The 56,534-nt window shown below is 41.3% G+C and carries 63 protein-coding genes and 2 pseudogenes; 26 read left to right on the top strand and 39 right to left on the bottom strand.

The window, feature by feature from the left end; all coding sequences use genetic code 11:
• Nucleotides 1-1,298: 1,298 nt before the first annotated feature.
• Nucleotides 1,299-2,294, bottom strand: a complete 996-nt coding sequence (locus FXV91_RS07515) for a PhoU domain-containing protein (RefSeq protein ID WP_345945489.1) — start codon at nt 2,292-2,294, stop codon at nt 1,299-1,301.
• Nucleotides 2,295-2,537: 243 nt separating this feature from the next.
• Here FXV91_RS07515 and FXV91_RS07510 point away from each other — a divergent pair, with 243 nt between their 5' ends.
• Genes FXV91_RS07510 through FXV91_RS07500 form a run of 3 tightly spaced genes read left to right on the top strand, consistent with a single transcriptional unit; the run spans nt 2,538 to nt 4,120 of the window.
• A complete protein-coding gene (locus FXV91_RS07510) occupies nt 2,538-3,419 on the top strand; it encodes a shikimate kinase (protein WP_229390217.1) in 882 nt (293 codons plus the stop codon).
• Nucleotides 3,416-3,703, top strand: coding sequence for a chorismate mutase (locus FXV91_RS07505; RefSeq protein ID WP_229389969.1), 288 nt, complete (start codon nt 3,416-3,418; stop codon nt 3,701-3,703). Before FXV91_RS07510 ends, FXV91_RS07505 begins: the two co-directional genes overlap by 4 nt.
• A 21-nt stretch (nt 3,704-3,724) precedes the next feature.
• On the top strand, nt 3,725-4,120 hold the full coding sequence (locus FXV91_RS07500; protein ID WP_229389968.1) for an AIR carboxylase family protein: 396 nt from the start codon (nt 3,725-3,727) through the stop codon (nt 4,118-4,120).
• An 83-nt stretch (nt 4,121-4,203) separates the two neighbouring features.
• Here FXV91_RS07500 and FXV91_RS07495 read toward each other — a convergent pair whose 3' ends face one another.
• The 7 genes from FXV91_RS07495 to dph5 all read right to left on the bottom strand — a co-directional run bounded on the left by FXV91_RS07495 (nt 4,204) and on the right by dph5 (nt 9,852).
• Complete coding sequence (locus FXV91_RS07495) at nt 4,204-4,401, bottom strand: hypothetical protein (protein ID WP_229389967.1); 198 nt, start codon at nt 4,399-4,401, stop codon at nt 4,204-4,206.
• A gap of 1,135 nt (nt 4,402-5,536) precedes the next feature.
• Complete coding sequence (locus FXV91_RS07490) at nt 5,537-5,683, bottom strand: hypothetical protein (RefSeq protein WP_229389966.1); 147 nt, start codon at nt 5,681-5,683, stop codon at nt 5,537-5,539.
• 24 nt (nt 5,684-5,707) lie between these two features.
• A complete protein-coding gene (locus FXV91_RS07485) occupies nt 5,708-6,379 on the bottom strand; it encodes a diphthine--ammonia ligase (protein ID WP_229389965.1) in 672 nt (223 codons plus the stop codon).
• Nucleotides 6,380-6,554: 175 nt separating this feature from the next.
• Nucleotides 6,555-7,454: a carbohydrate kinase family protein gene (locus FXV91_RS07480; protein WP_229389964.1), complete on the bottom strand. Its 900-nt coding sequence runs from the start codon at nt 7,452-7,454 to the stop codon at nt 6,555-6,557.
• A gap of 340 nt (nt 7,455-7,794) precedes the next feature.
• Nucleotides 7,795-8,187: a DUF555 domain-containing protein gene (locus FXV91_RS07475; RefSeq protein WP_229389963.1), complete on the bottom strand. Its 393-nt coding sequence runs from the start codon at nt 8,185-8,187 to the stop codon at nt 7,795-7,797.
• 509 nt (nt 8,188-8,696) lie between these two features.
• Nucleotides 8,697-8,978 (bottom strand): DUF357 domain-containing protein, encoded by a 282-nt coding sequence (locus FXV91_RS07470; protein WP_229389962.1) that lies wholly within the window; start codon nt 8,976-8,978, stop codon nt 8,697-8,699.
• 73 nt (nt 8,979-9,051) lie between these two features.
• On the bottom strand, nt 9,052-9,852 hold the full coding sequence (gene dph5 / locus FXV91_RS07465; RefSeq protein WP_229389961.1) for a diphthine synthase: 801 nt from the start codon (nt 9,850-9,852) through the stop codon (nt 9,052-9,054).
• Between the two features lie 154 nt (nt 9,853-10,006).
• On the opposite strand from dph5, the gene FXV91_RS07460 reads away from it, so the two are divergent.
• Nucleotides 10,007-10,258, top strand: coding sequence for a thioredoxin family protein (locus FXV91_RS07460; RefSeq protein ID WP_345945488.1), 252 nt, complete (start codon nt 10,007-10,009; stop codon nt 10,256-10,258).
• A 54-nt stretch (nt 10,259-10,312) separates the two neighbouring features.
• Nucleotides 10,313-11,230, top strand: a complete 918-nt coding sequence (gene trxB / locus FXV91_RS07455) for a thioredoxin-disulfide reductase (protein WP_229389959.1) — start codon at nt 10,313-10,315, stop codon at nt 11,228-11,230.
• A gap of 321 nt (nt 11,231-11,551) precedes the next feature.
• On the opposite strand, the gene FXV91_RS07450 is transcribed toward trxB, so the two are convergent.
• Nucleotides 11,552-11,833, bottom strand: a complete 282-nt coding sequence (locus tag FXV91_RS07450) for a helix-turn-helix domain-containing protein (protein WP_011034276.1) — start codon at nt 11,831-11,833, stop codon at nt 11,552-11,554.
• 245 nt (nt 11,834-12,078) lie between these two features.
• On the opposite strand from FXV91_RS07450, the gene FXV91_RS07445 reads away from it, so the two are divergent.
• Nucleotides 12,079-12,591, top strand: coding sequence for a response regulator (locus tag FXV91_RS07445; RefSeq protein ID WP_229389958.1), 513 nt, complete (start codon nt 12,079-12,081; stop codon nt 12,589-12,591).
• Between the two features lie 1,012 nt (nt 12,592-13,603).
• A complete protein-coding gene (locus FXV91_RS07440; RefSeq protein ID WP_229389957.1) occupies nt 13,604-14,482 on the top strand; it encodes a tetratricopeptide repeat protein in 879 nt (292 codons plus the stop codon).
• 221 nt (nt 14,483-14,703) lie between these two features.
• Here FXV91_RS07440 and FXV91_RS07435 read toward each other — a convergent pair whose 3' ends face one another.
• Nucleotides 14,704-15,474 (bottom strand): HAD family hydrolase, encoded by a 771-nt coding sequence (locus tag FXV91_RS07435; RefSeq protein WP_229389956.1) that lies wholly within the window; start codon nt 15,472-15,474, stop codon nt 14,704-14,706.
• A gap of 220 nt (nt 15,475-15,694) precedes the next feature.
• Here FXV91_RS07435 and FXV91_RS07430 point away from each other — a divergent pair, with 220 nt between their 5' ends.
• The 3 genes from FXV91_RS07430 to FXV91_RS07420 all read left to right on the top strand — a co-directional run bounded on the left by FXV91_RS07430 (nt 15,695) and on the right by FXV91_RS07420 (nt 19,644).
• Entirely contained in the window at nt 15,695-16,891 is a 1,197-nt protein-coding gene (locus tag FXV91_RS07430) for a tetratricopeptide repeat protein (protein WP_229389955.1), read from the top strand.
• A 367-nt stretch (nt 16,892-17,258) separates the two neighbouring features.
• The gene (locus tag FXV91_RS07425; protein WP_229389954.1) at nt 17,259-18,287 is read left to right on the top strand and encodes a succinylglutamate desuccinylase/aspartoacylase family protein; all 1,029 of its coding nucleotides are present in this window, start codon (nt 17,259-17,261) and stop codon (nt 18,285-18,287) included.
• Nucleotides 18,288-18,738: 451 nt separating this feature from the next.
• Nucleotides 18,739-19,644, top strand: a complete 906-nt coding sequence (locus FXV91_RS07420; protein ID WP_229389953.1) for a RimK family alpha-L-glutamate ligase — start codon at nt 18,739-18,741, stop codon at nt 19,642-19,644.
• A 5-nt stretch (nt 19,645-19,649) separates the two neighbouring features.
• On the opposite strand, the gene FXV91_RS07415 is transcribed toward FXV91_RS07420, so the two are convergent.
• The 3 genes from FXV91_RS07415 to FXV91_RS07405 form a co-directional block, all read right to left on the bottom strand.
• On the bottom strand, nt 19,650-20,042 hold the full coding sequence (locus FXV91_RS07415) for a hypothetical protein (RefSeq protein WP_229389952.1): 393 nt from the start codon (nt 20,040-20,042) through the stop codon (nt 19,650-19,652).
• Between the two features lie 136 nt (nt 20,043-20,178).
• Complete coding sequence (locus tag FXV91_RS07410; RefSeq protein ID WP_229389951.1) at nt 20,179-20,616, bottom strand: cupredoxin family copper-binding protein; 438 nt, start codon at nt 20,614-20,616, stop codon at nt 20,179-20,181.
• A gap of 690 nt (nt 20,617-21,306) precedes the next feature.
• Nucleotides 21,307-21,711 (bottom strand): hypothetical protein, encoded by a 405-nt coding sequence (locus FXV91_RS07405; protein ID WP_229389950.1) that lies wholly within the window; start codon nt 21,709-21,711, stop codon nt 21,307-21,309.
• Nucleotides 21,712-22,091: 380 nt separating this feature from the next.
• Here FXV91_RS07405 and FXV91_RS07400 point away from each other — a divergent pair, with 380 nt between their 5' ends.
• Nucleotides 22,092-23,456 carry an NAD-dependent succinate-semialdehyde dehydrogenase gene (locus FXV91_RS07400; RefSeq protein ID WP_229389949.1) on the top strand — a complete coding sequence of 455 codons (1,365 nt, stop codon included), beginning with the start codon at nt 22,092-22,094 and terminating at the stop codon, nt 23,454-23,456.
• A gap of 185 nt (nt 23,457-23,641) precedes the next feature.
• Nucleotides 23,642-25,276, top strand: coding sequence for an acetolactate synthase large subunit (locus tag FXV91_RS07395; RefSeq protein WP_229389948.1), 1,635 nt, complete (start codon nt 23,642-23,644; stop codon nt 25,274-25,276).
• Between the two features lie 126 nt (nt 25,277-25,402).
• Here FXV91_RS07395 and FXV91_RS07390 read toward each other — a convergent pair whose 3' ends face one another.
• From FXV91_RS07390 to FXV91_RS07355, 8 genes are all read right to left on the bottom strand, one after another.
• On the bottom strand, nt 25,403-25,723 hold the full coding sequence (locus tag FXV91_RS07390) for a hypothetical protein (protein WP_229389947.1): 321 nt from the start codon (nt 25,721-25,723) through the stop codon (nt 25,403-25,405).
• A gap of 790 nt (nt 25,724-26,513) precedes the next feature.
• On the bottom strand, nt 26,514-26,864 hold the full coding sequence (gene eif1A, locus FXV91_RS07385) for a translation initiation factor eIF-1A (protein ID WP_255680001.1): 351 nt from the start codon (nt 26,862-26,864) through the stop codon (nt 26,514-26,516).
• A gap of 363 nt (nt 26,865-27,227) precedes the next feature.
• Complete coding sequence (locus FXV91_RS07380; protein ID WP_229389946.1) at nt 27,228-27,446, bottom strand: CxxC-x17-CxxC domain-containing protein; 219 nt, start codon at nt 27,444-27,446, stop codon at nt 27,228-27,230.
• 376 nt (nt 27,447-27,822) lie between these two features.
• Entirely contained in the window at nt 27,823-28,023 is a 201-nt protein-coding gene (locus FXV91_RS07375) for a CxxC-x17-CxxC domain-containing protein (protein WP_229389945.1), read from the bottom strand.
• Nucleotides 28,024-28,408: 385 nt separating this feature from the next.
• On the bottom strand, nt 28,409-28,555 hold the full coding sequence (locus FXV91_RS07370) for a hypothetical protein (RefSeq protein WP_229389944.1): 147 nt from the start codon (nt 28,553-28,555) through the stop codon (nt 28,409-28,411).
• Between the two features lie 408 nt (nt 28,556-28,963).
• The gene (gene eif1A / locus FXV91_RS07365) at nt 28,964-29,287 is read right to left on the bottom strand and encodes a translation initiation factor eIF-1A (RefSeq protein WP_229389943.1); all 324 of its coding nucleotides are present in this window, start codon (nt 29,285-29,287) and stop codon (nt 28,964-28,966) included.
• Between the two features lie 622 nt (nt 29,288-29,909).
• Entirely contained in the window at nt 29,910-30,143 is a 234-nt protein-coding gene (locus FXV91_RS07360) for a CxxC-x17-CxxC domain-containing protein (protein ID WP_229389942.1), read from the bottom strand.
• 316 nt (nt 30,144-30,459) lie between these two features.
• Nucleotides 30,460-30,681, bottom strand: a complete 222-nt coding sequence (locus tag FXV91_RS07355; RefSeq protein ID WP_229389941.1) for a CxxC-x17-CxxC domain-containing protein — start codon at nt 30,679-30,681, stop codon at nt 30,460-30,462.
• Nucleotides 30,682-31,425: 744 nt separating this feature from the next.
• Here FXV91_RS07355 and FXV91_RS07350 point away from each other — a divergent pair.
• Nucleotides 31,426-31,752: a multidrug efflux SMR transporter gene (locus FXV91_RS07350; protein ID WP_229389940.1), complete on the top strand. Its 327-nt coding sequence runs from the start codon at nt 31,426-31,428 to the stop codon at nt 31,750-31,752.
• Nucleotides 31,753-31,860: 108 nt separating this feature from the next.
• Here FXV91_RS07350 and FXV91_RS07345 read toward each other — a convergent pair whose 3' ends face one another.
• On the bottom strand, nt 31,861-32,544 hold the full coding sequence (locus FXV91_RS07345; RefSeq protein ID WP_229389939.1) for a class I SAM-dependent methyltransferase: 684 nt from the start codon (nt 32,542-32,544) through the stop codon (nt 31,861-31,863).
• A 790-nt stretch (nt 32,545-33,334) separates the two neighbouring features.
• On the opposite strand from FXV91_RS07345, the gene FXV91_RS07340 reads away from it, so the two are divergent.
• The 3 genes from FXV91_RS07340 (at nt 33,335) to FXV91_RS07330 (ending at nt 36,266) form a co-directional block, all read left to right on the top strand.
• Nucleotides 33,335-33,478: a hypothetical protein gene (locus FXV91_RS07340; RefSeq protein ID WP_229389938.1), complete on the top strand. Its 144-nt coding sequence runs from the start codon at nt 33,335-33,337 to the stop codon at nt 33,476-33,478.
• A 716-nt stretch (nt 33,479-34,194) separates the two neighbouring features.
• Nucleotides 34,195-35,535 (top strand): MFS transporter, encoded by a 1,341-nt coding sequence (locus FXV91_RS07335; protein WP_229390215.1) that lies wholly within the window; start codon nt 34,195-34,197, stop codon nt 35,533-35,535.
• A gap of 182 nt (nt 35,536-35,717) precedes the next feature.
• Entirely contained in the window at nt 35,718-36,266 is a 549-nt protein-coding gene (locus tag FXV91_RS07330; protein ID WP_229389937.1) for a tetrahydromethanopterin S-methyltransferase subunit A, read from the top strand.
• A gap of 57 nt (nt 36,267-36,323) precedes the next feature.
• Here FXV91_RS07330 and FXV91_RS07325 read toward each other — a convergent pair whose 3' ends face one another.
• Nucleotides 36,324-36,521: a YwbE family protein gene (locus FXV91_RS07325; protein WP_229390214.1), complete on the bottom strand. Its 198-nt coding sequence runs from the start codon at nt 36,519-36,521 to the stop codon at nt 36,324-36,326.
• Between the two features lie 106 nt (nt 36,522-36,627).
• Complete coding sequence (locus tag FXV91_RS07320) at nt 36,628-36,879, bottom strand: hypothetical protein (RefSeq protein WP_229389936.1); 252 nt, start codon at nt 36,877-36,879, stop codon at nt 36,628-36,630.
• Nucleotides 36,880-36,918: 39 nt separating this feature from the next.
• Between FXV91_RS07320 and FXV91_RS07315 the strand changes: the two genes are divergently transcribed.
• The gene (locus FXV91_RS07315) at nt 36,919-37,062 is read left to right on the top strand and encodes a hypothetical protein (protein ID WP_229389935.1); all 144 of its coding nucleotides are present in this window, start codon (nt 36,919-36,921) and stop codon (nt 37,060-37,062) included.
• A 31-nt stretch (nt 37,063-37,093) separates the two neighbouring features.
• Here FXV91_RS07315 and FXV91_RS07310 read toward each other — a convergent pair whose 3' ends face one another.
• The 4 genes from FXV91_RS07310 to FXV91_RS07295 form a co-directional block, all read right to left on the bottom strand.
• The gene (locus FXV91_RS07310; RefSeq protein WP_229389934.1) at nt 37,094-39,976 is read right to left on the bottom strand and encodes a heavy metal translocating P-type ATPase; all 2,883 of its coding nucleotides are present in this window, start codon (nt 39,974-39,976) and stop codon (nt 37,094-37,096) included.
• Between the two features lie 40 nt (nt 39,977-40,016).
• On the bottom strand, nt 40,017-40,226 hold the full coding sequence (locus FXV91_RS07305) for a heavy-metal-associated domain-containing protein (protein ID WP_345945487.1): 210 nt from the start codon (nt 40,224-40,226) through the stop codon (nt 40,017-40,019).
• A gap of 192 nt (nt 40,227-40,418) precedes the next feature.
• Nucleotides 40,419-40,610, bottom strand: coding sequence for a copper ion binding protein (locus tag FXV91_RS07300; RefSeq protein WP_345945486.1), 192 nt, complete (start codon nt 40,608-40,610; stop codon nt 40,419-40,421).
• Nucleotides 40,611-41,020: 410 nt separating this feature from the next.
• A complete protein-coding gene (locus tag FXV91_RS07295) occupies nt 41,021-41,710 on the bottom strand; it encodes a hypothetical protein (RefSeq protein ID WP_229389932.1) in 690 nt (229 codons plus the stop codon).
• A gap of 355 nt (nt 41,711-42,065) precedes the next feature.
• Here FXV91_RS07295 and FXV91_RS07290 point away from each other — a divergent pair, with 355 nt between their 5' ends.
• Nucleotides 42,066-42,233 carry a hypothetical protein gene (locus tag FXV91_RS07290; protein WP_229389931.1) on the top strand — a complete coding sequence of 56 codons (168 nt, stop codon included), beginning with the start codon at nt 42,066-42,068 and terminating at the stop codon, nt 42,231-42,233.
• A gap of 401 nt (nt 42,234-42,634) precedes the next feature.
• Here the strand turns inward: FXV91_RS07290 and FXV91_RS07285 are convergent, their stop codons facing one another.
• The 6 genes from FXV91_RS07285 to FXV91_RS07260 form a co-directional block, all read right to left on the bottom strand.
• The gene (locus FXV91_RS07285; protein WP_255679980.1) at nt 42,635-43,594 is read right to left on the bottom strand and encodes a phosphoglycerate dehydrogenase; all 960 of its coding nucleotides are present in this window, start codon (nt 43,592-43,594) and stop codon (nt 42,635-42,637) included.
• A 19-nt stretch (nt 43,595-43,613) separates the two neighbouring features.
• Nucleotides 43,614-43,754, bottom strand: coding sequence for a YHS domain-containing protein (locus FXV91_RS07280; RefSeq protein ID WP_345945485.1), 141 nt, complete (start codon nt 43,752-43,754; stop codon nt 43,614-43,616).
• A gap of 268 nt (nt 43,755-44,022) precedes the next feature.
• Complete coding sequence (locus tag FXV91_RS07275; RefSeq protein ID WP_229389928.1) at nt 44,023-44,289, bottom strand: hypothetical protein; 267 nt, start codon at nt 44,287-44,289, stop codon at nt 44,023-44,025.
• Nucleotides 44,289-44,474, bottom strand: a complete 186-nt coding sequence (locus FXV91_RS07270) for a hypothetical protein (protein WP_229389927.1) — start codon at nt 44,472-44,474, stop codon at nt 44,289-44,291. The genes FXV91_RS07275 and FXV91_RS07270 overlap by 1 nt, the downstream gene beginning before the upstream one ends.
• On the bottom strand, nt 44,464-44,709 hold the full coding sequence (locus tag FXV91_RS07265; protein ID WP_229389926.1) for a heavy metal-associated domain-containing protein: 246 nt from the start codon (nt 44,707-44,709) through the stop codon (nt 44,464-44,466). Before FXV91_RS07265 ends, FXV91_RS07270 begins: the two co-directional genes overlap by 11 nt.
• A 98-nt stretch (nt 44,710-44,807) precedes the next feature.
• The gene (locus tag FXV91_RS07260; protein WP_229389925.1) at nt 44,808-45,056 is read right to left on the bottom strand and encodes a hypothetical protein; all 249 of its coding nucleotides are present in this window, start codon (nt 45,054-45,056) and stop codon (nt 44,808-44,810) included.
• A 130-nt stretch (nt 45,057-45,186) separates the two neighbouring features.
• On the opposite strand from FXV91_RS07260, the pseudogene FXV91_RS07255 reads away from it, so the two are divergent.
• Nucleotides 45,187-46,151, top strand: a pseudogene (locus tag FXV91_RS07255) (glycosidase).
• Between the two features lie 414 nt (nt 46,152-46,565).
• On the opposite strand, the gene FXV91_RS07250 reads toward FXV91_RS07255, so the two are convergent.
• From FXV91_RS07250 to FXV91_RS07230, 5 genes and pseudogenes are all read right to left on the bottom strand, one after another.
• Nucleotides 46,566-46,817 carry an SHOCT domain-containing protein gene (locus FXV91_RS07250; RefSeq protein WP_229389924.1) on the bottom strand — a complete coding sequence of 84 codons (252 nt, stop codon included), beginning with the start codon at nt 46,815-46,817 and terminating at the stop codon, nt 46,566-46,568.
• A 70-nt stretch (nt 46,818-46,887) separates the two neighbouring features.
• On the bottom strand, nt 46,888-47,166 hold the full coding sequence (locus tag FXV91_RS07245; RefSeq protein ID WP_229389923.1) for a hypothetical protein: 279 nt from the start codon (nt 47,164-47,166) through the stop codon (nt 46,888-46,890).
• On the bottom strand, nt 47,132-47,926 hold the full coding sequence (locus FXV91_RS07240; protein WP_229390212.1) for a PspA/IM30 family protein: 795 nt from the start codon (nt 47,924-47,926) through the stop codon (nt 47,132-47,134). The genes FXV91_RS07245 and FXV91_RS07240 overlap by 35 nt, the downstream gene beginning before the upstream one ends.
• Before the next feature lie 219 nt (nt 47,927-48,145).
• Nucleotides 48,146-48,774, bottom strand: a pseudogene (locus FXV91_RS07235) (isoprenylcysteine carboxylmethyltransferase family protein).
• On the bottom strand, nt 48,771-49,103 hold the full coding sequence (locus FXV91_RS07230) for a DUF2933 domain-containing protein (RefSeq protein WP_229389921.1): 333 nt from the start codon (nt 49,101-49,103) through the stop codon (nt 48,771-48,773). Before FXV91_RS07230 ends, FXV91_RS07235 begins: the two are co-directional and overlap by 4 nt.
• Nucleotides 49,104-49,382: 279 nt before the next feature.
• On the opposite strand from FXV91_RS07230, the gene FXV91_RS07225 reads away from it, so the two are divergent.
• From FXV91_RS07225 to FXV91_RS07195, 7 genes are all read left to right on the top strand, one after another.
• On the top strand, nt 49,383-50,033 hold the full coding sequence (locus tag FXV91_RS07225; protein ID WP_229389920.1) for a methyltransferase domain-containing protein: 651 nt from the start codon (nt 49,383-49,385) through the stop codon (nt 50,031-50,033).
• Nucleotides 50,034-50,137: 104 nt separating this feature from the next.
• Nucleotides 50,138-50,506, top strand: a complete 369-nt coding sequence (locus FXV91_RS07220) for a sulfite exporter TauE/SafE family protein (protein ID WP_229389919.1) — start codon at nt 50,138-50,140, stop codon at nt 50,504-50,506.
• On the top strand, nt 50,451-50,870 hold the full coding sequence (locus FXV91_RS07215; RefSeq protein ID WP_229389918.1) for a sulfite exporter TauE/SafE family protein: 420 nt from the start codon (nt 50,451-50,453) through the stop codon (nt 50,868-50,870). Before FXV91_RS07220 ends, FXV91_RS07215 begins: the two co-directional genes overlap by 56 nt.
• A gap of 328 nt (nt 50,871-51,198) precedes the next feature.
• Nucleotides 51,199-53,295: an anaerobic carbon-monoxide dehydrogenase catalytic subunit gene (cooS, locus tag FXV91_RS07210; protein ID WP_229389917.1), complete on the top strand. Its 2,097-nt coding sequence runs from the start codon at nt 51,199-51,201 to the stop codon at nt 53,293-53,295.
• 50 nt (nt 53,296-53,345) lie between these two features.
• Complete coding sequence (locus FXV91_RS07205) at nt 53,346-54,317, top strand: ABC transporter substrate-binding protein (protein ID WP_229389916.1); 972 nt, start codon at nt 53,346-53,348, stop codon at nt 54,315-54,317.
• A 5-nt stretch (nt 54,318-54,322) separates the two neighbouring features.
• On the top strand, nt 54,323-55,096 hold the full coding sequence (locus FXV91_RS07200) for an ABC transporter permease (RefSeq protein WP_229389915.1): 774 nt from the start codon (nt 54,323-54,325) through the stop codon (nt 55,094-55,096).
• A gap of 1 nt (nt 55,097) precedes the next feature.
• Nucleotides 55,098-55,928, top strand: coding sequence for an ABC transporter ATP-binding protein (locus FXV91_RS07195; RefSeq protein ID WP_229389914.1), 831 nt, complete (start codon nt 55,098-55,100; stop codon nt 55,926-55,928).
• The last annotated feature ends 606 nt before the right edge of the window (nt 55,929-56,534 follow it).

Here is a 56,534-nt window from a genome sequence, read left to right as displayed (position 1 = left end):
CTCCATTGGGAAAAGCATAACACCAAAGGATTTCTCGGATTGCTTTCCTTTATGGGTTTACTGGTGTTTTCGTGACCTTTTTATTTAATTGATCCTTGCATATAAATAATTTCCACTTGTCAAGCTGTGGGAATCAGAGAAAATGGAGATACTGTCTTCTCCTTTTCAATATACCTGGAATAAATAGCAAATCTTGCATTCTTTCCATGTGAAAATAGAAAGTGCCTCCGTGAAATAACACCAGAATATAAATAAATTACTTCTTATCGCCTGATTCCCGGATATGTTTAATAAAAAACTTTTTTATAATGAAAATTTTCAGTCCATCTGTAACTCTTTTCATTTTCCATTAAATTTTTATGTTTGTACTGATGTTCTGTACTTTCCTTTATATTTTTTCCTATTTTTATTCATCATATCTTAAAAATATAAATGGTTCTTATCCTCTTAAGTACTTCGCAGGCTGTCATTCCTTTTATTTTTTCCAGTCTCTTTTGCCGTCATACTCCGAAAAACCTGAACTGCTGGACCTTAATCTCCTTATTTACCTCACCGCATTCATCACTGACTGCTTTTCGCTACTCTGAACATTTTCTATTTAACCTCCCTGAAACTACTTCAGGTAAAGTCCCTCCATGTGTCCCTCTATCCAGTCTTATGACCCTTTTGATGAGCAAGAGAATCAAAAGCTGGCTTGTTTCCCTGATTTCAAAAAAAACATGCAGCTAGTGTCCAGGAAATTTATTTATGAGCTATCATAATTACGAAAAAAGACTACGTATGAGGGGTAATCTAAATATTAATGCCCCATAATTAATTTGTCAGGACAGTAGTTTCCTTATCCAATTAGAGTTATTTTGTTAAAAAAATAGATATATTCAGTCATCTGATTCTGAAACAAAGATTAGTTACTATTCCTCAGGACAAAAAGAGAGATGTTTTTCGTTAAAAAGAGGAAACTATTTATTTTCTATTAGTAACGTTTCTTTTTGTACTCTATTCATTCTTTTCTTTTTTTATTTCTTTTTGGCAGGCACTGCCAGGCAAGCTGATAGAGACGTCTTATAAACTGCAGACTAAAATCAGGTTTCCCGGGAAAAGAAAATTATTTCTCAAGCCATAGGTACTTTATCCACATTACCGGTTTCTCTGAATGCAGCCGCGTGTCGTTTTTCTCATCTGTCTGACAGGCCGGCTAAAGCTCCTGTGGCAGGGGAGAAGGTCTGAAAATTTCACTTTTGATATCTGAATAACATCAACCAATTTGTCAGGAGCTTCACAACTTTTCCGCAGAATATTCATTTATCTCTTATCGCGGAATTTATGGCTATCTCGGCTATGTTAGAGCCAAGGTCTCCTATTCTTGAGAGGCTATCTACTACCATCCCTAGATATATCATGGTTTCATGTGACTCGAGTTTGAGAATGGATGCATGCAGTTCCGTCACACGTGAACGCATGTTGTCTATACTGTCTATTACCTGGTTTGCAAGAGAAGTGTCGGAGTTATACAGGGCATCTACTGCCTGCTGAACAAGTTCCATGTAAGTATTACTGAGATCCTCTATGACCTGCATCACATCTTCCCTGACTGGCTCCTGCATTTTTGAGATAACGTTTGCAATCCTCTGTGAATGGTCTGCAATTCTTTCAATAGGACCTGCTGCCATTCTGAAATCATGGTATTCTTCGATACTTGTTTCTGAGGAATCAGGCATCCTTCCTCCGCAGAGAATGGAACGAAATTGTTTAGAAATCATGAGACATAACCTGTCGACCTCGTCGTCCCTCTGACTTACATCGAGAGCAAGGTCGTGGTCACCAGTTTTGAGAGCTCGTATGGCATCCTTTTGCATGGAACCTGTAATAAGGAACATTCTGTGTATGCCTTTTTTTATATGGAGTTCATTGGGATTAAGAAGATCCTGAATGACCACGCAGTTTGAGCTTTCCTCAATAATTTCAGGACCTATGAGTTTGTAACAGACCTTTCGGATAACCTGTTTTTGCTCTGCAAGTATTCTTTTTGCGGTAAACTCCATTCTGTCATAGCCATAAAGATATGCAGCAATGATGTCTCTTTCCAGAGCTTTTGCCTCATAACCTGCCACATCAATCCTCTTCGTTTTTATCGTGCGCCCCTCAAGAATAGGGTCAATTAAAAGTTTTCCGTCTGGCTGAGCCTGAATAGATACTCTTGTCCCGGTTTTGATTCCTACTTTTTCGGCCCACTGTTTCGGGAGAGAAATAATGTAAGTGGATCCGCCTGTCTGCTGTACTTTTCTGGTTTCTATGTGAATTCCCCGTTTTTAGTCGCTCAGGCCAGGCCTGGAAGTTAGATGATACTTACTCCATATGTATAGTATTGATCAGTGTTTAGATAACTACTTAATGTATATACAATTTGGCTTTACTATTTATATTCTGAGACTTCTTCCTTTTTGGGAATAAATTCCGGAGTCCTGTATTTAAGTTTACCTTGCTTTCTGCTATGAAGAGAGGTAAAAAATATTAAAGAGCAGAGCATTCAGGACGTGATGACATTTGAAGGGCACGCCTGCGCTTTCGGGGCTGGAACCATAATAAACGCCATAGCTACCTGGAAAGGTGCAGCATTCGGGATAGACTTAAAAACCTTTGCAGAGGTGGAACTCTCAGAGGGTAATTCGGGTATTATGGGCTCAATTGAAGAGATGCCTGAAGGAGACACTCACCTTATAGAACGCTGCGTAGAACTTGTCCTGGAAAGATTCGGGCTTGAACTCGGAGGTACGATAAAGACAGGAAGTGAAATCCCTCTTGCAGGAGGACTCAAGAGCAGCAGTGCCGCGGCAAACGCTTCAGTCCTTGCGACCCTCCGTGCAGTCAACGAGACTCTGCCCCCCCTGGAGATCGTAAAACTGGGTGTAAGGGCTGCAAAAGAGGTGGGAGTTACGGTAACAGGAGCTTTTGACGATGCATGTGCCTCCTTTTTAGGTGGAATTGTTGTCACCGATAACCGAAAAATGGAACTTGTCAGGCGCGAAGAAGCCGATTCAAAAGTCCTGATATTTGCCCCGGCAAAAAAGGCTTTCAGTGCGGACACGAATGTTAAACGTTCACGGCTGATCGCCCCATATGTGGAAATGGCATATGAGCTTGCCCTCAAAGGAGAATATGAACGCGCAATGACGCTTAATGGCTTTCTCTACTGCGGAGCCCTTGGATTTGATACGGAGTACATGCTAAGGGCTCTGGAATGTGGGGTAAAAGGAGTCAGCCTTTCCGGAACCGGACCTGCTTACGCAGCCCTGGTGAAGGCTGAGCAGGTAAAAGAACTTAAATCCGCCTGGGAAAGCTGCGGCATGGAAGGAAAGGTTATAGAGACCAGTATAAATAACAGAGATGCGATATCCTTTAACAGGGAGGGGTCCTCTTGAGTGAACTTGAATCTGTCCGCAAAGAAATCGAAGAGATTGACAGGGAAATCCTTTCCCTCATTGACAGAAGGGTTAACCTTGCTGAAAAAGTGCTTGAATCAAAAAGGATAAATGGAACTTCCATAAATGACCGTAAGCAAAACGAGGTTGTAATTAACAGGGCATTAAATACTGCAACAGAGCTCAACCTTGATATAGGATCGATAAAGGAAATTTTTGAAATTCTTATCAGAATGAGCATCGAACGCCAGAACGAATTAAGCGGAAAGGGAAACCTGCCCTGACCTGCCTCAAAGGAGCGAAAAATGGTCGATATCTCACTAATTATGGGCTCTGAGTCCGACAGATCAATTGCCAATCGCGCAGTTTCTGTACTTGAAAAGAGCAAATACACTTACGAAGTAATGGTTATCTCTGCCCACAGAAACCCTGACGAGCTTGACAGCTACGTCGCGAGTACAGATGCAAAGGTCTTTATCACAATAGCAGGTTTATCGGCAGCCCTTCCTGGGGTTGTCGCTTCCAGGACGAAAAAACCTGTAATAGGCGTACCTGTAAGCGCAAAACTCGGCGGGCTTGATGCCCTTCTCTCCATAGCCCAGATGCCCCCAGGTGTACCTGTAGGGAGTGTAGGAATTGACAATGGGGCAAACGGCGCATACCTTGCCCTGAGAATTCTGGATTTAATCGAAAATCCGTAATATTTTTAAGAATTCTGATTTTAATTTGTTCTCTATGGGAGTTAAATTCCCGGAACTTATTTTTCATATTTTTACATTTTTTCTCATATTCTTCGGCACTCGAATTGCGCCTCGCCCGAATTGCGCCTCGGGAGTACGCAGTCCTCTTCGCTCCGAATTGCGCCTCGGGAGTACGCAGTCCTCTTCGCCCCGAATTGCGCCTCGGGAGTACGCAGTCCTCTTCGCCCCGAATTGCGCCTCGGGAGTACGCAGTCCTTTTCGCTCCACTTCGTTTCGCTCAAGAGGACTAATTTTGCGGAATAGGAGTGAGCTTTGCTCAGGAGGGCTAAAAAAGGATTAAATCATAAATATTTTGATCCGTACAACGCCATTCGCTATTTTAAGCCTTTCTTGCCGCACTCGCCTATAAACAGTCTTTACCGCGAAGAAAGAGAAAAAATAGCCGCTAAAAAGAATGACGATACCAGTAAGAAATTAACAGGTAGAAGTGACAGGGGAGCCGTAAGAGATCAACGAAAGAAAACAAGTAAAGTAATCGAACAAGTCCATAAGGATACGACAAGACAGAGACAGAATTAGGTGTTATCTGAAAAACTCATTTTCAACCGCTGTTTTGTTTCTTCAAGGAATATTTTTATACTCTTTTATTTGTTTTATGGAAGAGTCACAGGCAAGCTCGAGGAAGAAAAAGCAGGCTACGAATGGAGAAACCAGAACGGAAAAGGGCACAGGATAATCTATAAATGTATTGGGGGATAGGGCATCCGAGTGTTGGGGGTGTGGGAATTGGGAGGTAAAAGAATTGGCTGAGGTTTGCAATAAGAAAAGATATGTGTTCTCAGATGCCCGATTCTACAAATATAAAAGATCATATATAAAATTGATGATATGCTGATAGATTTCAGGACTTTTTTGAAGTACTCTTATTATTCTACTCTAATTATTCTAATAAGTTATCACAGGAGTATCTCGAATTCAGAGGATATCTCGGATTTATTTAAGTGTCCCCTGTGAGATTTCTAGTGAGTAGAGTAATTAGTCACTGGAAGGTAAAGTGCCCGAGCTAAATGCCAGAATAGAAGCAAAATGGAGACAAAAATCATATCCAAAACTAAGGAAAAGATAATAATGAGTAACAGAGAGATAACGGAAATTAGCAAGAATAAAAAGATGAAAAAAATAAAAGAATGTGGCATGAACAGGCATCTGATTTGGGAAATCTGATCTGGGGAATATCTGGAGAAGGGATCTTCCTGTAGAACACAGTTTCTCAGACGCCAATCTAATAATATAAGCTCTTATATATAAAAGTAATGATATATTGTGTAAACTACAGCTTAAAAGTACGGGCACACAAAATCAGGCTAAAGAAGTTAAAAAATAATCCCTGATCCAGATATTTTTTACAGCAACCTTTCAATCCGGACGGAAAAGCACGTACCAGAAAAGCATGCTTAATTGGTATGCATGCTCAGAGGGTTTCATAGGACTCTGCCTGCACAGGTTAGATGAGACAGGAGACCCGAATGAGGAGTGCGCCTGCTTCGGGACTCTGCCAGTCATGAGAAAATAATTGCTTGTGAGAAATCAGGTCTTTTCGACCAATCTTGCATCCAGAATCTTTAAAGAGCCAATGTCACCTTCCCATTCGACTTCGCTTTTTACGATCTCTATTCGCTTTTTGAAGAAAGGAGCATCGAGGACCACTGTTTCGTATTCTCCGCCTTCTCCTGCCATATGGACCATATACCTGCGGTTCAGGGCTTTGAGGTTTTCTATTGAGTTCACATTAATAGGGCGGCCAAGCCAGGACTGATCCAGGCCATCGGCTGCAACTTTGACAATCCTTATATCGAGAACTTTTGCCATCTCATTCAGGAGTTCTTCAGGGTCCCTGTGCCAGAGAGGAGCATACATTTTAAGTCCGAGGGAATCACAGATCTTCTGCACTCTGCTTGCCTGATACTGCGATTCAATAGCGCCTACGGATACCCCGTCCACATCTACTTTCTTCAAAGCGAGAGTAAGGTCGTCCAGTTCAAGTTCCTTGATTCCGCTGGACTGCTGCTGAATCAGCGGGATTTCACTGGCAGCAGAAATCAATTCTACCATATGGAGATTGATTGAGTGATACATATAGGAGTCATCCCTTGCAGGGATAATATTTATGAGGTGGGTGACCTCATGCCCCTCTTCAAGGGCTTTGTGAATGGCAAAGACCGAGTCCTTGCCGCCAGAAATCAGTGCTGCGAGTTTCATTTGCATCCTCTTCTTTAACGCTATTTTTTCGTACTTCCGGATTGTTTTTCATAATCCCTAATTATTTTTGGTACTTTATGATTAGAATTTGCAGATTATAGTTCGCGGACCACTAAATAACATTTTACATGTTTTTTCCTTTTCAGCATCCCGCTTGCTACGGATCTTTATGACCTCAGTTCTCTGCTTCCAGAATTCCAAAATTGACCTCGTAGCGGAACTTCATTTCATCCCAGGTTGGAAGACTGGTCTGGCAGCCTCTAGTCTGTACGACAAAGGAAGCTACTGTTGATCCTATCTTCCCGCAGGTGGGAAGAGAATACCCTCTAGTGTACGCCAGCAGAAAACCTGCTCTGTAAGCATCTCCTGCTCCGGTGGGGTCTACAGCTTTTACGGAAACAACGGGAATTGCCCATTCTTCATTGCCTGTATAGATCCTGCTGCCTTCCGCGTCATAGGTAACGACAATAACATCAATCATAGCCTTAAGTTCGGTAAAGCTCTTCCCGGTCATCTCTGAAACCCGACTGATTTCATGCCTGTTTGCAAAGAGAATATCGGTGTGGGCAAGAATTATCTCTAGATTCTCTTTTGAATAAGTGACCAGGTCCTGTCCGGGATCAAAGGAGACAAAACCGGCAACTTGAGATATCTTTGCATTGTAAACGCAGTCTGCTGTTGCGAGATGGACAAAGTCCACAGGTTCGGGTTCCAGCTCTTTGAATTTTGAAGAGGAACCCCAGTAAAAATAGGTAGTCTGGTTATCTTCCCTATCAGTGAAAATAAAAGCCTTTGAAAGCTTCAGGTCTTCAATACTATAAAGGTGGGAGAGGTCAACACACGCTTCTTTAAGGAGCTTCTCATATCCTGAGCTTGAAAAATCCGTACCAGCCGGAGATATCAGCTGACTTTTTCCTCCCAGCTTTGCAATGGCAACTGCAATATTTGCAGCCCCTCCGCCAGGATATTCTTCATAGTCAATTATAGGAGAAGACTCGTTTTTTCCTGCTATTTTTTCAACATCTACGATGTAATCAAGGGCAATATGCCCCACTACGGAGATCATTTTGTCCATGCAGTTTCCTCTTTTTTGTGGGTCTGGAAGAAACCCGGAAGTTTTTGGAATCACATACATTCTTAAAAGTTGAGTAAAATAAAAGACTCAGGAAAAGATAAAATTACTGATTAAGGTAAAATTACTGATTAAGGTAAAATTACTGATTAAGGTAAAATTACTGATTAAGGTAAAATTACCGATTGTGTCCATTCTGCCGTGACAGATGCTCCCTATATGTTCTTTTTTAGCCAGAGATTCTTTTAACCCTGGCTATATGAAACTTTCCGCAATAAGAAATCGTACAGGTAAGCCTTTCTCTGATCCGGCATTCTTAACACATTTAAGGAAAGAAACCTGTTTATTTATTTGTCTTGCCTTTCTGCTGCTGCTGTTCGCCTTTTTCACCTGTCCTTTCGAATTCCGTGACCTCGACAACTGTCAACGGAATATCGCGCAGAGATTTTCCTATGACGGATTTTGCAATCCTTTCTGCGTGTTCCGCAGATTCGGCATCAAAGACCTTCATCTCAAAAATAAGCCCTACAAGAGCTGTATTTGCCGCTATGAAAACACTGCTGAAAGGCTCACCGCATGCCGGACAGGAAGTTGTTCCCACATCAACCTCTACAAAATCGAGTTTGGGGTTCAGGCGTTTTCCAGCCTCAGAAATCGCAACCCCTATTGCATCATCAGCCGTTTTTACATCTCTAACCAACCAAGCTGCTTCAAGTACCACATGAAAGTTCTTCATAATTATCCACCGTAGATATTAGTATACGTTTTTAAGAATATTCCCGGATAGGGAAAAGTTATTGAAACCTAAAGAATAAGTAAAGTATATTAATTGTTTCCGCTTCGAATGAATGTTTATATTTATAAGTTTTACGTATTATATGGTTTTTCAGTTTAAGCTTTTAGATTCTCAATTTTAGTTTATAAGTTTTAGCTTCTCATTTTATTTTTTACTAATTTTTCAGCTTTTAGTTCTAAGTTTTTAATTTCGACTTTTAATATAAGTTTTTAGTTTTAGTTTAGATTTTAGTTTAAATTTCAGTTTAGATTTTAGTTTAAATTTCAGTTTAGATTTTAGTCCTCAACTTTTGGCTTTATCGATATTTTCTAATTATTGGCTTTTCAACCTTTCGGATCCTTTTTCAGGATTCCTTACCTTCTATTCCTGTATCTATGTAAGGGTTGCCATACTTCCGAGGTCTTTATAATCATTTATATGATAATTTATCCAATCTTTTCTTCAGTCCCTTATATCGTAAAAAGGGTCTCGTCGTCCACTGCAAAAACCCCGAGTTTCGCTCCGGCATCAAGCCAGGCATGCCCATAGCTAAAGGAAGCAAGGGCGTTTACAGGGTCTCCGTTTTCAAGAAAATAGGTTCCGTCTTTATAATAGGCTTCTGCCATTGTATAGTAATCCTCTGCTACCGCATGCATATGGGAGTTCGGGATTGGAGCATACTTTGCTTTCTGCAGTGCTCTTTTCAACATATCCTCGTATCGGTTAACCTTTTCATTCAAATCGGCAGGCATTTTGACCACCATAGAGCCATTTAGCGTTTATTGATTCAACTGGTTTTTATTTGATCTCGCTCTTTTTTCCAGCTTATTCTGTCTCTTCCATGATTCCTTCAGGACCGGCTGCAAGTTTCACAAGGGCTTCGGCTTCAAGAAAATGCAGTTTTCCTGGAACTAGAAGGATATGAAGAGGTTTTCCAAAATTAAAACCCTTCAGGTTTTCTGCGTAGTCAGCTTTTACTACTGGCTTTTCCGAACCTGCCCTTGCTATCCCCACAGCAACAGTTCTGTCCATCACTCCTTCTCCTCTTTTTCTTTCAACTTCAAGAAGAAGTTCAAGAGCAAGGTTAACGGTCATATATCCTTTTTCTTTATCAATGTCCAGAAAAACAAGAGTATGAAGGCCAAGTCCGGAGTTTTGCTTTATGATATCGTAAGGGGTTTCTGAAATGACCCTGGTACCTCGCCTGCTTTCGTAAGGATAAGGAATACTTGCAGATTTGCCGAAACGATAGTTCTGCAACCCTGTGAGCCCTGAAACGGCTGAGGCAATTGATGCCCCGTGAACCAGGCGGGTTTCTATCCCGAGCTTCTCAGCCCTGAGGCGCAGGTCAACGTGGGTTGTGGAAACCATTGTATCCCCACCTGTGAGGAAAGCAACTTTTTTGTCTTTTGCTTCCTCCAACCAGTCAGGCTGCTGTTCTACATCTTCCCTTGTGAGTAAATGGACTTTCTTTCCATAGAGTTTTTCCATTTTTTCAGGGTTTGTTCCCATCAGGCAGGAAGTATAGAACTCAGCGTACACCAGGTCAGCTTCCCTGACAGCCTCAAGTCCTTTTAAGGAAATATCATATTCATCGAAAAGGCCCAGCCCTATAAATGTGAGCATATCCCGCTTTAGGAGCTTATTGGTTTAAAGCTTTTGGCGCCGCAGGCTCATTCGGGGAATCTGTGGCTTTATTTTCAGGTTTACGGATACGCTCAACGTATTTATATCTAGAAATTAATAATAGGAATGAGGCTTACAATCTCAATTTTTGGAGGTGTTTTTTACGGTTAAAGTTACGCTTATTCACGCCAACTGGTGTACGGCATGCCCGTCAACACGCAGGTTATGGAAAGACCTTAAATCGGAATACGATTTCGAGTATGAGGAAATTGATGTAGAGAGCCCGGAGGGGCAGGTACTTACTGAGAAGCATGGAATAGTTGGTGTCCCTACAACTCTTATCGATGGAGAGCCTGCTTTTACAGGTCTTCCTAAAAAAGCCGATGCTATAGCCCGCATTAAGTGAAGATGCGCTAAAACTTTATTTTTTGAACTCATTTTCTATTTCTGGGAGATAAGTATGTACGACCTGATTATAATAGGAGGGGGACCTGCGGGACTTGCAGCGGGAATTTATGCCGTGCGTTCCGGGCTTGACACCCTTATTCTGGAGAGGAGCGAGATAAGTGGCCAGATCTCGATGGCAGATATCGTAGAAAACTATCCTGGCTTTCCATCCATTACGGGAGTTGAGCTGATGGAAAAATACAGGACACACGCTCAGGAAGCAGGGGTTAAGACCAAAATTACTGAAGTTATCTCGGTCCGGACCGAAGGTGCAAAAAAAATCGTCTCAACGGATAGTGGGGACCTTGAAGCGAAAGCCTTGATTATTGCCACAGGCGCAAATCCAAAGCATCTGGGCGTTCCCGGGGAGAAGGAATTTATCAGTAAGGGAGTCTCTTACTGTGCGATCTGCGACGGGCCTTTTTTCAAAAACAAGACAGTAGTTGTCGTAGGAGGCGGCAATTCTGCAGTTACAGATGCTCTTTTTCTATCAAAGATTGCTCAGAAGGTATACCTTATCCACAGGCGGGACCGTTTGAGAGCTGCAAAAATCCTTCAGGACCGGATGTCTGCAACTCCAAATATTGAGCTCATCCTCAATACTCTTGTCCTGGAAATAGCCGGAAGTAAGGAAGGAGTCAAAAAAGTTGAGAAAATTATCCTGCAAGACCTCAATAGCAAAGAAATCCGTGAACTTTATACTAACGGAATTTTTATCTATGTAGGAATCCACCCGAATACCGAATTCATTAACGTGCAAAAAAATAGTGAAGGCTTTATCAAGACCGACCGCTGGATGGAAACCTCCGAGAAAGGAATTTATGCCGCAGGAGATTGCAGCGATACCCTCATCTGGCAGCTTGTAGCAGCGGTAAGAGACGGGGCAATCGCAGCCACCGCTGCAAACGAATATATCGAAACCCTTAAATAAAAAATACCATAGAAGGGCTCGAACTAGAAGCCGGGCTGAAAATCCGTTTAAGAAGCAATTGAAAGAAGCGGTTGAAAGAGCAATTGAAAGAGCAATTGAAAGAGCAATTGAAAAAATATCCGGAACTTTGATTTCAGGATATTTGACCTGAATAACCTTAAACTGAAATCTGGTTATTCAGGTCATAGCTTTTCCAGCTATGGTTCTGTCAAAGCCAGAAGTAAGAAAGGTTCATAGCCAAAACTAGTTATGCGAAAATTAAAAACGGGACAATAAGGTTCCTTTGCCCCCGAATATGCATTCCGGAATTCGCTTTAAGGCTTATTCCAGCATCTGGTTAATTTTATTGTAAAAATCTATAATCAATTTTGTAGCGTCGCTTTCCATATTCAACTGGAAGGTCCTGATCTGCTTTCCAAGAGGTTTTTCTATAACAATACCCGACTCTATTAGTGGGGTAATAACTCTTGATACGCTGGAATGAGACAGACCTGTTTCTTCTGCTATCCCTGATAGGTAGGTTGATTCGTTCTGGTGCTCGATCAGATTTTTAAGTACGGTCATCTGTGCGGTTTTTCCAAAGATTTTTTCAAGTGGATCCATTGTTATCATCTCAGAGGTGGCTGTTCTCCGTAAGTGATTCTTATTTCCAATATTAACTTGCTATTTACGGTTATAAACTTATCTCATTATTGGTTAGTCAGGCGATTCATACAAAATCTTCTAAATATTTGGGGAACTCCGCGCCCTCCCGATTCACTGTGTACATTTTTAGCTATTCTCTTCGTTTTAATATTTGAGAAATGTTTAATACCTAAGAAAATATATACTGTATGAGGTGGAGGGAAATGCATAACATTAATCTTGACCGTGAAATTTTAAAGCTTATAGAAGAACAGCCTGACATAAGTGAAAGAGACATTGCCCACACTCTTTCGATTTCGGAAGAGTCAGTAAAAGTTCGAATTGCAAATCTTCATGATATCAGGGAAAAAATCCTGATTATGGGTAATGAGCACAATGCCCATCATAACCTTAAGAAGGCTCTTGAAGCTGAAAACTACAATGTTGTTAACGTCTCGGAAAGCTTATCAGTCCTTGAGACAGTAAATGCGGAAAGACCGGATCTGGTACTCCTTGATACAGCTTTTCTGAGTAAAGATGGTTTTGAAATTTGCAGACAGCTTAAAGCTAACCCAAGGAGCTGGGGAGTTCCTGTAATGATGCTGAGTGAAAAGAATAAAGCAGAAGACAGTTTTAAGGCCTTTAAATCAGGAGCTGATGATTACGTTGCTGCACCTTTTAATCCTCTTGAATTGAAAGCAAGGGTCGGAATGGTTCTGAGACGTAACCGTATTTGACTCGATGAGGAGATTTACTTTCTGATAAGCAGTCTTTGTGATCAGCAATAATACCCTCTTAAGGAAAGCAGACATATTAAAAGGCAAAATTTCCTTTTTGTTTTCCTTTTCAGGATCCGAATATCTAAGAAACTATTCCGGGTTTGAAATCCATCAAATTTCTTTGAGGCATCTTAAGATTTTTATTTACTCACTTCTTAAGACGCCCTCTTTACCTATATCCTGTTAATATGCTTATCAATTCTGTTTATTGTTTTTCTCAAAAATCGCTTGAAATCCATCTGGATGAATTTAGTTGTGTAGTTCTCCAGATATATTCGGTTTAGTTTTTAATTATTTTAATAAAGATCACTTTTTACAAGTCCCCCTACATAACCTCTTAAAATGAGTTTCTTCATTAAAATTAAAGATCCTTTAAAAATTACATCCCCCATTTGAATCAAATTTATCTGTTAAAATCAAATTTTCCAGCAAAATCACATACTTTGCTGGAAGTTTCCTGAGGACTTTGCCGCGACTTCGACATTTGAGTAACAGGTAATGACCTCATACGAGTCGCGCGTAAAATCCAGATTATTTTTATTCAGAGAATATCTGCCCGGCTTTTAACTATTGACTCTTAAAAGAGGAGACTTTGGCGAAAGCAGAACACAGTTACTATCAATGGGAGAAAAAGAAAATTAATGATCTTTAATAATTATATTCTATTCAAATAATATTAAACTTATACGTTGGTTTCCTTCTATATCATATGCTTGTTAAATATCGGCTCGGTTCATAAATCTGCTTTGAAAACTCTATTTTTAAAATAATAATGTTTATGAATATTTCAAAATGTTTAAAAAAGAATAAAACGTAAATTATTATGCGTAACTGTGTATCTGCCCTTATTCAGGATAAGGAACTAAAGTACAAAACCGATTTAATGTTCTGAAAGCATATAATATTGTTGTTCAAGGTAGATGTGGTAAAGCAGTGGAAAAATGTAGTCCAAAAAAGGTGTGGTAAAGTTATGACTTCGAATGAATGGTATAACAAAGGCGTTGCACTCCATGAACTAAAAAGGTTTACAGAAGCTCTGGATGCATACAATAAGGCTCTGGAAATAAGCCCTGATAATGCGAAAATCCTGTTTAGCAAAGGGATTGTCCTCAAAAGCCTCATGAAGTACGAGGAGGCTCTTGATGCTTTTGACAGGTCTCTTGAGATAAACCCTGCTGACGCTAAAACCTGGTGCTTCAAAGCTGAACTTCTCCTGGGTCTGATGCAGTACGAGGAAGCTCTGGATGCATTCTACCGGGCTATATCCTTAGCTCCTGAAGACCCGGAAGTCTGGTACAGGCGGGGAATGGCTCTCAGGGAGATGAGAGCATACGAAGATGCAATGGATGACCTTGAGAAAGCTATCCGGCTATATTCAAAGAATTACGATATGAGCGCTATGAGCGCAAGCGAATGGTGCAAGAAAGGAATGGGGCTCTGCAAAATAAAGAGTTACCAGGAAGCTCTTGATGCTTTTAACAGGGCACTTGAGTTAAACCCGACTAACGGAAAATCCCTTTACAATAAAGGGGTTGCTCTGCGCTGGCTCGGGAAGAATGATGAAGCAAAATTATACATTGAGAAAGCCGTGGAGATTTTTGACAACAAAATCAAAGCAAATCCCGAAAACGCAAGGTTCTGGTACAACAAAGGAATTGCCCTGAGGGACCTTGAGAAATACAAAGAAGCGCTTGAAGCTTTCGAAAAGGCTATAGACATCAACCCGAGCTTCACAAAAGCCTGGATTGGCAAAGGAATAGTATATGACAGGGTTAAAAAACACCAGAAAGCAATGGAAGCATACGAAAGAGCAGTCGATATAAACCCGATATACTCGGATCTTATTTAAGCAGCCTTAATTAGAGCATCTTTCCAGAGAAACTGCATAAGGAGACAGAAAAAGCCGTTCGCCATTAAAATTCATTCAGGAATTGAGGGCATAACGGCTAAAATAATCTTTTTCTTTTATTTTCCTTTATATTCTCTTATTTTCTCTTACCTTTCCTTATCTTCTCGTATCCTGACTTTCGCATACTGATTAATTAAATATTAGTTTTAAGAATCTACCTTTTAACTTCGGGAATCTGCCTGGACATAAGTGCCATTCAACGTGCCGATATATCCAATCAAATCCTGAAATGCATTGAGCTGAAAGTCAAAGCACTGTTCTATTTCCTCGGTTGACCTCCAGTCTCCATAGGAAGCATATGCAGTTTTTAAGCCTAACCTGCGGGCAGGAACTATATCCCTTTTGATGCTATCCCCCACGACCAGGCTTTCTTCTGGTTTTAGTCCAAGGGCATCAAGAGCAAAGAGAAAATGGGCAGGATCAGGCTTTTTCGTACCTGTCATATCTGCAGACACAAGGAATTCAAAGGAATCAAGAAGCCCTACTCTCGTAAGCCTCGCATGGGCGTGATACCTGTCAGCGTCTGTTATTACTGCAAGCCTGAGACCAAGTTTCTTCAGTCCTTCAAGGGTATCCCTTACCCCGGGATATAGTTCGAGGTTTTGCAGTTTTTCCCTGTCATAGATCTCACAACAGTATCTGTATCTCTGCGCCGTGAAAAGCCTTCTCTCCTGCATGTAGTCCCTTATGTTTTCATAGTCTTCAAAACCATATGTTCCCCTGAGGAAATAACTGAAAAGTTCTGCAGGCTCCTTCTTAAGGTCCCCATCTCCTTTTCCGAGATAGGTAAGGATTTCCCTGCACGCTATGAGTTTTACGGCTACGAAATCAAAAAGAGTATTATCCATATCAAAGAGTACCGCTTTCAGAGTATGATGATTTTGCTGTACGTTCTTCCGGAAATTTTCCATGGTTTCCCTGATTAGTTTCATTTTTTCGGATCTATTTTACATTTTTGGGATCTTTCTGATCTTCTTCTTATTTTATTCTCTTTTTCCAGACTTTTTAGACTACTTTTTGGGGAGAGGCTATAAAAGCCATAAAGGACAGATGTATAGGTCATAAAGAACAATAAACTTAAGTAGATAACGAACACGAATACTCGAAAAATTGTGGGTCTTAATTGTAAAAGACATTAAAGGAAATTTTGACATGAATTCTGGAGAACCAAAGGACGAATCCTTCACAGGAGAAGGAAAAGGAGAGAAAACTGAAACCGGAGAGGGACCGGTTTCCGGGGATATGTACGTGCTGGACGACTCGGAGAGTGTGGCAAAGGAGGAAGTCAGCAACGAAATTCTTGCAGCCGAACTTAATGAATGTGGTCTTGATCTTCTCAGGCTTGGTAAGTTTAACGAGGCAGTAGTTGCCTTTGACAAAGCGATTGAAAAAGACCCGAGGAATATTTACCTTTTAAATAATAAAGCTGCGGCTCTTGAAAGCCTTGGAAAGTTTGAGGAAGCTCTCAAACTCTATCAGGAAGCTATTGAGATCAGTTCTGAGGATGCGGACCTCTGGAATAATATGGCTTTTTCTTACTCCCAGGTAGGAGAATACGAAAAGGCAGTCGAAGCCTATGGGAAGGCTCTTGAGCTCAAGCCGGACTATCCTAATGCATGGTATGGAAAAGCCCTGAACCTCAGCCAGGCAGGAAAATACGAAGAGGCTGTTGAGGCTTATGAGAAAGTCCTGAAGGAAGATCCGGATTATAAAGAAGCATGGGCAGGAAAAGGTATAGCTCTCGGACAGATGGGAAATTACGACGAAGCAATAATTGCATACGATAAAGCACTCGAGATTGACCCCGGTTTTCTTGAAGCCTGGTATTATAAAGGAGTGGACCTTGATAGCCTTGGCAGTTACAAGCAAGCTCTGAAAGCCTATGAAAAAGCTGTGGAAATTGACCCTAAAAATGATGACGCCTGGAATAATATGGGGATAGATCTGGAAAACCTGGAGAGGTATGAAGAAGCAATTAATGCTTTTGGAAAAGCAATCGAAATCAATGCCGAAAACTCCGATGTCTGGTATAACAAAGGCTTTACCCTCAGCCAGGTGCAGAGGTTTGAAGAAGCTGTTGAAGCTTACAGAAAAGCCACACAGCTTGACCCCGAATATCTGGAAGCCTACTCGAGCCTCGGTTTTGTTCTGGCTCAGCTCAAACGCTTTGAAGAAGCCCTGGAAACCTACGATAAGGCACTTAAGCTTGATCCGGATGCTGCCGACTCCTGGTTTGGAAAAGCTGTCTGCCTGAGTTTCCTCGGGCGTGAAGACGAAGCTGAGGACGCGTACCTGAAAGCTGTGGAAATTGACCCCAGATATGCTGAGATCGGAGGGAATGTTCAGTAAATCCGGTAAAATCTTTCCTCATCGAATTTTAATTTCTCTCCTTTTTTATCCTTATTTCTTCTATATTCTTTATCCCTTCAATTCATCTTCATGTAGTTCATCCTCATTTTTTTCTTACTATAATTATTTCATTTTTCCTTTTTGCATTCTCCCCTGATATCTTATCTACAAGCAGGATGAAATAATACAAAAATAAAATAATATTACTGCGCGTTAGTTCCGCTTACTGTAATCCGATATTTACCTGCAGGCAGGTTTTGCTCTCATCTGTGTAGTGTTAGAGGCAGAGGACTTGTAGCATGATTATTGAGTACCTAGGAAATATGCACAGAACTGCCAGATTCGATCCAGGAGAAAGGGATAATGTATGACCGAACCTTTTAAAATTGCAGGTATTGAGATCAGGCCCGGAGAAAGAAAATGCATAGAACTTCCTGCAGCTCAACTTTACACGCAAACCCCTATGAATATTCAGGTTCGTGTTATCCGGGGCACAAAGCCAGGTCCCTGTATTTTTGTTACGGCTGCAATTCACGGAGATGAGATCAATGGGGTTGAGATTATCCGGAGACTACTTGAATTACCTGCAGTCAGGCACATTCACGGAACCCTCATTACCGTACCCGTGGTAAATGTTTACGGGTTCATTTCGCTTTCCCGCTACCTTCCGGACAGAAGAGACCTTAACCGTTCTTTTCCGGGAAGCCCTAAAGGTTCTCTTGCTTCCCGCCTGGCGCACATCCTTATGAATGAAATTGTAACTAAATGCGATTGCGGAATCGACCTACATACTGGTGCTGTCCACCGCCCAAACCTGCCCCATGTCCGAGTAAACCTGGATGCAGAAGGTTCGGAGAACCTTGGAAAAGCTTTCAATGTGCCTGTGATCCTTGATTCAAGACTTCGGGACGGGTCCCTGAGAGAAGCTGCAAGCAGTTTTGGAATCCCTGTCCTGGTCTATGAAGGCGGAGAAGCCCTGCGGTTTAATGAGCTCGCTGCAAGAATGGGAGTTCGTGGCATAAGACGTGTTATGGAGTCACTGGGAATGCTTCACGCACCTCACCAGCCAAAAAGGAAGAGCATTCTACCTGTCATTGCGCATTCAAGTATATGGACCCGCGCCCCTAAAAGCGGAATTGTCCACCCTCTTAAGAAGTTAGGAGATAAGGTAAAGGAAGGGGAAATCATAGGGCTCATTGTAGATCCCTTTGGCGGCCCGGGAGGAACACCGGTAAAGACTGAAGATGACGGCATCGTAATCGGAAAAAACAACCTTCCACTGGTAAATGAAGGGGATGCCCTTTTCCATATAGCCCGTTTTGAGAGGATAGGGATTGTAGAGTCCCAGCTTGAAGAATTTATGAGCCTGAAAGAGCGTCCTCGGGATCATGATTGAGGAACTATAGTTAATTCTGACAGGACCTGGACCTTCTCCCCGGATTGATGCCAGTATTTGCTGCCGAAACGTCTTATTTATTTGATTATGTTTAACTTTTCACCTGTAGTCACTTTTCATCTGCAGTTACTTTTCACCTGCAGTCACTATTCATCTGCAATTACTTGTCACCTGCAGTCACTATTCATCTGCAATTACTTGTCACCTGCAGTTGCTTATTACCTGTAATTTACACTGATCTTATCCTGTAACTCTTTTTCAGACTCATTTCCTGACTTCTTGAGTGCCCGACAAAACCGAAAAGTCCAGAAATAGTAAAAGGAAAGGTCTGGCCAAAAACAGGATTCCGAAGCGAAAAGCATATCTCTATATATCGGAAACACTCTTCAAATAGATGTATCTCTTCCATTAAATATAGAAGCACTCCCCTACGGATAGAGCGGATGAAATAATGAAAGGATGGATTCTTTACAAGAGTATTGCTGCCGAATTAAGGCCCGACCTGTACGAAATTCACCGCTTCATCGAGGTTGCGGGTGAGAAGGGAATAGAGCTCAGGGTTGTGAAACCCGACCAGTTCGACCTGATTGTAACAAGGGATGACAGAAAAAGCATACTCCTCGACGGAGAAGTGGTTCCCCTGCCTGACTTTCTCCTGCCTAGAATGGGGGCAGGCACAACCTACTTCGCGCTTGCGGTTATCCGCCACCTTGAACGCCTCGGGGTCCATGTTATTAACTCCTCTCAGAGTATTGATACCGTAAAGGACAAGCTTTACTCCCAGCAAATCCTGGCAGAAAGAGGAATTTCCTATCCCAATACAATGTTTGCCAAAAACCCTGTCAACATAAACCTGGTTGAAAAATATCTGGGCTTCCCCCTCATAGTAAAAGCCCTCTCCGGCTCCATGGGTAAAGGAATCTTCCTTTCGGAAACCCATGACAACTTCCGCGACCTCATGGAATTGATCCACATAACCAACCCCAACGCAAACATCATCCTCCAGGAATTTATAAAATCCAGCCTTGGAAGAGACCTCCGCGTCCTGGTAATCGGAGGCCGTGCAGTTGCCTGCATGGAACGAATAGCCCCAGCCGGAAGTTTCAAGTCCAACTATTCCAGAGGCGGAGAAGTCCGCAAATTCGATATGACTCCCGAAATAGAGCAGCTTGCAACCGAAACCGCCCGCACCTTCGGACTCGACATAGCCGGCATCGACCTCCTCTTCGACGGCGACCACTTCAAAGTCTGCGAGGCTAATTCTTCCCCAGGCTTCGAAGGGCTAGAAGAGTGCTGCGGGATTAATGTTGCAGGGATGATTTATGATTTTGTGAGAGAAAAAGTGAGAGAAAAATAAGGAGATTAACTTTTTTGTTTTACGCAAAGAAATTCCCTTACTTTTAGCCCCGGTGACCGTTTATGCTCGCCGGAAGATATCGTAACCGGATCAGGGTTAAAGGTAAAGTTTTCAATTCTAACTTCAACCACTCTGGCTTTTGCTTGAGTGTCAGGCGTTTCAGCCGGGGTTTCGGGCGAAGTTTCAGGTTCGGCGAGTGTCAGGTTTTCAATGGGAGTGGGGTCAGGAGTATTTTCTGGAGTTTCAACTATTTCAGCTGGAGGTTGAGGCACTTCGGCCGGATTTACAGGTGTTTCTACTGGAGATACAGGTTCAGGTTCTTCAGCACCGTTTTCTGCACAGCCTGCGGATAGGAATATCCCGAGCAGGATTATGAAAATAACAGATTCTCTTCTCATTGCTTTCCCTCATTCAAAAAAGCGGATTATTCTATCTAAAAAGAAAAAGACTGTTTTTTAAAAGACTGTATTCTTTGAATGAAAACCTCCAGAAAACTGGATTCTTGAATCTCAGCACTCCAGTAGGGCTAAACCCTCATTCCTCCACCACTACTACGGTTCCTCTCATAGAAGGATGAATCGAGCAATAGTACTCATAGGCGCCTGGATCAGTAAACAGGAACTCATACGAACCTCCCTGTGCAAGGGATGGGGAACCGAAACTGGTACCTGTACCTTTAACCGTATGGGCTTCAGGGTCCATGTTAGTCCATCTTACGGTTTGACCGGTGGATATTGTGATTGTGTCCGGGCTAAAGGATGAATTAACAATTGACACATCAACAGCTTCGGACTCATCATCGGAAATGCCAGGTATTTCACCTTGAACTGGAAGTATAGGTGTTTCTTCTGGAGCTGCCTCTTCTCTAACCGGTTCTACAGGTTCTTCAACTGGAGTTACAGCATCACCTGGTTCTTCAGTACCATTATCAGCGCAACCTATTGCCAGGAATACACTACATAAGACTAGCAAAATAACCAATTCTCTTCTCATAATTTCCCCCCATGCAAAATCAGATGCTTTATAATTAACATTTTGATTTTATAATAGTTCCTATCTAATTCTGAATATGGTTCCTCCTACAGTTTAGAACCTAAGCAGGTATTTTAAAACTTGAAATATAGCGTCGACTTAAGGTATTTGCATACTCAGTTAGTTACTCAGTTTTTACTGTTCTAAACAACGGCAAATAAATTTTCAAAGTAGAGTTATTGGAAAAATATAAAAGGACAGGGTTAACAGGACAAAATAAATAGGACAAGGCTAACAGGATAGAATAAACAGGAAAGGATAAAGGGACAGGATAAACAGGACAGGATAAACAGGATAAAAGTGGATCTAAAAAAAATAAGACCGTTTTTAAAGGCATTCTCGTTGAAATGAGATTTCCGAGCAATTCCGGTATTTCAGGTATCGAGATTACCATTCATTTTCGTATCGATCTTACTCCCTCACTATTGAATTCCTATTACCATGTCGGGTGAACCGAGTCTGGGCAATGAAGTTCCTTTTCCAGTAATGTGAACTCGTATTCTCTTTCCTGACTGTCAGATTCAGGATCATAACTGTAGTTATGGATTTGAAGTTCACATAGTAATACCGAAGTACAGCGTAGAGGATTATAAATCAGGCAGAGTCCTGAACTATTACTTAAATAATTCATCACTGGGTAGGAGTTACTCTGATTACTCCTTCTCTTTCTGTAACGTTACCTGCCGGAGTCTCGTCTTCCATTGGAGTCTCGTCTTCCATTGGAGTCTCGTCCTCAAATGGTGTCTCGTCTTCCATTGGAGTCTCATCCTCAGCTGGAGTAAATGCTTCAGCCGGAGTTACGGCTTCAACTGGAGTTTCCTCTATCACTTCAGTTACTTCTACTACTTCCTGAACTGGAGTTACGGCTTCAACTGGAGTTTCCTCTATCACTTCAGTTACTTCTACTACTTCCTGAACTGGAGTTACGGCTTCAACTCCGGTTACTACTTCAACTTCAGTTACTTCCTCAACTGGTTCTCCTTCTTCAGCTGGTTCTTCAGCACCATCCTCAGCGCATCCTATTGCTAGGAACACGCCGAACAGAACTATTAAAATAAGCAATGCTTTTCTCATATTTTCCCCCCATGTAAAATTGAGTGCTTTATAATTAATATTCTGGTTTTATAATTATTACTACCAGTTTCTGAACACAGTTCCTTTATTTAGTTCATTTTTTATCAATTGAGTGCTTTATAATTAATATTCTGGTATTATAACTATTACTACCAGTTTCTGAACACATCTCAGTTATCTAGTTAACTTTCAATCTATCGGATGAAATCTGAATTCATCCAGGGAACAGGTAACTGAAGGCAATTCAAAGCATTTTTTTCCTTTTTAGGGTTTTACCTGTCCTTAAATTATAATACCTGGAATTCTAATATTACTAAAGGACTCTTTTTCGGGGGGAGGTTATGAAAATCAAATCCATTAATCCTTATACTGAAGAAGTAAACTGGACTTACGATGCGTTATCTTTCGGAAACTGCGAGGACCAGATTGAAAAATCCAGGGCTGCTTTTTCAGGGTGGAGCTCTCTTTCGGTTGAGGAAAGAACGAGATATATTGCGAGGACAGCTGAGGTACTCAGGCGGAACAAGCAAATTTATGCCGAGATTATTACAAAAGAAATGGGAAAGCCGATCAGGCAGTCACTTGCAGAGATTGAAAAATGCGCATGGCTTTGTGACCATTATGCAGGAAGTGCGGCAGAGTTTCTGAAAGACGAAGTTGTGGAAACAGAAGCTGAAAAGAGTTATGTCACCTTTGAGCCTCTGGGAATTATTCTCGGGATCATGCCCTGGAATTTCCCTTTCTGGCAGGCTTTCAGGTTTGCAGTGCCCACACTGACTGCAGGAAACGTATGCCTGCTAAAACATGCATCCAATGTACCCGGGTCAGCTCTTGAGATCGAAAAGGTCTTTACTGAAGCCGGGTTGCCTGAAGACGTGTTTAAGACCCTGCTGATAGACTCTAAAACTGCCATGGAAATTATTGATGAGGACCTAGTGGACGGGGTTTCGCTCACCGGAAGCGTGGAAGCCGGGTCTGAGATCGGAGAGCTTGCCGGAAGGATGATTAAGCCTTTAGTGCTGGAACTTGGGGGTTCTGACCCTTTCATCGTGCTTGAAGATGCGGACATAGATCGGGCTGCACAGGTCGCGGTAAGATCCCGTTTCCTGAATGCCGGACAGAGCTGTATTGCTGCCAAGAGGTTCATTGTGATCGAAGACGTTGTTGTGGATTTTATCGAGGCATTCGAACTCCATATGCAGGAGTTGAAAATCGGAGATCCTATGGACGAGGAAACTGACATCGGACCAGTTGCAAAAAAAGAATTTGTTGACAGCCTTGAGAAAATTTTGAAGGATGCAAAAAAGAAGGGAGCAGAACCTCACGTTTACGGGGAAGCGCATGAGAAAGGCTTTTTCTTCAGGCCGACCCTTATCCCTGCAGCCAGTACTGACATGAAGGCCTTCAACGTAGAAGTCTTCGGGCCTATTGCGCCGGTAATTATGGTAAAGGATGAAGATGAAGCAGTGGAAATTGCAAACTCCACGGATTTCGGGCTTGGAGCCGAAGTCTGGTCTGCAGACCTGGAGAGAGCCGAGCGGCTGGCAAAAAGAATCAGGTCAGGTTTTGTAGCTATCAATGGGAGGGTCAAGTCCGATCCAAGACTGCCTTTTGGAGGGGTAAAAAAATCGGGAATCGGAAGGGAGCTTTCTCATTACGGGCTTAAGGAATTTGTAAACATAAAGACTGTCGTGGTCAACAAATAAAAACAAATAGCCGGGAAAAACAGGTAGTTGAGAGCCTGACAAAATCCAGGTTAAGAAACATCATTGAAAGCTAATAAAAAATCCCTTTAGAGAAAAATCTCTTTAAAGAAAAAGCATTAAAAAGAATAAAAGTTGAAACTAAAGATCGAGTAATACTTAGGATATGGTAATACCTGGAGTCCTTTATGAAAGCTTCGGACCTTTTTGTCGCCCAGCTTAAAGAGGAAGGTGTGGAATATATTTTCGGCCTCCCTGGAGAAGAAAACCTTGACCTTCTCGAATCTTTGCGAAACTCAGAGATTAAACTGATCATAACAAGACATGAACAAGCTGCGGCATTTATGGCTGCAGCTTATGGAAGGCTGACAGGAAAACCAGGAGTTTGTTTTTCAACTCTTGGGCCAGGTGCTACTAATCTTGTCACAGGGGTTGCCCAGGCACAGCTTATAGGGGCTCCTTTAATCTCCATATCGGGACAAAAGGCCCTGATTGACAACTGGCAGGGCCGTTTCCAGCTTGTAGACGTTGTCAGGATGATGGAACCGCTCTGCAAAAAAGCCGTATCCATTACCGATCCCGGGATGATCCCTACAGTGCTCCGAAACGCCTTCAAACATGCTGAAGCCGAAAGACCTGGAGCTGTACACATTGAGCTACCTGAAGATGTAGCCGGAGAAGAGACAGATGCAGTTATACAAAAGAGGAGCAAGATCAAAATTCCCTGTCCTGACCCTGAAGCTGTAGAAATGGCAGCAAGCATGATTTACGAAGCTAAAAATCCCCTTATCATAGTCTCTTCCGGGGCTAACCGGAAGGCGGTCGCTGAAGAGCTCGGGAATTTTGCAAACAGGACAGGCATCTACCTTGTCCATACACAGATGGGAAAAGGTGTTGTCCCTGATGACTGCCCTTACAGCCTTTTTGCTACCGGAATTCATGCAAGGGATTATGTAAACTGCGGAATTGACGGATCAGACCTGATAATTACTGTGGGCTACGATATAGTGGAATACCCCCCTTACCTCTGGAACGGGCTGCTGGATAAAAAGATAATAAATATCGATTTTGTGGAGTCAGTACCTGACAGGTACTTTAACCCGACAGTAGAAGTGATAGGAGATATTTCCTCCTCTATCCGGCAGCTTGCTTCAAGACTTCCGGGAAAGAGGAAGTTTGCTGTATTCGAAAACACAAGAACCTTCATTGAAGAAAAAATCAATTCTCCTGCCAGGAAAAGCTATCCTCCCCTCCCGCAGGCAGTTGTACAGAGTGTGAGAAGAGTGCTTGGACGTCAAGACATCATCGCTCTTGATAACGGAATATACAAGCTATGGTTCTCCCGGCTCTATAAGACCTACGCCCCCAATACCGTGCTACTGGATAATGCCCTTGCTACGATGGGTGCAGGATTCTCTGCAGGGCTCACCGCAAAACTTCTTCACCCGGAACGCCGCGTACTTGCCATTTGTGGGGACGGCGGTTTTATGATGAACTGCCAGGAGCTTGAGACGGCAGTCCGCTACAGGATTCCTCTCGTTGTCCTTATCCTGAACGACAATGCCTTTGGCTTCATCAAATGGAAGCAGAAGAAGATGCACTTTGAAGATTTTGCCCTGGACTACGGAAACCCTGACTTTGTCCTCTTTGCCGAAAGTTTCGGGGCAGCAGGTTTGAAGGTTAAAGAAACCGATGACCTTACAGAAGTTCTCGAAAAAGCCTTCTCCCTGAATAAAGTAGTGGTTATTGAGTGCCCTATCGATTACTCTGTAAACTATGAAACTTTCTCGGTCGAGCTCGGAAATCTTGTATGTAAATTCTGATAATAAAATTCCTGTATTTCTGAGGCGAATCTATTATTCTGAAAACCCGAATTGAAAGGGATTTCCTGAAGAGCAGGTCTCGACTTTCGGCTTTTTCGGACATTCTTAAGAAAGTTGCAATTGAACTTATACGGATGGCAAACATCTCAGTCTCCTCAAGGCGGGCCCTACTGCCGGAATTTCCGAAAATTGAGCTTCCCACCTGTACAGCCCCTGGGGCGTCCATGCTGCCAGGGAAATATAACTCTGTAGTTGCTGAGTGTCTGGATATGATAGTTTCCAGATTGTTGAAAATGATACTACAGTCACGCTTGCTGCCCGGGCAGGGCAATCGGACCTCAATCTTGTGACTCCTGTATAACCTCCAATATCTTTGAGTCCGTTGGCTTGCCCGCTAATTATCTGCCGATCTTTCTGAAGCGTTGTGCAGAAGGAATCGAAGTTCATGAAGGCAGGTGCTGAGCCTATCTCGAACTTAACCCTGTCCTGGCAACTTTCCTTCCTCCAAAAATAGAGTATCTTAACTCTGCGAAAATAGCAAATGAAGCCGTGGATAAAAATTATATGTTAAGGAAATTGCAATAATAAAAATGGATGTTGAGCAAAAAAGAGGCTGAGAAGCTAAAAAATGAAAGGTTATTAAAAAAGACTTGATTTAGGAGTATCCAGAGTAGATTCCAGAGTAGATTCCAGAACAAATTCCAGAATAAATTCCAGACAGACTCTAAGGCTACACAAAATATTACAGGCTATACAGCCTTAGTTCCCATATTTTAAGCGCATATTAAAAGCATTATTACAAATATATAATCTCAATTGATGCCGATTTTGAAATTCAGTCCAAAAAATTATGTGCTTATATTTTAAGCGCATAATTCAACATAAGGGGACCTTTATGCGCCTAAAATGCTGAACGTAGGGTACAGATACTTGCCGGAAAACGTAAATAATAATGTAAAGGAACAACTGATAAAAAAAAAGCTACTAGAGAGAAGTTTTCCCAAATTGATAATCTATTATTTACGAGTTTTACATAAAATACTCTATATAAATAATGTAAAGATTCTTAAAGATTAAAGGTTAAATTAAGTTGGTTAAAGTTAAGTGAGATATGTAAAGTTAAGTGAGATATGTAAAGTTAAGTGAGATATGTAAAGTTAAGTGAGATATGTAAAGTTAAGTGAGATATGTAAAGTTAAGTGAAATATTAAAGTAAAAGGTTTTTTTGAGGTGACCCTTAATTAAGGTACCCTTTTCTCTCAAGCCAATCTACCTGCGGTCTGGTATATTTCCAGATGACATCAGCTTTTGAATCCTGAACTTCCCAGGGGTTTGCGATTACAACATCGCCTTCACGAATCCACATTTTCTTATTTTTGGAGCCAGGAATTCTGCCCATACGGACAGTACCGTCCATACACTGCAGTGTAACTCTTTTTGAACCAAGTAAACTTGCTACCGTTGCAAGGACTTCATTTCTATCCTTACGGGGAGTACGGACTCTTGTTATTTCTGGGTTATCACCCGAGTATACGGGCTTGTTTGATCCTGATTGTCTTTTTCTAACAACGCTTCTATAATTAGCCAGACTAATTCCTCCTTTGTTGACTTTATTCTGTAATTCTTTGATGGCTTATTGATCCCATTTTAGCCTTTTTCACTTTTGTTTTTCAAGCTCTATTTTTATAAGCTCTATTTATATATATTATCTCAATGATTACTGCCACGGACATTCATCATTCAATCCCCGACTGCTTTTTCCTTTCAGAACTACTGGAAAAAGAGATCCCCATTATATTACTCTAACTGAATGAGATGTACTCGATTCCAAGCAGGTTCGCAGAAAATGAAGCGAAAACAAGGAGACAAAACAAAAAGTGAAAAATGAATTGAGTATTACGCAATATAAGTTGCAAAAATTAACACTCAACGCAAATTATTGTCATTATTATTAGAACTTCCTGTGGTTAGGAAGGCAATCTCTGCAGTAAACCGGACGTCCTTCTGTTGGCTTGAACGGAACTTCGGTCTCAACACCGCAGTCAGAACAGGTTACTTTGGTCATTTCTCTGGGGCCGCTGTTGCCGCCTCTGAAGCCACCGCCGCCACCACGGTTACCATCTCTGTTACCGCGGAAACCTCCGGAATTTCCTCTGTCATTAAAACCCATTTTTGTTTCACCTCCGCTTATAGCGGATATTCGATAGTTTAAAAATAAGATGGTATAGAGCTCTTTGATTAAAAACAAAAATTGGTTTTTAATAACAGATTATACTTCTCTTTATTTTCAACTCCAAAAAGACATCCAAATTATATAAACGTTCCCATGGAAAAGTTAATCTATAGAGATGAAAACTTTGATATTTTAAGGGCAAAACTACTCGGCTCAAACTTATAATTAGAGTAAAATTGGAAGTAAACCTAAAATATTGGAACTTAACAAAAATCTTAAAGGAACTTTGTAGAAAAAGAATCTCCGTCTGCCTTTTAAATCAGGCAGAACGGACACACTCTATAAAAGTAAGAATTCCGAAGTGAATTTCGGATTAATAGCGGTTCTCTCTGGGCTTCCTGTGGTTTGGAAGGCAGTCTCTGCAGTAGACCGGTCTGTCGGGATCAGGTTTGAAAGGAACCTGAGTTTCAGCGCCGCAATCAGAACAGGTTGCGTTATGCATTTCCCTAGGGGCTCCAAAACCTCCCCGGTTGCTGTCTCTTCCCCGGAAGGAATTTCTGTCATTAAAAGCCATTTTCTTTTCACCTCCGCTTACAGCGGATAGTCATTTGCTTAAAAATAAGATTGTATAGAACTCTTTGATTAAAAACAGAAATTAGTTTTTAATAACAGATTATACTTCTCTTTATTTTTAACGCTTCTACTATACAGTCAAATTATATAAATTTTACTCATAAAAATTAAAAAGAATCTTAAAAATATTTTCATCTGAAGTCGCATGCATTTAAGTCTAATTTTCCAGAGTCGTCTATTATGATTCATCTATTATGATTCATCTATTATGATTCGCCTATTATGATTCGTCTATTATGAATTGTCTCTTGAGATCTGATGATTAAATCTTAAACTTAACTGCCTGTAATCAGGCTATTTTTCAGGAAACAACGAAATCTAACTTATTAAGTCTCAATTTCTCTTTTCAAGTAATGCCAGAAAGCCCATACACAAACCAGTTCCCAGCCATCAGCACCATATCTGCTGAGATCTTCTGTCGTTCCCCTTCCCATTTTAAGGATAGAGACGCATTTATATTCAAATTTTTTCACGTAATCCCTCCTGGGTTTAATGTTTTTCAACAAACCTTGATGATATTAAATCGAGCTTGTAGAAAATCATACCATAGTCAGAAGTGGATAATATTTAAGCAACTGGCATAATCAATCCATAAGCAGGAATGCAGTGCACGAAGAATAAACTCTACAAAGAGTGGACTCTACAGGTAAGTATAATCTGCATAACCGGTTAAACCGATCTGAATAACCGGTTAAATAGGTCTAGCGCAACCTGAGGAAAGATATAGCTGGGATGATGAAAAGAGCAGAGATTTGTTAAGATGGCTCTTAAGAGAACTATTATTGAAAAGAGGAATAAAAGGTTTAACCGTGGCACTGGTTAAAACCAAATAAGTGTTAAGAAAGTATTTTTGTGAACTGAGTCTTATAATTTACCATGAATTATTTCAGGTAACCTTTGCGCTCGAGCCATTCTATCTGAGGCCTTGTATATTTCCATATAACATCGGCTTTAGTATCCTGAACTTCCCACGGAGTCGCGATTACAACATCTCCTTCACGGATCCACATTTTTTTATTCTTTGACCCCGGAATTCGCCCCATTCGGACAACGCCGTCCATGCACTGTAAATTGACCCTCTTTGAGCCCAGAAGACTTCCTACCGTTGCCAGTACTTCATGGTTCTCCTTACGTGGAGTACGTACCCTTGTAACTTCCTGAGTACTGGGTGCAGAGCTTGCTGATCCTTCCCTTCTCTTCCTCATATTGCTTCTATAGTTAGCCAGGTTGATTCCTCGTTTATTTTGATTTTGAATTTTTGATTTTGAATTTTTGATTTTCAATTTTTGATTTTGAATTTTTGATTTTGAATTTTTGATTTTCAATTTTTGATTTTCAATTTTTAATTTTAAATATCTGTATTGAATTCTGGTTATAACTAGCTACTTTAAATTCTTCTACAACTTTCTTATTATATATTGAAACCTTCTACGTTTGTCGATTCCTTACGTACTTTGGTCTAATGGTTCATAAATGGATAGGAAGTTAAAAACCTATAAAAAATATAAAAGGCTTGAAAATTACCATAAATCTGAAACCTCATAAAACTGCTCTTTAGAGATCCCATGACCCAATTTGTAATCTCCTGATCAGAGAGGTTTGAAACTATCCGGACTATAAGTATTAATAAATTTTTACTGATATATAACCTTTGATTGAAATCTGAGCGACAGTTATAAGTAATTCGGCACTCAATGAACAGGTTCGTAATAATTTAGGATTCCGATGCCCTTCACCTGAGTATGAGGCAAAAAACACAGATTAAAAAGTGTAGTAGTGTTGCTGTAATATCTTACAGGACAACACTTGTATTGAGAAATTTAAAATTTAGAATTTCCTGTGGTTTGGGAGGCAGTCCCTGCAGTAAACTGGCCGGCCTTCAGTTGGCTTGAAGGGGACTTCAGTTTCAACACCGCAGTCAGAACAAATAACCTTGTGCATTTCTCTGGGGCCGCTGTTGCCGCCTCTGAAACCACCGCCACCACCACGGTTACCATCTCTGCTGCCACCGCGGCCGCTGTCTCTTCCCCTGAAGGAGCTTCCTCTGTCATTAAAACCCATTTTTATTTCACCTCCGCTTTCAGCGGATACACATGCTCATAAAAATATGATTGGATATAATTTATTATTTAAAAACAAAAGCGGAGTTTTTAATAACAGATTATATTTCTCATTATTTTTACTAATTCTACAATCTTTTTATGCTATATAAAGTTAATCTATGGAATCTGAGAAAACAGGGAGGTACCTCCCTTAAGAGAGGTGAGGTGAAATGAAAAAAACCTGGCCCGAAAATAAATGAGTAAAGTTGGAAAATCCTGTTATAGCAGGCTTCCAGGATAAAGCTTGAAATAGAAAATATTAGATTCGATGAGAGTTAGAACTTCCTGTGGTTTGGAAGGCAGTCCCTGCAGTAAACAGGTCTTCCTTCAGTCGGCTTAAACGGGACCTGGGTCTCAACACCGCAGTCTGAACAAACTGCAGGGTGCATTTCTCGGGGACCACTATTGCCTCCTCTGAAACCTCCGCGATTGCTGTCTCTGCCACCCCGGTTGCTGTCTCTCCCCCGGAAGGAATTCCCTCTGTCATTAAAACTCACTCTTGTTTCACCTCCGCTTACAGCGGATACCCTCTAGGCTGCTATAAAAATAAGATTCTATACAATTCTTTTATTAAAAACCTCATTTCTGTTTTTAATAACAGATTATATGATTCTTTATTTTTACTGCAAATACGTCCCAAGGCATTATGATATATAAAACTATCTCAAGTGAGAAGAAGCATGAGAAAAGAGCTTTATGAACCTTTAAAGCCCTATTCCGCCTTAAATACGATCTTTTTTCAGAAGGAAGAAGCTTGACTTCAAATTTCTCGGTTTGTGCCTGATTTTTCTTATTTACACATCAAACTTCTAATGTTTTGACATCTCAGTGAACTTTAAAAGAATGAACCGGGGTATTTGATAAAATAAAATAAACAAAATAAACAAATAAACAAAATAAATAAAATAAACAAAATAAGTAAAATAGTAAATAAGTAAAATAGTAAATAAATAAAATGAATAAAATAATAAACTGACAGACTCGATAAGGGAAATAGACGGATGATATAATGAAACCGGGAACTGATTAGGAACTGATTAAGAGCCTATCCGAAAAGTGTTCTGACCTACTGTAATTTTTACAGTTGGCAATATATACGACTGGAGCAGATACTCGATATTATGACCTAGTGTAATTTCTACAAGATGTCATTATTGACTTTTCGGATAGACTCTAAATGGGGAACTGATTAATGATAAAAATAGGAAACTGATTAATAAATTGGAGTAAAATAATCATTGATGAACTATTATTTCCTGCTATTACTCGCAATAGCATTTGAAGTATGTGGAACCACCTGTATGAAATTATCCGATGGTTTTTCAAAACTGGCTCCATCAGTTTTGATCTTCGTATTTTATGCAATCAGTTTTTTCTTCTTTACCCTTGCCCTTAAAGGAATAGATGTTAGCATTGCATATGCAATATGGGCCGGGCTCGGAATTGCTCTTATCACGTCAGTCGGAATTTTCTGGTTCAAGGAGCCTGCCACCGCCCTAAAAATTATTTCCCTTGTCGTTGTAATTACAGGAGTTATCGGGCTTCACCTCAGCAATAGAGCCACATAATCGACATGTCTGACCAGATTAACCTGATTGAAATAAGTTTATGTAAACAGGAGCCAGGGCTTTGAAGTTTTCCGGTTCATGGCAGAAAGAATTTCTGCTGTCCGGGTTTTAAAGTTTTTTAGCCACAATTACAAACCCGTTAATTTTGTTGCCTGTCCTGGTTTTGAGCTCTTCAACTCTGAAATAATCAATCTCAAACCCGCAATCTACAAGCAGGAACACGAGCTCTTTCTCGGAAAAATGGTGTGCAATAAATTCAGCCTCTCCTGTTTCAGGGTTAAGGGCAAAGAAAGAACCTTCTTCTTTTGTAACTGGAAAGTCCTGAAGGTAGCGCTTTCTATAAAGCTTGAGGTGCCAGTTCTGGCTGAATTCAACAAGATAAAGGTAACCTTCAGGTTTCAGTACTCTGAAAGCTTCCTGAATTATCCTGGCTCTTTCCTGTGGGTCAGGTACAGAGGTCAGAAAAGCCTGCATGACTGCAAAATTGAAACTTGACCTGTGAAAAGGAAGAAAAGAAGCATTTCCAACCTGAAATTCAGCCCTCCCTTCAATCTTTCGATCCAGTTCCAGGCTATTTGCAGCAGCTTTTGAAAGCTTTACAGCTTCTGGATTTATATCTATCCCTGTTACCAGGTATCTGAGGGAAGCAAGTTCAAGACTAATTTTCCCGAACCCGCATCCGATGTCGAGAACATTATCACCATCCTGCAGATAATTGTAAATTATGGGGTAAAGCTCAAGGCTTGAGGGTATATTCTTTCCAGACACAGTTTCCCAGTATGATTTAGACATAAAGAACCAGATACAGGTAAAGAATAAAGAATATTCCTAAACCCATAAAATGCTCTGAGTTGTTAGCTTTGGGTAAATGGATAAGTAAAGGAAAGGCAGGAGTGTACTGCGAAGAAGAGAAAAGCCAGAAAGCGAAATCAGGAGAAAAACCTGTAAGTAAATATACATAAAAATAGGTAGAAGGTAAATAAAACAGAATAAATTCTACCTCAAAATGCTCTTTTTCGAATCTATCTTCCATTTTTTATTTCAGTTTATTTTTTGTTTATCTTTATTTCTGCTTAATTTCGGCTGAACACCAGATAGCTTGGAGCAGGCATTCATATGAGGATGAACTGAAAAGCGGTTTTCGGGGACAAAGACCGTTTTTTTCATGCCGAGAAGAACTCGGCACTGGCAGTAAACAGGAAGAAAAAGGAACCGGAAATGAGAGGAATGGTAGACAAAAAAGCTGGAAGAAGAGCCAGAAGAAGGGTCGAAAGGATAAAGCAAAAGGAATCAGGAGAGAAAAAGATGGCAGGGAACAAAAAGGTGAAAAAATAAATAACGTAGGGAACAAAAAGTGAAAAAATAAATAACGTAGGGAACAAGAAGGTGAAAAAAATAAAAAGGGGTAGATAATCATTTGGAAGTGAATGAAACAATAAAGATATTTCAGGCAACTCCTGAATCCGCCCTACAGGCGTTGCCTGAAAAATATGCTTATTGTTAAGGGTTAACCCCGTTAAGACGGACTTTGACACCGCCTCAGTACCGTTTCATACAGGGTATTTAATCCCGCAACAGCCCTATGACATTACCTGCCAAGGTCGCAAGATACTTATCTTCGCGGGATAACACAGTGGCTTCTGCTGCAATTTCCGGAAGGAATCGGATCGTTGACATCAATGTGGATGCAACAGGTGCCACTGCTTCAGGATGGAAATGCCCTTAACATTCAGGTTTTTCTCAATCTTTTTTGGAGTACTTACTTTTTGGAGATTAGTTCCGTTCTGTTTTTGAGACCTTTATTCCTTCGTGTTTTTTTGAGATCTTTATTTCCTTCACTTTTATAAAGATCTTTTAATTCCCATGGATTGTTTCAAAACTTTTAGTTTCGTTTTTGCTTGAAAACAATTTGGGACTAGAATTTCATATTGTAAAATTAGAATATAAGTATACTTTTTGCAGTAGTTCTGTTACCTGATTGAATAGATGCTTTTAAAGCTTGATAACGCTTTATTTTCCTTGATAAAAGATCTGCACCATTTATCTTAGAAAAATAACGTATATAACTCTCTTTATTAGATATACAAGGGCTGCCTTAAAAAAGAAGACAATTTTTTAATCCCTTATCGCCCTTTGATTTACTGTTAAAGATTTAAAACGAGCTGTAAGAACAAGGAAGGTGTTTTAAACATTTTAAAATGTTTAAAATACTCATTTCAGGCTTTAAAATCCCAAAAGAGACTGACAAGCTGCTTAAGGCCGAATAACCGCAGGAAGACTTTATGGTAATAATGTACGAGCCTGGGCGGGAAGAAGAATATGACTTTTTCTTAGTGGTTGAGCCCGCCTTACTGCAGCATATCTGAAATAAATCGATGTCAATTTTCTCGAAATTCTGGAAGAGAAATACTATAAGGCACAGAATCGGCATATTATCCTGTGATGGAGACGGATTCGGGAACTTCCTCTACAGATGGTAAGGCACTTTTTCCTTTGTATACTATAACATTCATCGGAACCCTAGGGTTCGGTATCATACTTACTTTTCTCGTATTTCTTGTAACAGACTATGGGGGAAATGCCCTCATCTACGGTATTTTAGCCTCCACCTATCCTGCCTTTCAGCTTATTGGAGCTCCTATTCTGGGGCGGTGGTCTGACCTTTACGGAAGGAAAAAGATTCTGTTACTGAGCCAGGCAGGGACCCTTCTTGCCTGGGTTATTTTTCTTGTCGCCCTATTCTTTCCAGTTATCCCGCTGATAGAAGTCAGATCCGACCTGCTGGGCATTTTTACAGTTACTCTCCCTCTGCTCGCACTCTTTTTTGCAAGGGCTCTTGACGGCATTACAGGAGGAAATGTATCTGTTGCCAACGCATACCTCGCTGACCTCACCTCCGAAGAAGAGAGAAATAAAAACTATGGCAGGATGTCTGTTGCCTCAAATCTGGGGTACGTCTTTGGTCCCGCCCTTGCCGGACTCCTTGGAGCAACGGTCTATGGCGAACTTCTGCCCGTATCTGTAGCTCTCGTGATTTCAATCATAGGGACTCTTATTGTGCTTTTTCTGCTTCCGGACTCAAAGCCCTGTGAAATTGAAGAATACCCGGAATCTACTGGCATCAGAAAAGTACTAGGACAGGAACAAAAAGAGTGTTATCAGATTGAGGCAGGAAGCAAAACAACGTTCGGCGAAGTGTTCAAGCTTGAATATATTCCTTTTATGCTGATTGTTTACTTCCTTATCTTTCTGAGCTTTAATATATATTATACTGCATTCCCGGTCTTTGCTGTCGTTGCCCTTGAATGGAGCCCTGCCGAGCTAGGCATTTACTTTTCCGTAATCAGTGCGCTTATGGCTTTTGTACAGGGTCCCGTACTGGCAAAACTTGCCAAGAGATATCGGGAGTCGATTCTTGTCGTCGCCGGCGGCTTTATTCTGGGCCTGCAGTTTATCCTGATAATCTCGGGAAACATCTTCCTCTTATATTTGGCAGCTGTCTTCTTTGCGTTCGGAAACGGGATTATGTGGCCCTCTATTCTCTCCATTCTCTCGAAATTCGCAGGAAAAAAATACCAGGGCTCGGTCCAGGGCTTTGCCATGAGCGCGAGCAGCCTTGCAAGTATAATAGGGCTTCTTGCAGGAGGCCTGCTTTATACGCAGCTTGGAGTAATATCCTTCCTGATAGCAGCCGCAATCATATATCTGGTTGTCTTTCTCTCTTTCAGACTCGTAAAAATTGAAAAAGAGAGATTAGCTGAAACGGCAGTTGAGGAAATATAAGCGGAAATTCTCGAAAGAGGATTAAGTGTTTGCAAATTTTGATAAAACCCCTTTTAAAAGAGCATTAAAGAAAAAATAAAGAGAAATAAAAAGACAGTTATAGATATTATTCAGTGAGAATTAATAGGATGAATTAGAGAATGTATTTTGAATAATCTCTTTCGAGTTAGGAGAGAAACAGTATGGAATGGCCTTTAACTTCCGGAGACTATATAATAGGAGATACGAATTCAAGCGTAGCTGTAGTAACTCTTGCCTCTGACTACACTGCATGGGAACTTAAGAATTATGCAATTTGTGGGACCTGTTTTAGTGAGAACTTCGGGATTGAAAAAATAATTGTGAATGTGCTTGCAAACCCGAACATACACTGCCTGATTGTCTGCGGAGAAGACAGCGGCCACCTGGCGGGCCAATCTTTGATCGCACTAGCCGAAAATGGAGTTTCTACCATGGCAGGCTCTAGAAAAATAGCCGGCTCAAACGCCTCTCTGCCTTACTTAAATGAGATACCGATGACTGCAATCTCCCGATTCCTTAGGGAAATAAAAGTTGTAGACCTTGTTGGAAACAAAGACCCTGTTGCTATCCAGAAAGTAATCGATTCCTGTACCGGCCCGAAAAGAATTGAAGCTCAAATCGTATCCATGCCAGAAGTTGATGAAGACAGCTGGCGAAAGTACGAGCAACTAATAAAGCAAAATGTTATGTCGAAGATAAAGAGGGGATGAGCTGAGTAGAGCTTGAGAAAGAGAAACTCTTCTTTCAAACACGGCTTACTCTTCAGCTTACAAATAAATTTCCTTAACCCTTCCAACCTGCCCATCCGTCAACTGGACTTTGATCCCATGAGGATGAGTTGAAGAATTGGTTAAAATGCGCTTTACAACGCCCTGGGTTATTTTCCCTGTTCGCTGGTCCTGCTTTAAAACAATTCCTACTTTTAATCCTTCTTTGATATTTGCTCTGACACTGCCGTTGTTCATGGCAGAAGGTAAATTCATTGTTATATAAATCAGTACGTTTTTAAAAAAATGATATCTATTTAAAAAATTGACATTCATAAAAGATTGATATTATTGATTATGTCCATTACTTGTTTTTTTCTTTGCTTTCAAGCCAGTCCATTACCCTGGGCCACAGGGACAATGAGATAATCATGGTAATCACAAAAACGAAAATAGAACCTGCTGCGAGATCTACCAGAGTGTAGGATGCTTCTCCCCGGTACATGTTGGTTAATAGAGTCCCAAGCAGGAAGAGGTTCATTAATACTATTGAGGTGGCAATACTTGAGAGAAGCACAACTCTGGTCCTTTTGTCTTTGGATCCAAATTTTACCATATGATTCACCATCAATAACCAGATGTTCAGAGTGACTAAATGTTAAGAATGACTGGGTGTTCAGAATTCCCTAACTTAACCTTTAAAAGGTTCAGCCAGAGAGCCTTTGAAGCCCGCATGCAGGAAAGTTCTGCTAGCAGCCTTCCAAAGCATGCGGTTTTCGAGTTTTCACGTATACCTTGACATAGAAGCTTTAAAAGTATCTGCTCTGAACTTATTTAATTCTGCTTCTTTTCATTAGCAGGGAATTCGTTGTTACAGAAACCGAACTCAATGCCATGAAAGCAGCAGCCAGTTCCGGCGTGATCAGAATTCGGTGAAAAACCGGGTAAAGAATTCCTGCTGCAATCGGGATACCTATTGTATTGTATCCAAAAGCCCAGAAAAGGTTCTGTTTGATTTTGTTGATAGTAAGCCGACTCAACTTAAGAGCTATAACCACATCCCTGGGATCATTCTTTATAAGTACAATTTCTGCGGATTCCATTGCCACGTCAGTGCCTGCTCCCATTGCGATCCCCACATCGGACTGAATCAACGCAGGAGCGTCATTAATGCCGTCACCCACCATTCCGACAAGTTTGCCCTCTTCTTGAAGCTTCTTAATTTCATTTGCTTTATCTTCGGGCAGCACCTCGGCAAGCACTCTGGGGATGCCTACTTCTTTTGCAATTGCACCGGCTGTAATAGCATTGTCTCCGGTAATCATAACCACTTCGATTCCCATTTTTATCAGGGTCTCAACTGCTTCCTTGGAGTTTTCCTTCAGGGTATCGGCAACTGCAACAAGACCTATTATTTCGTTTTCAAGAGCTGCAAGCATTGCAGTTTTACCATTTTCCTCAAATGCGCGCATTCTCGGCTCAAGATCCTCGAAGGGGATCCCATTTTCGTCCATAAGCTTGCGAGTGCCGAGTAAAATTTTTTTTTCTCCAAGGTAAGCTTCTACTCCTTTTCCCGGGATGGAACGGAAATTTCCTGCCTTTTCGAGGCTAATACCCCTTTCCTCAGCCCCTCTTACGATAGCTTCCCCGAGAGGATGTTCGGATCCCTTTTCAGCCGTTGCAGCAATAAATAGCACCTCCTTTTCTTCGTGACCATGAGCTGCAAACAGATCTGTGAGTTTTGGAGTCCCTTCTGTAAGGGTTCCTGTTTTGTCAAAAACTATAGTATCAAGTTTATGCGCCCTTTCAAGGGCCTCCCCACCTTTTATAAGAACTCCGTTTTCCGCACCTCTGCCTGTACCCACCATGATGGCTGCAGGAGTTGCAAGCCCGACAGCACACGGGCACGAAATTACAAGGATAGTAATGCCAATAAGCAGGGAGAAAAGGAATGGACTGATTCCCCCCATAGCTACTGATTCCCCTACTCCATAGCGCCAGTAACCTATGAGAAACCAGAAGAAAAAGGCAAAAAGGGTAAGAATATGGACGGCTACTATGAAGTTGCCGGCAAATACATCTGCAACCCTCTGGATGGGGGCTTTAGTGGTCTGGGCAGTTTCAACAAGCCTCACAATCTGAGCAAGAGCGGTATCGGCACCTACCTTTGTAGCCCGAAAATTAAAAGATCCTGTTTTATTTAAAGTAGCCCCGATAACCGTACTTCCGGGACCTTTCTCTACTGGGATGCTCTCACCGGTGAGCATTGACTCGTCTACTGCCGAATTACCTTCTACAACAACTCCGTCAACCGGAATTTTCTCTCCTGGACGGACAATAACAACATCGCCAACTACTACTTCTTCTACAGGAACCTCTTTCTCGATGCCGTCTACAAGAATTCTGGAGGTTTTTGCCCTGAGCCCCATCAATTTCCGGATGGCTTCTGAAGTCTTACCTCTCGCCCTTACTTCTAGATATCTGCCAAGAACAATGAAGAGTATTAGAAGACCTACTGTATCGTAGTAAAGGGTGTCATATCCAGGGCCCAGATCAAAAAATGTAGCTGCTACACTGATAAGGTAGGCTGACCCTGTTCCTCCGGCTATCAGCAGATCCATATCGGTTACGCCATGCTTGAAGCCTTTCAAAGTCCCGACAAAAAACTGCCTTCCCGGGAAAAGAAGTACAAGGGTAGACAGTACAAAAAGTACGATAGGATCCATGAGGAAAGCGGGCACAATAGAGAGGGAAGGAAAAAGCATGCTCATGTTTCCGATAGATATCGGAATCCCAAGAACCGCAGCAATTATCAGGTTATTTCTTTGCCTCCGGATCTCGGCATCTCTTGACATCTGTTCTCTATCTTCATATTCCACAGTCTCAGCTTTTACTGATGCCCCATAACCTATGCCCTTTACTGCAGCAATGATCTCCCTGACAGAAATGCGGGCTGAATCAAATTCCACAACTGCTTTTTCAAGTGGGAAGTTTACAGAAGCCGAGATTACGCCTTCGGTTTTATTGAGGATCTTCTCGATATTTGCAGCACAGGAGGCGCAGCTCATACCCTCAAGATTGAGAGTTACAGTATCTTTTTCTACCCTGTAACCGATGGATTCAATAGTGTCCTCAATTTCCGGAGGAGAAATCACGGAAGGATCAAAGCTAACCTTTGCTCTGCCAAGTTCGAGATTAACAGCTACGGAATCAACGCCCTCTTTTTTCTTCAAGACTTTCTCGATATTCAGGGCACATGCCGAGCAGGTCATCCCGGAAACTCCGAGAGTGATTTCTTTTGAGCCCGATTTCTGGCTTGAGATGTGGACCGCTTCTTTTTCTGCCGCTTTACATGCTTCGGTCAGAGGGCATGCCTGACCCTTTTCCACTCCCTCTTCTGTTTCTTCTGAAACCCTGCCTGTAGATTCTGAAACCAGACCTGCTGGCTCTTCTTTCCGGGCAGGTTCATGGGTTTCTGTCTGGACTTCTTCCTCTCTGGGCTCTTCTTCGCGTTCTGTAGAATATCCTGCCTTCCGAACGGCTTCTTTAATATCTTCAAGGCTTACCTGTTCAGGATCATAACTAACAGTTGCACGCTCGGCTTCAAGATTGACATCTACAGACTCCACACCCCCAAGAGAAGAAATAGCATCCGCTACTCTTTTCTGGCAGTGACCACAGGTCATGCCATAAACTTCTATCGTGATTTCCATCGGTATGCCGCCTTTCAGATTTTTCAGACTTCCCGACTACTTAAAAAGCGTTTACAGGCTCTTTTATATTTTTATAACCGGCTTCTAGCAGGGTCATCCTTATAACATGTGCATCAGTTATCCGGCTGTCATAAGTCACATTTACTGTTCTTTCAGGAACGTTTACGTTTACACGGGAAACCCCGTTAATAGAGGTAATAAGCCTGGTAACCGTGTCTTTGCAGTACCTGCAAATCATATCATCTACTATAAGTGTTGTCTCCCCGATATCTTCACCCCCGGATCATCAGCTACTTTTTAAACAGGCGCTTCACCTATATTATAAAAATCTGTACTTTTACTATATAATGAATTCCTCGATACCAATAAATGAAGTCTAGACCAATAAACAAAGTCTTCTGAGACAAATTATTTTGAGGCTCAGTAAATACATTATTCCGGCTCAGACTGGCTCATACCCTGTTTCCCGTACTGCAGCCTTTATTTTTTCTACATCTGTCTTTCCTTCATCAAATTCAACAACAGCCTGTTTGTTCTCAAGATTGACATCTACTTTTTTTACGCCTTCCAGACCTTCAATTGCTTTTTTAACCCTCATAACGCAGTGCCCGCAGGACATACCTTCAACTTTTATGGTTTCCTGAGTAATTGTTTCAACCTCCAGTATGTTTATCTGAAATAACTTGGATTGCCAGCTTTATAAAAGTGTTCTCTACAGGAAATAGATAAAACCCTGTTAAATCAGTCCAGGTTAATCTTAACAATAACAGTTATTATAATAATTTTTCAAGGAACTGATAGAAGATTCCGAACAAAAAATGTGAATACATCTGACCCTGCAGAAGCATACTGTTTACCACATATCCTTATCCTTTATATCTGCAGAAATTCATAAGACCTGCAGGTGTCTGGAAATTATAGGCTTAATCGGTTAAGAACTAATTATATATTACCAAACGTCATTCTACATGGACGTACACGAGCGACCAAAAGATAATAGGGGGTGGACCCCCATTGGTTTCAATTATAGGTTTCTTATCAGGTTTAACACCTGTGTTCATATTCTTCCGAGAACTGTACCCCTGTTGTGTTGTTCATCATCCCCATTGTCATATTTTCTCCTGTCATGCATTCATAGGCCTGCATCATCTGCTCCATCATCTCCAACTGGGACTCATTCGTTGCCGTGCTGGGGTCCTTCATGTGAAGCTCGTGCAGCTCTATAGCCTGCTCCAGCCAGAAGCGAGCGCATTCAAGCTTGGCCTGGGCTGCACTGGCATTTTGATCCATCTCGACTGTACAGTAGCTTCCGTCAGCCGGATGCTCTCCCATCATACAGCAGTGTGTCATAGTTTCATTCATAGTTTCATTTGCCGAATGATCTCCCATCATACAGCAGTGTATCATGGTTTCATTTGCCAAATGATCTTCCATCATAATGGTTCCGTTGGCCGAATGATCTCCCATCATACAGCAATGCATCATGGTTTCGTTGAATGAGTCATCTTCCATCATCATGGTCCCGTTGGCCGAGTGGTTTCCCATCATACAGCAATGCATCATACAGTGCATCTTATCATGGGTCTCATTATCAGGACAAGCAGTCGTTATGTTTTCTTGTCCCATCATATTCTCCTTACCCATGGTATCTCCTGCAGCGGACCCTACCAGTGCAATTGCTACAATTCCTAATGCCAGCAAAAATACTGACTTTATTGTTCCAGCTTTAATCATCTTATTCCCCCCGTTATGGACCGAATTTAATAAGTTTAAATATTCGGGCTATATTTTATATATTCCAGTAACATAAAAGTCTTATTATAATAAGAACCGTCCCCAAATACTCTTTTACAATTGAAGGGGCTTTAAAAATGAGCTAAATTAAAAAAGGTATTGAAAATCGTGAGATTATTCTTTATTACATGAAAAAATGACTCTATGCTATAATATAAGATAAATTTCTGGAAAATAGGCAGTCAAATACCAGGAAGGCTCTTAAAAGTGCCAGTCCTGAGATACTCTGAGCCCGATGTGGGGAAAGTGAGTACAATGAATATCAGAGATTGATGGTAATAAGGGTGAGGGGCTAATGATAAGCAGCTCATGTGATTTTCCACATTTGATCATTGGGCTTCTACTTTTTGCTTTCCTGAGCCTTGCTCAATCTATTTATCCTCTTCTTTATGCCCGTGCTTTCCGTCACCATGCCCGCAATGCCCCCCATGTTCTCCATGTTTCCCCTGTCTTCCACACATAAAAAATGAAGCAGGATGTGAGCAAGGAGAATATGTAGCTGGAATATGCCAGAAGGTGAGCTCTGTGATATGTCAAGATATGAAATGCAATAGTAGATAGAACAAAGAGCAAAGCTGCTTTTACGATGAATTTACTTCTTGAACTGAGATTTGCCTCATTCATCAGGAAATCTTCCTCTTTTTTACAGGGGATAAAAACAGAAGACAATAGTTAGTACAAGCTTGTAGAAACTTTCGCTTTCCGTACACCTTCCGCAGCTTCAACTGGTTTTAATCTTCTCACAGTGCCATCAGGACATACCTTCAACTTATTGAATGAGCCTGTTTAATTAGTCTTAATTCTTTCCGTAAATGAATCACTCAACTCCAAAAGCCCAAAGAACTACAACCCATCTGCACTGCCTCAACCTTCTAACACCTTGGGATTCACCACATTCTGAGGTTTACCCTGCATAAACATCTGCACGTTCTCAATACTGATATAAGTACACTCATCCAGAGATTCTTCAGACAAAAATGCAATATGCGGAGTCAACACTACACTATCCATCACTAGAAGCGGACTATTCGTTGGTAGAGGCTCTTTTTCGAAGACATCCAGCCCTGCCCCGGCAATCTTTTTCTCTTTAAGAGCTTCTATAAGTGCAGCTTCATCAACCACTTTTCCCCTGGCAGTGTTGATAAGCACAGCAGTGGGTTTCATCTTTGCCAGTTCCCGGGCACCTATCATATGCTCTGTTTCGGTTGTAAGAGGCACATGCAATGTAACTATGTCACTCTCTGAGAGCAACGTATCCAGATCTACAAATTTTACTCCCAGTGCTTTTGCTTTCTCAGGACTGGGGTGAGCCGTTACAGAGAGCACATTCATATTGAACCCGTGTGCGATCTGTATCACCCTCTTACCGATTTCACCTGTTCCTAGTACGCCTATAGTCTTGCTCATGAGCTGGTTGCCCACATAGTACCTCCAATCGAATAATCCTTCTCGCAGGTTCATATCTGCTATATGGACTCTTCTGAGAAGGTTCAGGGATAAGGCAAAGACAAACTCCGCCACCGAGTCGAATGCGTAACTAGGGACGTTTGATACGATTACTCCACGTTCTGTCGCTGTCTCTACGTCCACATTATCGAAGCCAGTCTGCCACAGAGAGATCAGCTTTAGCTTGAGCGCAGAGCTTATAGCCTTGGCGTCAACTCCGTATCTTCCTACTATTACAATTTCAGCATCTTTTATTCTTTCAATGAATTCGTCATTAGAGAGAGGCACATTTTTGTAAATTTCGAGTTCACCCAACGCTTCGAGCCGCTTTTTGTACTCTTCCGTCAGAAATATAGGGTCTGCTACTACTATTTTCATAAGCCACCCCTAAAATTCTTCAGGGCTCAATGTACTTTTCCGGATTTTCATCAAACTTCTTTTTGTCCGAAAGGGCACAGAAGTAGTAAGTTTTTCCTTTGTATTCACTCTTGAATCTCGCGTCCTTTTCTTCTAATTTCATCTTGCAAACAGGATCAATTACCTCTATAATAATACCCCCAATAATTAAAGAAGCGTTAAGTTATTTCTATTTTATCAGCCGATGCTTAAAAGATACAATTGTAATTTTGCAAGTCATCTAAAGCGTGGAATAAATCTCGGAACTGTTTCCATGTAATGAGAATATTCTTCACCAAACTCCGCCAATACCTCCCGTTCCTCGCTTTTAGCCAGCTTCTTATACATCCATACGAGGATCGGAAACATGATTAGAGTCAATATTGTGGGCCATTGGATCAAAAACCCTATCATGATATCATAAGCACGGTTGCGGCTTCAGAAAAGGTTTCAGCCTTGAAGAAGAATGTTGCTCCAACGTTGAATATGCAAGCAGAAAGCACAGAGATAGTAACAAGTAATGCCAAATTTGGAGTTCGATTTTTTATGGCATGCATCGCGTCCACGTAGAACATCCAACCGCCATAGAAGACGACAGGCGTGGCCAACAAGAGCATAAAGACATTAGGATCCAGTCCAAAGGGAACGGGCAGCTCTATTCCGGTCAGCTCTTTCACTAGCATAGAGAAAGGCAGAATGAGCAGCGTAAAGGGAATTGAAACCAATAACCTGTGGTACAATCTTCGGCCATGGATTCAATATCGCCATGCATTCCCTCGTTCCCTCCAAGCATGGATTGAGATAAGTCATCTCCTGGAGCTCCATGCTCCCCGTGAGCGCTCTTTCCATGATCAAGTTTCATGCTCTCCTCCAATGTCCTGAGGCCTGAAGACCCGGCAGTGATAACCGCATTCGGCCACTATATACTGAATTCCTTCTAAGGTGATGAGGCTTTCATCGTACTCTACGATGGCCACTCCGCTCACAGGACTGATCTCGATACGTCTGACGCCCGGATGCATCTGGAGATGCTTTTCAACCGCCATCGCATCTGCTGGATGAAGGAGCCAATCAATCTTGACCACAGCTTTTTTCAATCGCTAAACCCCCTTCTGCTACAAAAAACGTAAAAAAAGTTCAATAGAGATAAGCTCTGCTAACGTGCCATCCTGCCAATTAAATTACTAGCTGATCTTTATTCCTTTGCAAAGTAGTTGTAGATATAAGCAAACAATGCGCCCACAATCAAACCGTAAATCAGCATCCAAATGGCGCTGATCACCGCACCCAATACAGTAGGCGTATATCCGGGATGGAAGGCCGCAATTATCTCCAAGAATTGAAGCCCACGCCCAGTCAATACTGCGAAGAGAACTACTACCAGGCTGCTTATACCCGATACAATGCCACTGGCCAGAGTAAATGCTTTTACATCTAGCTTCACGAATTTTCCCCTTTATTTAATTATATTGATTCGATATAATATATTCATTAGATTTAAAACTTGGAATTTTGTCTCAAAACATAAGGTAATAACCCAATATAATTCTGAAAACTAGATCCTGAGGAATAGTATGGACTGGAAAGATCATGGTGAATTATTTGTAAGGTATGAGAAAAATCCTATACTTACTATTGAAGATTGGCCGTATAAGGCCCACTCAGTGTTTAACCCTGCAGTAACTATGGTTGATGGTACAACTCTGCTACTGGTGCGTGTCGAAGATCACAGGGGGTTTTCTCATCTTACAGTCGCCAGGAGTAAAAACGGAATTGATGGCTGGGAGATTGACAGCGAACCGACACTTTTTCCGGATTCTGTAAACTATCCTGAAGAAATATACGGCATTGAAGACCCGCGTATAACTTACGTTGATGAGATGAGAAAATGGGCTGTGGCATACACGGCTCTTTCGGATTCCGGTCCTTTAATATCTCTTACCTTTACAGAGGATTTCCACAATTTTGAGCGGGTAGGAGCGATACTACCGCCTGAAAGTACAGATGCTTCTATTTTTCCTGTGAGATTTAATGGCAGATGGGCAATACTGCACAGACAAGTATCTAGTATGGTGGGTGCGAAAGCAAATATCTGGATATCCTTTTCTCCTGATATGAAATACTGGGGAGAACATGAAGTTCTTCTGTATGCCCGGGAAGGCGGGTGGTGGGATGCCAGCAATATAGGTACGTGCCCGCAACCAATCCGCGTACCTGACGGATGGTTAATTATGTACCATGGGATACGTCAGACAACACTTAAAATAAATTATCGGGTTGGTTTGGCCCTTCTTGATCTTGAAGATCCCAGAAAAGTGCTCAGAAGGTCAGAAGGATGGGTTTTCGGGCCTCGTGAAATGTATGAACGTAGTGGAGACTTTAGTGATGCTGTTATCCCTTGTGGATGGGTGTTAGTGGATGATGAACTCCGTATTTATTATGGAAGTGCGGACACATCTATATCATTAGCCAGCGCAAAAATAAATGATATTCTTGAGTATATTCATGGGTGTCCTGAGGAGAGTGTCCTGAAGAATAATGTAGATGGTTTGAAGAAAACAGGAGGAAATTGATTGATCCAAAAAAAGGAGAATTTGGGGATCATTTCAAAAACTTAAAATTTGTTTCTTTAGGTCTTGTATTACAGAACTTACGCACTTGAGGTACAAAATCAAGCACCATAGACGTTGAGGCTAAATGTTTTTTATACAGTTGAAGGTTTAGTGTAATTTATTTCTCAGTTCAACCGCGTAAGTCCTAATTAAAATTGTTCAGTTCCAAAAGTTTAATTTATGACTTAAAAATAATGCAATCTTTTCCTTATAACTTTACATTTACATGAGCAGGCTAGCTAGAGCTATTTAGATTAAAAATGCAAGTTAAAGGCAGGTAGGGAATGCCTTTTTTCAGAATAGAATCTATCCCTACCTGCTGAGCAGCAGGTCGAAGTCTTTCATATTAAACGCTTTTTTATTTCCTCAAATTCTTCTTCGGTAATTTCGCCTTTCGCATATCTTTCTTTTGCAATATCCAGTGCAGATTTCTCTTCACCATGAGTTTTGTTCTGCTCAAGAAGCTTTTTTATTAACAGATAAGCTACCACGATAACGAGAATCCAGAAAAGGAGCATAAAAAACATACCTCCATACCCCATCATACCATAACCGTAATCGCCCATATACCCAGTTATTGTACCACTTCCCAAATTCTATAAAATCCTGATTATATTGTTCTTTCTTTTTAGTTCATACTTCTTTTTTAAGACACCTTATTTTTTAGTCCTTAAAGACTCCAGACCCATTAAATACGGTTTTTGCTTCTTCAAGGCTCAGATCTTCCGGGGGCACGATAATGTCGGACTTCATAATTTCTTCAGCCCCTATAGCCTCTCCTTTTTCCTTTATTTCGGAAATCAGTTTAGCAAGTTCCTTTCTAAACTCGTCGGCTTTTTCTTCCGTGACCAGGGTAACAATCCTGTTATCTATCTGGTTTAATTCATCGCAGAGGGTTTCAGGTGCCCTATACTGGCCTCCGCCCATGATCCTGATTATCATTTTCAGACCTCCTTTCTTCTTCTGCACCTGTACTTTCTTTCCCGGTGTCTGTTTTTGCAGACCCCTTCCCAGTTTCAGCTTTAAGCCTGGCAAGTTCGGATTCGACATTAGTTTGAGTACTGATTTTTGCAAGTTCTCTATCGATTTCGTCTCTGCCGCCTGTTAGGTCTTCGAGTGTACCGGCTTCCATAAGCTCGTCAATTGCCTCAGCCCTGGCCTTCATCCCTTCTGTTTTATTTTCAGCTCTTTCAAGTGCAAGACCTACATCTGCCATTTCCTCACTGATCCCTGTCACGGATTCATTTATTTTAACCTGGGCTTCAGCTGCTGAGTACTGAGCTTTGATGGATTCCTTCCTTGTCCTGAAAATTTCTACTTTGGTTGAAAGGCGCTTTTCTGATTCTACCAGTTTTTCTTGCTGCTGGTCGAGTTCTCCAATTTCCCTGTCAATTACTTCTATCTGCTGCTGAAGGGCGGATTTTCTCTCGAGAGCAAGCCTTGCAAGATCCTCTCTGTTAGCGCTAATCGCGTCTTTTGCCTGACTTTCAAGTTTGTCTATACTTTGCACTAATTTTGCACGCTGAAGCTGAAGGCGCTTTTTTGAACTTGCAACCTCTGCAACTCCTCTCTTAACATTCTGAAGAAGCTCCAGCTGCCTTTCATAGGAATAATCAAGCGTTTCCCGTGGATCTTCCATTCTATTGAGAATCTTGTTCATCTTCGATTTAAACACCATTTCCATTCTTGCAAATAATCCTATGTGTCTCTCCCCTTTCTAAAAATCATTGAGCATGTTGTCTTAAGAGTTTATGTTGTTATGGAATGCACATTGAAATATCCCGGTATAGACAGAATCAATGACCTCCATGATACCCAATAATATAATATCCCAATAATATAATATCCCAATAATTAAATATACATCAAATTATTTCTATTTATCAAGCGATGCTTAAAATATACGATTTAATTTTGCAAATTACCCAAAACGTGGTATAAATCCCGGAATTTTTGCCATATATAGGGAATATTCTTCGCCAAATTCTGCCAATGTATCCCGTTCCTCCCGTCTTGCCAGCTTTTTATACACCCATACTAGGATCGGGAACATGATTAAGGTCAATATAGTGGGCCATTGTATCAAAAACCCTATCGTGATCAGGATAAATGCGTCTACTGAGGATGATGAACATAAGCGTATGGGCCTGTGGTCGCTAGCAAATAGTTCTTTTGGGAAGTATAGAATGCTTTCCAAGAAGTGGTGAGTAAAAAGAGACCTTCCAGGATCAGAATATAGCTGAAAATATGAATCAGACTGAAGTGAGGATCCCCTGTTATGCCCAGAAGATCGCTCCAGAGATGTCCTGAATTGTGAGAGTATATATCCAGTTCAGGGTAGCGATCTGTCAGCCAGCCTGAGAGCAGGTAAATGGTGAGAGGAAAACCGTACATTTCAGTGAAAAGTGCAACTATGAACGCTGCAAATCCTCCAAGAGAGCGCCAGTCGCGCGAGGTTTTAGGTTGCGTGAAGCTTAAGACGAAGATAATAAAGATCAATGAGTTAATTATGATCAGAGGCCAGAGACCGTATGCCTGGATATTACTCATCTGGACCTCTCTTGGTTGTTCTCGGGATGAGCTGTATCCTCATACCCGCCAGTACTCTGTTGGATCGTTTTATCTTCTCCTTTATGCTTGTGCTTTCCAGCGCCATGCCCGCAACACCCTCCTTGTTCTCCGTGCCCTCCATGCTTTCCATGTCTTCCGCACATGAAGAAATGAAGCAGAATATAACCAAGGAAGAATATGTAGCTGGAATATGCCAGAAGATGGGCTTTATGCTCTGTCAGGACATAGAACGCAATAGTGGCTAAACCAAAAAGCACTATTGCTTTTACGATGAAATTACTTCTTGATTTGCAACTTGCTCCATTCATTAGGAGTTTCTCCTTTTTTCAGTTGTAAGGATGGTCGTTTAATGAGAACCGTATGTAGGAGAGTTTTTTGACGATTTTTCTGGAAACTAGAGTTATACTCATTTTATTATGATCAATAACTCGCTCAAAGTCTCTTTTGCTCTACAACCCAAAAATTATTTTTTACAATAATTAAAAAAATACAATTATTAAACTTTATTCATAGCGGCAAAATTGATGCTTTTATTTAGATTTGTTCTATTATTCATGAGAGCATTAGTCTAAATCGAGGTAAAAATCGTGGTGGAAAAATTAACCGATGAAGAAAGGGAATACTACTTACTCGTACGAAAGGCGTTTACTATATTGGCTCCTTTTTATGATACTGTTGCTGCACCTTTTTCCGGCGTGAGGGATAGAGTGGTGAACTTCACAGATGCTCAAAAAGGTTCCAGAATATTAGATATTGCCACAGGTACAGGACAACAGGCTTTCGCATTTGCGAAAAAAGGTTATGAAGTTATCGGGATTGACCTCTCTGAAGCCATGCTTGATGTAGCCAAAAAGAAGAATAAATTCAAAAATGCGAAATTTGAAGTCGCTGATGCAACGAATTTACTATTTGAGGACAATAGTTTTGACGTATCTTCTATATCATTCGCTTTACATGATATGCCTTTGAGTATAAGAGAAAAGGTATTGAAAGAGATGGTCAGGGTAACCAGACCAGAAGGAATCATAGTAATTGTTGATTATGATTTACCCAAAAACAGGATTGGTAAATTTTTAATTTATCATTTTATTGCTCTTTTTGAAGCCGAATATTATAAAAATTTTATTAAATCCGACTTTGAAGCACTATTTAACAAAAATAGAATTGAGATAATAGAAAAAGATACTGTATTACATGGAGCTGGAATAATATTGAAAGGGATAAATAATAAGCTATAATATACTGAAATGTTCGAAAATTTCTTTTTGCGTAAAGGAATTTATTTCTATTTGGTCTATTTGGCATAATTATAATGCCATAGTGAAGTCAATATAATAGAAATATGCTTGCGTATGAGGAAATTATTCTTATAACTTTGCTCACGCTTCTGGCAAGTATAATCGGGACTCTGGCCGGATTTGGAATATCCACAATTATGGTGCCAATTCTCCTGATGGTATTTCCTCTGCCTCAGACCCTGCTTCTTGTGGGCATAATTCACTGGTTTAACGATATCTGGAAAATGCTCTTATTCCGGAAGGGCATAAGATGGAAACTTTTCCTTGCTTTTGGCCTTCCCGGTATCTTAACCAGTTTCATAGGATCATCTTTATCCTTGAGAATCTCCCAGGAGATCCTTTCAAGAGCTTTAGGGATTGTTCCTCATAGCCTATGTTCTTTTCATCACCTTCAACCGGACCTTCAGGCTTAGCCAGAGATTATCAGTGGCAGTATCCGGTGGAGCCCTGACAGGATTTTTTGCAGGTATTTTCGGAATAGGAGGGGAGATAAATGCGGTAGCTCTGAGCGCTTTCAACCTCGAGAAAGCCGTTTATATTGCAACCGCAGGTGCCATATCATTTTTGATCGATTCGACAAGGATAGTAACCTATATCGAAGGTGGCGTAAGGCTGGACCCTGCCATTTTATCAGGTTTTTTAATCTTCATACCCGTATCTTTAATTGGGGCAATGATCGGGAGAAAAGAAATTGAAAAAATACCCCAGGAAAAGTTCAGAAACTTCGTGGCAGTTTTCATATTCTTATTTGGGATGAAACTGGTGTTATTCCCATAGTTTGATGGAAGCTTTTCCCCTATAACTTTTATATGTTTTTTGTGGTTTTTGGCTTTCTGTATTTGGCTTTCTGTATATTCTTTGTAATCTTTGTGCTCTATACTGAGTTTTTCAGGAAATTTTTGCCTCTAAATCAACGTTTAAGTATTAGCAGTGAGTTTGACGTTATACCAGTTCACAATTGTGAACTTAAACATAAAGCTATTACATAAGGCAGATGTAAGCTAGAAAATTTTTAGCCGCCTTAGAGATTCGGTAGAAAACGGGCCGGAAATGAAGATGTCCGCCATTGAATTCGGTAAAAATTACAAATAGAGGTCTTTGAACAATGAAGTTGCCTGAGATTCACCATCATAATGATGATCATTCTCATAATGATCTTTCTCATAATGATCTTTCTCATAATGATCTTTCTCATAGTGATCTTTCTCATAGTGATCATTCTCATAGAGATGATGAGCACGGTCACCACAGTCATCATCATGGTGGAGGAGACTTCACAGATTATATGGAAGCTGTGTCTGAATACAAAAAAAGTTTTCCAACTAAGACAGATGTGTTAGAGCACACCCCTGATCCAGCGGTTAAAGGGATGCTGTTGCAGATGCAGAAGATCGGCTGTGAAACTCCTTTTGATCGTTTTGATCAACAGAAGCCACATTGTAACTTCGGCATGGCAGGGGTATGCTGCCGCAATTGTAATAACGGACCGTGCAGGATCACCAGGAAAAGCCCCAGAGGAGTATGTGGAGCGGATGCAGACCTCATTGTCGCTAGAAACCTATTAAGGTGGGTTGCTGCAGGAGTGGCTGCCCATGGTGCCAGAGGGAGGGAAATTATGCTTGCCTTAAAAGCTTCCGCTGAGGGTACTCTGAAACTACCGATTGCAGGCGAGGAAAAATTAAGAAAATCAGCTGCTCAATTAGGCATCGATATTGAAGGAAAAACAATAGAAGCAGTCGCTTTGAAGGTTGCCGATGCTCTCCTTGAGGATTTATCCAGAACAGTGCCCGATAAACATAAAACATTAAACGCTTTTGCGACGCCGGAGCGAATAGAGGTATGGAAAAATTTGGACATTCTCCCGGTTGGCGCTTATCACGAAGTTTTTGAAGCCCTTCATCGAACAACCACAGGAACCGATGGGGATTGGAAAAACGTTATGCAGCAGTTCCTTCGATGCGGTCTTGCCTTTGCCTGGACCAGTGCCCTTGGATCTTCAATCGCCATGGACAGTCTTTTCGGCCTGCCGGAGAGAAGCACGGTTAGAGCAAATGTAGGAGCTTTAAAGGAAGGCTATGTAAATATCGCAATTCACGGGCACTCTCCCCTCCTCGTAAGTGAGATTATAAAGCAGGGGAGAAGTGAGGAGTTTGTACGTCTTGCAAAAGAAAATGGTGCAGAAGGGATTCAGTTTTATGGTATATGCTGCTCGGGACTTTCTGCAATGTACCGTTATGGCGGGGTAATACCTTTATCAAATGCCATTGGAGCTGAGCTTATACTCGGAACCGGTGCGCTTGACCTCTGGGTAGCCGACGTTCAGGATATCTTCCCGACAATCATGGATGTGGCTAAATGCTTTAAAACAACGGTAGTTACGACCAGTGATTCAGCAAGGCTGCCAGGGGCAGAACATTACGGCTATGACCATACACATTCAAACTTAAACGAAACGGAAAATTTGGCGAAAAAAATAATTCGGAAGGCGATTGAAAGTTTTGCAGCAAGAAGGGATGTCCCGGTTTACATTCCCAATTATGAAGTTAACGCAGAAATAGGCTTTTCACTGGAATACGCTGTAAGCCATTTTGGAAGCATAAATGTTATCGCAGATGCGTTAAAAGAAGGCAAGATCGCAGGTGTAGTAAATCTGGTCGGATGCAGCAATACAAGAGTTATTTATGAAAAAGCGGTTGTTGATGTAGCCGCTAAACTAATCGAAAATAACATTCTGGTTCTCACCAACGGCTGTGCTTCTTTCCCCTTAATGAAACTGGGTTTCTGCAGCCAGGCGGCTCTTGACAAAACCGGAAGAGAGTTGAGAGAGTTTTTAGAGCCTGATCTTCCCCCGGTATGGCATATGGGAGAGTGCATTGACAATTCCAGGGCTTCTGCATTATTCAGAGCCCTTTCTGACGCTTCGGGTAAAGATATCAAAGACATGCCGTTTGCGCTTGCAAGCCCGGAATGGTCAAACGAAAAAGGTCTGGGTGCTGCCCTTGGTTTCAGACTAATGGGCATAAATTCGTACCACTGTGTGCATCCTCCTGTACAGGGCTCAGAAAATGTCATGAGATATCTGTATGAAGATACCAGAGAGACCCTGGGATCAGTAATGGTAGTGGAGTTAGATCCTTCGAATCTTGCCGACAGGATCCTGTTGGATATTCAGGAGAAAAGAAAGGCTCTCGGATGGAAGTAAGGACTATATTGGATATATAAAACGAATAAAATTTAATCGGAGTAAGCAGGATGAAAAAAGCAATTGTTATAGTTGTGTCGGCGGTCATAATAGCGTCCTTGCTGTTCAGCCTGACCGGGTGGGGCAATAATAAAGAAGAAAATACTGCGCAAGATGAAGTCAAAACTGTGAAAATCGGCTATCTTCCATTAACTCATGCTCTTCCGTTATTTGTTGAAAATGATCTTTCAGCAAATGATTCCAGGAATTTCAAAGTGGAGCTGGTGAAATTTGGTTCCTGGACCGAGCTCAGTGATGCAGTAAATACCGGTCAGGTTGACGGTGCTTCTATGTTAATTGAGCTTGCTATGAAGTCTAAGGAGCAGGGGATTGACCTTAAGACTGTTGCCCTGGGACATAGAGATGGTAATGTGGTGGTAGTATCCAAGGATATTACGCAGGTTGCTGATTTGAAAGGAAAAACTTTCGCAATCCCTCACAGGCTCTCAACTCACAATGTTCTCTTATACAAGATGCTGAAGGAAAATGGCCTTACAGTTAATGACGTGAACATTGTAGAGCTCCCACCACCCGAAATGCCAGCTGCTCTTTCCGAAGGAAGGATTTCCGGTTACATAGTCGCCGAGCCTTTTGGTGCAATATCTGTAGCAAGCGACAATGGGAAGGTATTATTTGAATCACAGGATTTATGGAATAATTCCGTATGCTGTGGCCTTGTGCTTAGAAACGACTTCATTGAAAACAATCCGACAATTGCAGCAGAATTTGTAAATGAATACGTCAGGGCGGGTGAAAGAGCCGAATCTAAAGACCCCGAAGTATTAGATGCTGCGACCAAATACATGAAAGTCGAACCTGAAGTACTCGACCTTTCACTCCAATGGATTTCCTATAATAACCTGAAGCTGGAAGAGAAAGATTACAATGAGCTGTCCCAATATCTTGTGGAAATGGGGCAATTGAAAAATCCTCCCGAATACTCGGAGTTTGTAGACAATTCGTTTATTGAATCGGTAAAGTGAGAACAATGGAAAAAATAAAAAAAGCAGGCACTATCATTGTAAGCCTCACTTTATTGGTTTTAATCTGGCAAATGGTGGTTCTTACCGGAAGGTATGAACCATCCCTCCTTCCTTCTCCCTTTAAGGTTCTGGAAGGTATAGGCGAACTAATTAAGGATGGAACCCTCGCGACTCATTTCCAGGTCAGTTTGATGAGGTTCCTGACCGGATATTTGGCGGCATCAGTTGCAGGGATTGTTTTAGGCCTGATTCTTGGATCTTATAGAAAAGTGTGGGCTTTTATCGATCCTGTAGTGCAGGTGTTAAGGCCTGTTTCGCCCATTGCATGGTTCCCGTTTATAGTGCTCTGGTTTGGTATTGGGGATTTGCCCGCGGTCGTGATCATTTTTATAGCGGCATTTTATCCGGTTCTTCTATCAACGATTTCCGGAGTTAAAAAGGTAGATCCGGTATACCTGAAAGTAGCTCAGAATTTCGGCATCAAACAACCGTATTTATTACCAAAAATTATCTTCCCAGCGGCTTTTCCGATGATTACAAATGGACTGTATATGGCATTGGGGTCGGCCTGGGTATTTCTGGTTGCCGGAGAAATGGTTGGAGCTCAATCAGGACTGGGGTATCTGATAATTGACGCAAGAAATTCTATTCGATCAGACCTTGTACTTGCCGGTATTATCTGCATAGGAGTAACAGGTCTTTTACTCGATAAGACAATCAGGCTTCTGGAAAACCGGGTACAAAAGCAATGGGGAATGTCCTCGGAAAGGGTGAGTTAATATGTTTATTTCTGTTGAAGGAGTATCAAAAGTATACGAGCTGAAAGACAAAAGTAACTCCGTTGCTCTGGAAAAAGTCGATTTATCGATTGAAGAAGGAAAATTCATCTGCCTGCTTGGTCCGAGTGGATGTGGGAAAACAACGCTCTTGAACATAATGGCAGGTTTTGATAAACCTTCCACCGGAGCTATCAAAATTAACGGAGATGATGTTAACCAGCCTTCAATTGATAGGATTTCCATATTCCAGAATTTTGGTCTGCTGCCATGGAGAACAGTAATCAAAAATGTGGAGCTGGGGCTGGAGTCAAAAGGATTTGATGAGAAAAAGCGTAGAGAAATCGCAGAGGAATATATCGAACTGGTAGGATTGTCGAAATACAAAAATCATCACCCCAACCAGCTTTCCGGAGGTATGCAGCAGAGAACTGCTATCGCAAGGGCTCTAGCGGTTGACCCGGAAATCCTTTTTATGGACGAGCCTTTCGGCGCCCTGGATGCAATGACAAGAATGACCATGCAGGATGAGATTGAAAGAATCTGGCAAGAAAAGAAAAAAACAATCATATTTGTTACGCATGATATTGAAGAAGCAGTATTTTTAGCGGATAAAATTGTTGTCATGACAGCTGGTCCCGGAAGAGTGAAAAAAATCATTGATGTGCCTTTAGCCAGAAAAAGGGATAGAACAAGCCATGATTTTTTAGCAATACGCAATGAAGTATTCAGAGAATTTGAACTAAAATCCAGCGATAAAACAGAGTACTATTTGCAGCAGTCCCGATCAGAAGTCCCAATTCAGCACCGTGTTTCTGATGTACTCATTTCATAGATCTGATCAATGACTCAGAGGCACGACCCTGTTTCATCCTTTTTTGCCTTTTTTACATATCCGCTACTCAAACGTCAAAGCCATAATAAGTGTGAAAACCCACTTTGCGGGAATCTTAAATTATGAACTTATTTACTCCCAACTAAAGAAGGAATACCTATGCTTTAGTTAGGGGCAATGATCGGGAGAAAAGGAATTGAAAAATACCCCATGAAAAATTCAGAAACTTCGCGGCAGTTTTCATATTCTTATTTGGAATGAAACTGATAGTATTCCCATAACCAGGGGGTATCCTTTGCTCTATGGTTCGTGTGCATTCTTCATGCACTTTGTTCCTCTGGGCAGGGCTAATAACGAAAGGATAGCTAAAATCAGGAGATGAAGAGAAAACTGGACTTCGTAGCGTTCTGGAATTATAAATGCTAAAAGAAGTATGCAACTTTTCCTGATGAAATCTGATACCTATTAAGTGCCTATCCGAAAAGTCAGTAATGCATGCTGGAAAGCCATAATAGGTCTATGATATCAGAGTACCAGTTGCGGTTTTGCATATTACCTAATGTAAAAGTTACAGCAGGTAACCACTTTTCGGATAGGCTCTAAATA

This window comes from Methanosarcina sp. DH2 (assembly GCF_020804225.1).
GTDB lineage: Archaea > Halobacteriota > Methanosarcinia > Methanosarcinales > Methanosarcinaceae > Methanosarcina.
Note: the sequence above shows the minus strand (reverse complement) of the source record. Positions and strands in the feature narration are given on the sequence as shown.

What these genes read in the sequence shown, in the direction of transcription:
- FXV91_RS07290 (WP_229389931.1), top strand. Translation starts at nt 42,066, where the DNA reads ATGATAAGCAGCTCATGTGATTTTCCACATTTGATCATTGGGCTTCTA.
- FXV91_RS07335 (WP_229390215.1), top strand. Translation starts at nt 34,195, where the DNA reads ATGGAGACGGATTCGGGAACTTCCTCTACAGATGGTAAGGCACTTTTT.
- FXV91_RS07195 (WP_229389914.1), top strand. Translation starts at nt 55,098, where the DNA reads ATGTTTATTTCTGTTGAAGGAGTATCAAAAGTATACGAGCTGAAAGAC.
- cooS (WP_229389917.1), top strand. Translation starts at nt 51,199, where the DNA reads ATGAAGTTGCCTGAGATTCACCATCATAATGATGATCATTCTCATAAT.
- FXV91_RS07390 (WP_229389947.1), bottom strand. Translation starts at nt 25,723, where the DNA reads ATGAACTTCGATTCCTTCTGCACAACGCTTCAGAAAGATCGGCAGATA.
- FXV91_RS07395 (WP_229389948.1), top strand. Translation starts at nt 23,642, where the DNA reads ATGAAAGCTTCGGACCTTTTTGTCGCCCAGCTTAAAGAGGAAGGTGTG.
- FXV91_RS07270 (WP_229389927.1), bottom strand. Translation starts at nt 44,474, where the DNA reads ATGAAACTTGATCATGGAAAGAGCGCTCACGGGGAGCATGGAGCTCCA.
- FXV91_RS07380 (WP_229389946.1), bottom strand. Translation starts at nt 27,446, where the DNA reads ATGGGTTTTAATGACAGAGGAAATTCCGGAGGTTTCCGCGGTAACAGA.
- FXV91_RS07430 (WP_229389955.1), top strand. Translation starts at nt 15,695, where the DNA reads ATGAATTCTGGAGAACCAAAGGACGAATCCTTCACAGGAGAAGGAAAA.
- FXV91_RS07485 (WP_229389965.1), bottom strand. Translation starts at nt 6,379, where the DNA reads ATGAAACTCGCAGCACTGATTTCTGGCGGCAAGGACTCGGTCTTTGCC.
- FXV91_RS07425 (WP_229389954.1), top strand. Translation starts at nt 17,259, where the DNA reads ATGACCGAACCTTTTAAAATTGCAGGTATTGAGATCAGGCCCGGAGAA.
- FXV91_RS07400 (WP_229389949.1), top strand. Translation starts at nt 22,092, where the DNA reads ATGAAAATCAAATCCATTAATCCTTATACTGAAGAAGTAAACTGGACT.
- FXV91_RS07220 (WP_229389919.1), top strand. Translation starts at nt 50,138, where the DNA reads ATGCTTGCGTATGAGGAAATTATTCTTATAACTTTGCTCACGCTTCTG.
- dph5 (WP_229389961.1), bottom strand. Translation starts at nt 9,852, where the DNA reads ATGCTCACATTTATAGGGCTGGGCCTTTTCGATGAATATGATATTTCC.
- FXV91_RS07345 (WP_229389939.1), bottom strand. Translation starts at nt 32,544, where the DNA reads ATGTCTAAATCATACTGGGAAACTGTGTCTGGAAAGAATATACCCTCA.
- trxB (WP_229389959.1), top strand. Translation starts at nt 10,313, where the DNA reads ATGTACGACCTGATTATAATAGGAGGGGGACCTGCGGGACTTGCAGCG.
- FXV91_RS07340 (WP_229389938.1), top strand. Translation starts at nt 33,335, where the DNA reads ATGACATTACCTGCCAAGGTCGCAAGATACTTATCTTCGCGGGATAAC.
- FXV91_RS07295 (WP_229389932.1), bottom strand. Translation starts at nt 41,710, where the DNA reads ATGATTAAAGCTGGAACAATAAAGTCAGTATTTTTGCTGGCATTAGGA.
- FXV91_RS07350 (WP_229389940.1), top strand. Translation starts at nt 31,426, where the DNA reads ATGAACTATTATTTCCTGCTATTACTCGCAATAGCATTTGAAGTATGT.
- FXV91_RS07475 (WP_229389963.1), bottom strand. Translation starts at nt 8,187, where the DNA reads ATGAAGAACTTTCATGTGGTACTTGAAGCAGCTTGGTTGGTTAGAGAT.
- FXV91_RS07490 (WP_229389966.1), bottom strand. Translation starts at nt 5,683, where the DNA reads ATGACTGGCAGAGTCCCGAAGCAGGCGCACTCCTCATTCGGGTCTCCT.
- FXV91_RS07440 (WP_229389957.1), top strand. Translation starts at nt 13,604, where the DNA reads ATGACTTCGAATGAATGGTATAACAAAGGCGTTGCACTCCATGAACTA.
- FXV91_RS07245 (WP_229389923.1), bottom strand. Translation starts at nt 47,166, where the DNA reads ATGATAATCAGGATCATGGGCGGAGGCCAGTATAGGGCACCTGAAACC.
- FXV91_RS07310 (WP_229389934.1), bottom strand. Translation starts at nt 39,976, where the DNA reads ATGGAAATCACGATAGAAGTTTATGGCATGACCTGTGGTCACTGCCAG.
- FXV91_RS07480 (WP_229389964.1), bottom strand. Translation starts at nt 7,454, where the DNA reads ATGGACAAAATGATCTCCGTAGTGGGGCATATTGCCCTTGATTACATC.
- FXV91_RS07470 (WP_229389962.1), bottom strand. Translation starts at nt 8,978, where the DNA reads ATGCCTGCCGATTTGAATGAAAAGGTTAACCGATACGAGGATATGTTG.
- FXV91_RS07330 (WP_229389937.1), top strand. Translation starts at nt 35,718, where the DNA reads ATGGAATGGCCTTTAACTTCCGGAGACTATATAATAGGAGATACGAAT.
- FXV91_RS07200 (WP_229389915.1), top strand. Translation starts at nt 54,323, where the DNA reads ATGGAAAAAATAAAAAAAGCAGGCACTATCATTGTAAGCCTCACTTTA.
- FXV91_RS07325 (WP_229390214.1), bottom strand. Translation starts at nt 36,521, where the DNA reads ATGAACAACGGCAGTGTCAGAGCAAATATCAAAGAAGGATTAAAAGTA.
- FXV91_RS07500 (WP_229389968.1), top strand. Translation starts at nt 3,725, where the DNA reads ATGGTCGATATCTCACTAATTATGGGCTCTGAGTCCGACAGATCAATT.
- FXV91_RS07375 (WP_229389945.1), bottom strand. Translation starts at nt 28,023, where the DNA reads ATGGCTTTTAATGACAGAAATTCCTTCCGGGGAAGAGACAGCAACCGG.
- FXV91_RS07435 (WP_229389956.1), bottom strand. Translation starts at nt 15,474, where the DNA reads ATGAAACTAATCAGGGAAACCATGGAAAATTTCCGGAAGAACGTACAG.
- FXV91_RS07445 (WP_229389958.1), top strand. Translation starts at nt 12,079, where the DNA reads ATGCATAACATTAATCTTGACCGTGAAATTTTAAAGCTTATAGAAGAA.
- FXV91_RS07360 (WP_229389942.1), bottom strand. Translation starts at nt 30,143, where the DNA reads ATGGGTTTTAATGACAGAGGAAGCTCCTTCAGGGGAAGAGACAGCGGC.
- FXV91_RS07450 (WP_011034276.1), bottom strand. Translation starts at nt 11,833, where the DNA reads ATGGATCCACTTGAAAAAATCTTTGGAAAAACCGCACAGATGACCGTA.
- FXV91_RS07285 (WP_255679980.1), bottom strand. Translation starts at nt 43,594, where the DNA reads ATGAAAATAGTAGTAGCAGACCCTATATTTCTGACGGAAGAGTACAAA.
- FXV91_RS07230 (WP_229389921.1), bottom strand. Translation starts at nt 49,103, where the DNA reads ATGAATGGAGCAAGTTGCAAATCAAGAAGTAATTTCATCGTAAAAGCA.
- eif1A (WP_229389943.1), bottom strand. Translation starts at nt 29,287, where the DNA reads ATGAGGAAGAGAAGGGAAGGATCAGCAAGCTCTGCACCCAGTACTCAG.
- FXV91_RS07415 (WP_229389952.1), bottom strand. Translation starts at nt 20,042, where the DNA reads ATGAGAAGAGAATCTGTTATTTTCATAATCCTGCTCGGGATATTCCTA.
- FXV91_RS07320 (WP_229389936.1), bottom strand. Translation starts at nt 36,879, where the DNA reads ATGGTAAAATTTGGATCCAAAGACAAAAGGACCAGAGTTGTGCTTCTC.
- FXV91_RS07420 (WP_229389953.1), top strand. Translation starts at nt 18,739, where the DNA reads ATGAAAGGATGGATTCTTTACAAGAGTATTGCTGCCGAATTAAGGCCC.
- FXV91_RS07315 (WP_229389935.1), top strand. Translation starts at nt 36,919, where the DNA reads ATGTTAAGAATGACTGGGTGTTCAGAATTCCCTAACTTAACCTTTAAA.
- FXV91_RS07205 (WP_229389916.1), top strand. Translation starts at nt 53,346, where the DNA reads ATGAAAAAAGCAATTGTTATAGTTGTGTCGGCGGTCATAATAGCGTCC.
- FXV91_RS07510 (WP_229390217.1), top strand. Translation starts at nt 2,538, where the DNA reads ATGACATTTGAAGGGCACGCCTGCGCTTTCGGGGCTGGAACCATAATA.